The sequence below is a fragment of the Flavobacterium sp. GW821-FHT11G01 genome (assembly GCF_058808175.1).
The window spans coordinates 41523-99193 of sequence record NZ_JBXARK010000012.1 but is presented as its reverse complement, the minus strand read 5'-3'; the positions used below and the strand labels follow the sequence as shown (position 1 = coordinate 99193).

The 57671-nt window shown below is 32.0% G+C and carries 56 protein-coding genes (1 of these 56 only partly in view); 13 read left to right on the top strand and 43 right to left on the bottom strand.

Annotation, left to right across the window (positions count from 1 at the left end; translation table 11 throughout):
* Together AC1RRN_RS19140 and rbfA are read right to left on the bottom strand one after the other, a co-directional pair.
* A protein-coding gene (locus AC1RRN_RS19140; RefSeq protein WP_492968834.1) for an ABC transporter permease crosses the window boundary here: on the bottom strand, positions 1–259 show its 5' end (the start). The gene continues 941 nt to the left of window position 1, outside the view; only the first 259 of its 1200 coding nucleotides appear in the window; the start codon lies at positions 257–259; the stop codon falls past the left edge of the window.
* A 1-nt stretch (position 260) separates the two neighbouring features.
* Complete coding sequence (rbfA, locus tag AC1RRN_RS19135) at positions 261–653, bottom strand: 30S ribosome-binding factor RbfA (protein WP_007808467.1); 393 nt, start codon at positions 651–653, stop codon at positions 261–263.
* 218 nt (positions 654–871) lie between these two features.
* Here rbfA and AC1RRN_RS19130 point away from each other — a divergent pair, with 218 nt between their 5' ends.
* Positions 872–1291: a CBS domain-containing protein gene (locus AC1RRN_RS19130; RefSeq protein ID WP_492968833.1), complete on the top strand. Its 420-nt coding sequence runs from the start codon at positions 872–874 to the stop codon at positions 1289–1291.
* 42 nt (positions 1292–1333) lie between these two features.
* On the opposite strand, the gene AC1RRN_RS19125 is transcribed toward AC1RRN_RS19130, so the two are convergent.
* From AC1RRN_RS19125 to AC1RRN_RS19010, 24 genes are all read right to left on the bottom strand, one after another.
* Positions 1334–2587 (bottom strand): murein hydrolase activator EnvC family protein, encoded by a 1254-nt coding sequence (locus AC1RRN_RS19125; RefSeq protein ID WP_492968832.1) that lies wholly within the window; start codon positions 2585–2587, stop codon positions 1334–1336.
* Between the two features lie 23 nt (positions 2588–2610).
* The gene (gene lolB1 / locus AC1RRN_RS19120; protein ID WP_492968831.1) at positions 2611–3390 is read right to left on the bottom strand and encodes a lipoprotein insertase outer membrane protein LolB1; all 780 of its coding nucleotides are present in this window, start codon (positions 3388–3390) and stop codon (positions 2611–2613) included.
* A gap of 1 nt (position 3391) precedes the next feature.
* Positions 3392–4741: a tetratricopeptide repeat protein gene (locus AC1RRN_RS19115; RefSeq protein WP_492968896.1), complete on the bottom strand. Its 1350-nt coding sequence runs from the start codon at positions 4739–4741 to the stop codon at positions 3392–3394.
* Positions 4742–4771: 30 nt separating this feature from the next.
* Positions 4772–5788, bottom strand: coding sequence for a sugar phosphate nucleotidyltransferase (locus AC1RRN_RS19110; protein ID WP_492968830.1), 1017 nt, complete (start codon positions 5786–5788; stop codon positions 4772–4774).
* A gap of 139 nt (positions 5789–5927) precedes the next feature.
* Complete coding sequence (gene dut, locus AC1RRN_RS19105) at positions 5928–6362, bottom strand: dUTP diphosphatase (protein WP_492968829.1); 435 nt, start codon at positions 6360–6362, stop codon at positions 5928–5930.
* A 29-nt stretch (positions 6363–6391) separates the two neighbouring features.
* Positions 6392–7852: a lipopolysaccharide biosynthesis protein gene (locus AC1RRN_RS19100; protein WP_492968828.1), complete on the bottom strand. Its 1461-nt coding sequence runs from the start codon at positions 7850–7852 to the stop codon at positions 6392–6394.
* Positions 7853–7946: 94 nt separating this feature from the next.
* Positions 7947–8393 carry a GNAT family N-acetyltransferase gene (locus tag AC1RRN_RS19095; protein ID WP_492968827.1) on the bottom strand — a complete coding sequence of 149 codons (447 nt, stop codon included), beginning with the start codon at positions 8391–8393 and terminating at the stop codon, positions 7947–7949.
* 575 nt (positions 8394–8968) lie between these two features.
* Positions 8969–10501: an AAA family ATPase gene (locus AC1RRN_RS19090; protein WP_492968826.1), complete on the bottom strand. Its 1533-nt coding sequence runs from the start codon at positions 10499–10501 to the stop codon at positions 8969–8971.
* An 8-nt stretch (positions 10502–10509) separates the two neighbouring features.
* Positions 10510–11340, bottom strand: a complete 831-nt coding sequence (locus AC1RRN_RS19085) for an ATP-binding cassette domain-containing protein (protein WP_492968825.1) — start codon at positions 11338–11340, stop codon at positions 10510–10512.
* A 2-nt stretch (positions 11341–11342) separates the two neighbouring features.
* A complete protein-coding gene (locus AC1RRN_RS19080; RefSeq protein ID WP_492968824.1) occupies positions 11343–12074 on the bottom strand; it encodes an ABC transporter permease in 732 nt (243 codons plus the stop codon).
* Positions 12075–12158: 84 nt separating this feature from the next.
* Positions 12159–13973, bottom strand: coding sequence for an OmpA family protein (locus AC1RRN_RS19075; RefSeq protein WP_492968823.1), 1815 nt, complete (start codon positions 13971–13973; stop codon positions 12159–12161).
* Between the two features lie 28 nt (positions 13974–14001).
* Positions 14002–15123: a hypothetical protein gene (locus tag AC1RRN_RS19070; RefSeq protein ID WP_492968822.1), complete on the bottom strand. Its 1122-nt coding sequence runs from the start codon at positions 15121–15123 to the stop codon at positions 14002–14004.
* Positions 15123–15800, bottom strand: coding sequence for a hypothetical protein (locus tag AC1RRN_RS19065; protein ID WP_492968821.1), 678 nt, complete (start codon positions 15798–15800; stop codon positions 15123–15125). The genes AC1RRN_RS19070 and AC1RRN_RS19065 overlap by 1 nt, the downstream gene beginning before the upstream one ends.
* Positions 15801–16075: 275 nt before the next feature.
* Positions 16076–16936, bottom strand: coding sequence for an ATP synthase F1 subunit gamma (gene atpG, locus AC1RRN_RS19060; RefSeq protein WP_492968820.1), 861 nt, complete (start codon positions 16934–16936; stop codon positions 16076–16078).
* Positions 16937–17027: 91 nt separating this feature from the next.
* Positions 17028–18605 (bottom strand): F0F1 ATP synthase subunit alpha, encoded by a 1578-nt coding sequence (atpA, locus tag AC1RRN_RS19055; RefSeq protein ID WP_492968819.1) that lies wholly within the window; start codon positions 18603–18605, stop codon positions 17028–17030.
* Positions 18606–18643: 38 nt separating this feature from the next.
* Positions 18644–19177 carry an ATP synthase F1 subunit delta gene (gene atpH / locus AC1RRN_RS19050; RefSeq protein ID WP_492968818.1) on the bottom strand — a complete coding sequence of 178 codons (534 nt, stop codon included), beginning with the start codon at positions 19175–19177 and terminating at the stop codon, positions 18644–18646.
* Between the two features lie 4 nt (positions 19178–19181).
* Complete coding sequence (locus tag AC1RRN_RS19045) at positions 19182–19682, bottom strand: F0F1 ATP synthase subunit B (RefSeq protein WP_492968817.1); 501 nt, start codon at positions 19680–19682, stop codon at positions 19182–19184.
* A 124-nt stretch (positions 19683–19806) separates the two neighbouring features.
* Positions 19807–19998 carry an ATP synthase F0 subunit C gene (gene atpE / locus AC1RRN_RS19040; RefSeq protein ID WP_165828897.1) on the bottom strand — a complete coding sequence of 64 codons (192 nt, stop codon included), beginning with the start codon at positions 19996–19998 and terminating at the stop codon, positions 19807–19809.
* Between the two features lie 96 nt (positions 19999–20094).
* Positions 20095–21246, bottom strand: coding sequence for a F0F1 ATP synthase subunit A (gene atpB / locus AC1RRN_RS19035; protein ID WP_492968816.1), 1152 nt, complete (start codon positions 21244–21246; stop codon positions 20095–20097).
* Between the two features lie 569 nt (positions 21247–21815).
* Positions 21816–22043, bottom strand: a complete 228-nt coding sequence (locus AC1RRN_RS19030; RefSeq protein WP_492968815.1) for an AtpZ/AtpI family protein — start codon at positions 22041–22043, stop codon at positions 21816–21818.
* The gene (locus tag AC1RRN_RS19025) at positions 22012–22419 is read right to left on the bottom strand and encodes a bactofilin family protein (RefSeq protein ID WP_492968814.1); all 408 of its coding nucleotides are present in this window, start codon (positions 22417–22419) and stop codon (positions 22012–22014) included. Before AC1RRN_RS19025 ends, AC1RRN_RS19030 begins: the two co-directional genes overlap by 32 nt.
* Before the next feature lie 3 nt (positions 22420–22422).
* Positions 22423–25002 carry a type IX secretion system periplasmic lipoprotein PorW/SprE gene (gene porW, locus AC1RRN_RS19020; protein ID WP_492968895.1) on the bottom strand — a complete coding sequence of 860 codons (2580 nt, stop codon included), beginning with the start codon at positions 25000–25002 and terminating at the stop codon, positions 22423–22425.
* A gap of 124 nt (positions 25003–25126) precedes the next feature.
* The gene (locus AC1RRN_RS19015; RefSeq protein WP_492968813.1) at positions 25127–25822 is read right to left on the bottom strand and encodes an ABC transporter ATP-binding protein; all 696 of its coding nucleotides are present in this window, start codon (positions 25820–25822) and stop codon (positions 25127–25129) included.
* 84 nt (positions 25823–25906) lie between these two features.
* The gene (locus AC1RRN_RS19010; RefSeq protein ID WP_492968812.1) at positions 25907–27367 is read right to left on the bottom strand and encodes a DUF5687 family protein; all 1461 of its coding nucleotides are present in this window, start codon (positions 27365–27367) and stop codon (positions 25907–25909) included.
* A 128-nt stretch (positions 27368–27495) separates the two neighbouring features.
* On the opposite strand from AC1RRN_RS19010, the gene AC1RRN_RS19005 reads away from it, so the two are divergent.
* Positions 27496–28548 (top strand): 2Fe-2S iron-sulfur cluster-binding protein, encoded by a 1053-nt coding sequence (locus tag AC1RRN_RS19005; RefSeq protein WP_492968811.1) that lies wholly within the window; start codon positions 27496–27498, stop codon positions 28546–28548.
* A gap of 266 nt (positions 28549–28814) precedes the next feature.
* Entirely contained in the window at positions 28815–29207 is a 393-nt protein-coding gene (locus AC1RRN_RS19000; RefSeq protein ID WP_492968810.1) for a hypothetical protein, read from the top strand.
* 79 nt (positions 29208–29286) lie between these two features.
* On the opposite strand, the gene AC1RRN_RS18995 is transcribed toward AC1RRN_RS19000, so the two are convergent.
* Together AC1RRN_RS18995 and AC1RRN_RS18990 are read right to left on the bottom strand one after the other, a co-directional pair.
* Positions 29287–30300, bottom strand: a complete 1014-nt coding sequence (locus tag AC1RRN_RS18995) for a glycosyltransferase family 9 protein (RefSeq protein ID WP_492968809.1) — start codon at positions 30298–30300, stop codon at positions 29287–29289.
* Positions 30301–30340: 40 nt separating this feature from the next.
* Positions 30341–30946: a DUF4254 domain-containing protein gene (locus tag AC1RRN_RS18990; RefSeq protein WP_492968808.1), complete on the bottom strand. Its 606-nt coding sequence runs from the start codon at positions 30944–30946 to the stop codon at positions 30341–30343.
* Positions 30947–31057: 111 nt separating this feature from the next.
* Here AC1RRN_RS18990 and upp point away from each other — a divergent pair, with 111 nt between their 5' ends.
* A complete protein-coding gene (upp, locus tag AC1RRN_RS18985; protein ID WP_492968807.1) occupies positions 31058–31711 on the top strand; it encodes a uracil phosphoribosyltransferase in 654 nt (217 codons plus the stop codon).
* Here upp and AC1RRN_RS18980 read toward each other — a convergent pair.
* Complete coding sequence (locus AC1RRN_RS18980; RefSeq protein ID WP_492968806.1) at positions 31706–32635, bottom strand: DUF6427 family protein; 930 nt, start codon at positions 32633–32635, stop codon at positions 31706–31708. The two genes, upp and AC1RRN_RS18980, sit on opposite strands and share 6 nt — an antisense overlap.
* 137 nt (positions 32636–32772) lie before the next feature.
* On the opposite strand from AC1RRN_RS18980, the gene AC1RRN_RS18975 reads away from it, so the two are divergent.
* On the top strand, positions 32773–33003 hold the full coding sequence (locus tag AC1RRN_RS18975) for a DUF6341 family protein (RefSeq protein ID WP_074660106.1): 231 nt from the start codon (positions 32773–32775) through the stop codon (positions 33001–33003).
* Positions 33004–33042: 39 nt separating this feature from the next.
* Here AC1RRN_RS18975 and purD read toward each other — a convergent pair whose 3' ends face one another.
* Entirely contained in the window at positions 33043–34317 is a 1275-nt protein-coding gene (gene purD / locus AC1RRN_RS18970) for a phosphoribosylamine--glycine ligase (protein WP_492968805.1), read from the bottom strand.
* Positions 34318–34453: 136 nt separating this feature from the next.
* Here purD and AC1RRN_RS18965 point away from each other — a divergent pair, with 136 nt between their 5' ends.
* Together AC1RRN_RS18965 and AC1RRN_RS18960 are read left to right on the top strand one after the other, a co-directional pair.
* Positions 34454–35764, top strand: a complete 1311-nt coding sequence (locus AC1RRN_RS18965; RefSeq protein ID WP_492968894.1) for a phenylacetate--CoA ligase family protein — start codon at positions 34454–34456, stop codon at positions 35762–35764.
* Between the two features lie 42 nt (positions 35765–35806).
* Positions 35807–36337, top strand: a complete 531-nt coding sequence (locus AC1RRN_RS18960; RefSeq protein WP_492968804.1) for an ORF6N domain-containing protein — start codon at positions 35807–35809, stop codon at positions 36335–36337.
* A 199-nt stretch (positions 36338–36536) separates the two neighbouring features.
* On the opposite strand, the gene AC1RRN_RS18955 is transcribed toward AC1RRN_RS18960, so the two are convergent.
* Both AC1RRN_RS18955 and AC1RRN_RS18950 read right to left on the bottom strand, forming a co-directional pair.
* Positions 36537–37304, bottom strand: a complete 768-nt coding sequence (locus tag AC1RRN_RS18955) for a glycosyltransferase family 2 protein (protein ID WP_492968803.1) — start codon at positions 37302–37304, stop codon at positions 36537–36539.
* 12 nt (positions 37305–37316) lie between these two features.
* Positions 37317–38300: a UDP-glucuronic acid decarboxylase family protein gene (locus tag AC1RRN_RS18950; RefSeq protein ID WP_056196753.1), complete on the bottom strand. Its 984-nt coding sequence runs from the start codon at positions 38298–38300 to the stop codon at positions 37317–37319.
* 182 nt (positions 38301–38482) lie between these two features.
* Between AC1RRN_RS18950 and AC1RRN_RS18945 the strand changes: the two genes are divergently transcribed.
* Positions 38483–39559, top strand: a complete 1077-nt coding sequence (locus tag AC1RRN_RS18945; protein WP_492968802.1) for a glycosyltransferase — start codon at positions 38483–38485, stop codon at positions 39557–39559.
* On the opposite strand, the gene AC1RRN_RS18940 is transcribed toward AC1RRN_RS18945, so the two are convergent.
* From AC1RRN_RS18940 to AC1RRN_RS18905, 8 genes are all read right to left on the bottom strand, one after another.
* On the bottom strand, positions 39528–40730 hold the full coding sequence (locus AC1RRN_RS18940) for an O-antigen ligase family protein (protein WP_492968801.1): 1203 nt from the start codon (positions 40728–40730) through the stop codon (positions 39528–39530). The two genes, AC1RRN_RS18945 and AC1RRN_RS18940, sit on opposite strands and share 32 nt — an antisense overlap.
* Before the next feature lie 73 nt (positions 40731–40803).
* Positions 40804–41868, bottom strand: coding sequence for a hypothetical protein (locus AC1RRN_RS18935; protein ID WP_492968800.1), 1065 nt, complete (start codon positions 41866–41868; stop codon positions 40804–40806).
* A gap of 15 nt (positions 41869–41883) precedes the next feature.
* Positions 41884–42903, bottom strand: coding sequence for a glycosyltransferase family 2 protein (locus AC1RRN_RS18930; RefSeq protein ID WP_492968799.1), 1020 nt, complete (start codon positions 42901–42903; stop codon positions 41884–41886).
* An 11-nt stretch (positions 42904–42914) separates the two neighbouring features.
* A complete protein-coding gene (locus AC1RRN_RS18925) occupies positions 42915–44219 on the bottom strand; it encodes an oligosaccharide flippase family protein (protein WP_492968798.1) in 1305 nt (434 codons plus the stop codon).
* Between the two features lie 5 nt (positions 44220–44224).
* Complete coding sequence (locus AC1RRN_RS18920) at positions 44225–45214, bottom strand: hypothetical protein (RefSeq protein ID WP_492968797.1); 990 nt, start codon at positions 45212–45214, stop codon at positions 44225–44227.
* Positions 45215–45220: 6 nt separating this feature from the next.
* Positions 45221–46900, bottom strand: coding sequence for a DUF6909 family protein (locus AC1RRN_RS18915; protein ID WP_492968796.1), 1680 nt, complete (start codon positions 46898–46900; stop codon positions 45221–45223).
* Between the two features lie 40 nt (positions 46901–46940).
* Complete coding sequence (locus tag AC1RRN_RS18910; RefSeq protein WP_492968795.1) at positions 46941–48425, bottom strand: GH3 auxin-responsive promoter family protein; 1485 nt, start codon at positions 48423–48425, stop codon at positions 46941–46943.
* A gap of 11 nt (positions 48426–48436) precedes the next feature.
* A complete protein-coding gene (locus AC1RRN_RS18905) occupies positions 48437–48937 on the bottom strand; it encodes a peptidase (RefSeq protein WP_492968794.1) in 501 nt (166 codons plus the stop codon).
* A 212-nt stretch (positions 48938–49149) separates the two neighbouring features.
* On the opposite strand from AC1RRN_RS18905, the gene AC1RRN_RS18900 reads away from it, so the two are divergent.
* Positions 49150–49329 (top strand): Sec-independent protein translocase subunit TatA/TatB, encoded by a 180-nt coding sequence (locus tag AC1RRN_RS18900; RefSeq protein WP_026982407.1) that lies wholly within the window; start codon positions 49150–49152, stop codon positions 49327–49329.
* An 85-nt stretch (positions 49330–49414) separates the two neighbouring features.
* On the opposite strand, the gene AC1RRN_RS18895 is transcribed toward AC1RRN_RS18900, so the two are convergent.
* Positions 49415–51538, bottom strand: a complete 2124-nt coding sequence (locus AC1RRN_RS18895; RefSeq protein WP_492968793.1) for a Tex family protein — start codon at positions 51536–51538, stop codon at positions 49415–49417.
* A gap of 109 nt (positions 51539–51647) precedes the next feature.
* On the opposite strand from AC1RRN_RS18895, the gene AC1RRN_RS18890 reads away from it, so the two are divergent.
* Complete coding sequence (locus AC1RRN_RS18890) at positions 51648–51923, top strand: DUF1294 domain-containing protein (protein WP_492968792.1); 276 nt, start codon at positions 51648–51650, stop codon at positions 51921–51923.
* Between the two features lie 145 nt (positions 51924–52068).
* Here the strand turns inward: AC1RRN_RS18890 and rpiB are convergent, their stop codons facing one another.
* Together rpiB and AC1RRN_RS18880 are read right to left on the bottom strand one after the other, a co-directional pair.
* Complete coding sequence (rpiB, locus tag AC1RRN_RS18885; protein WP_492968791.1) at positions 52069–52497, bottom strand: ribose 5-phosphate isomerase B; 429 nt, start codon at positions 52495–52497, stop codon at positions 52069–52071.
* A 788-nt stretch (positions 52498–53285) separates the two neighbouring features.
* Positions 53286–53519, bottom strand: coding sequence for a DUF2007 domain-containing protein (locus AC1RRN_RS18880; RefSeq protein WP_192186543.1), 234 nt, complete (start codon positions 53517–53519; stop codon positions 53286–53288).
* Between the two features lie 107 nt (positions 53520–53626).
* On the opposite strand from AC1RRN_RS18880, the gene rnr reads away from it, so the two are divergent.
* From rnr to AC1RRN_RS18865, 3 genes are read left to right on the top strand one after another with little or no spacing between them, the layout of a single operon-like run.
* Entirely contained in the window at positions 53627–55807 is a 2181-nt protein-coding gene (gene rnr / locus AC1RRN_RS18875) for a ribonuclease R (protein ID WP_492968790.1), read from the top strand.
* A gap of 23 nt (positions 55808–55830) precedes the next feature.
* Positions 55831–56499 (top strand): head GIN domain-containing protein, encoded by a 669-nt coding sequence (locus tag AC1RRN_RS18870; protein ID WP_492968789.1) that lies wholly within the window; start codon positions 55831–55833, stop codon positions 56497–56499.
* Between the two features lie 13 nt (positions 56500–56512).
* Positions 56513–57190: a LysE family translocator gene (locus AC1RRN_RS18865; protein ID WP_492968788.1), complete on the top strand. Its 678-nt coding sequence runs from the start codon at positions 56513–56515 to the stop codon at positions 57188–57190.
* The last annotated feature ends 481 nt before the right edge of the window (positions 57191–57671 follow it).

Sequence of the window (57671 nt, the reverse complement as noted above, 5' to 3'; positions counted from 1 at the left end):
TTTTTTTAATTTTACTCTCCTGATCCGGTGTAATTAAAAACGATTTTCCTAACGTACTTGTAATTTTTAAATCGGGGTCAATTTCATTAGTAAAAGAAAGACTGAATACTTTTAGTCCGCTAAAAACAGATAAAACCACAAACAAAGCCATTGTGCCAACAATAATTCCCATGCTGGCAATGCGATTAATGATATTGATAGCATTGTTTTTACTTCTGCTAAAAATGTAACGTTTGGCTATGTAAAGGGGGAAATTCAATTTATGATTTTCTTCTTTTTTCTAAAAGATCACGGTTTTCAATTGGGTTTTCTCTGTTTGATAAAGCGTTGTCAATTTTTTCGATATAATCTAATGAGTCATCGATAAAAAATACCAGGTTTGGTACGCGACGCAATTGCAAACGAACACGTTGTGACAAATCGTGTTTAATTAAGGTAGTATTCGATTTTATACCTTCTAAAGTCTCTTTTGCTTTTTCTTGTGGAAAAATGCTTAAATATACTGTTGCCACAGATAAGTCTGATGTAACGCTAACTTTGGATACGGAAATTACCAAATTATTAATTCCGTTTTTTCGCACTTCACCTTGCAAAATATCAACCAAATCTTTTTGGATGACACCGCCTATTTTTTTCTGTCTATTTGTTTCCATAGTGCAAAAATACTATTTTTAAATTTCACCCGATACAATTTCGATTGAACAATAGAATGATTTTTACATTCTTACCTCTTTTTAATGCGGTTTTGTTCCTTTTTTTGATGAAAAGCCAATAAATGAGATTATTCTTTTCAAATCTCAATGTTGATAAAAGTCATATTTTACATCAGAATTATTTTACATATTTGACAGAACCTAATAACAAATCAATTATGAAAAAAAGAGAACCAATCAGTCATATTATGACCAAAACCGTAGTGACTGCAAACGAAAATGATGATCTTAAAAAAGTTGTTGAGAAACTAAAGAAAAATACTATTCGCCATATTCCGATTGTTAAAGGGAAAGAAGTTGTGGGGATTATTAGCAGAACTGATATTAATCGATTGACTTTTGGTGCTTTGTTTGAAGGACAAGAAGGCGCTGACGAAGCTATTTTGGACATGCTCACAATTTCTCAGGTCATGACGTCAAAACCGAAAACAGTTTCTTCAGATACTATAATTAGAGATTTAGCCGAAATTTTTGTCAAAGAAGATTTTCACGCTTTGCCTGTTGTTGATAATGGCGAACTTAAGGGAATCGTAACGACAACTGATGTTGTAAAGTATTTTTTAGAACAATATGAATAAATTATAATCATAAAAAAGGGAGCTAATTGAAGCTCCCTTTTTTTATCTGTTTTGTAACCATCCTTCCGGATTATTATTTGATGTATTTTGAAGAATCAAAAACTTAATGATTGTTTTTCCAGTATCACCACTAGTTCTCACTTTTCCGATACTTTGTTTGATATTTACTTTATCTCCTTTTTCGACAAATACCTGACTTAGGTTTTGATAAACGGTGAAATAATCTCCATGCTGAATCATAACCGCTCTGTTAATTGGAGATAAAACGATAACACTTGAAACCGTACCCTCAAATACAGCACGAGCAGTTGCGCCAGATTCCGTTGTAATCTCGACTCCTGAATTATGAACTGTTAAATTTGGATATAATGGATGTTGCTGATCACCATATCCTAATGAAATAAATCCTTTTTCTACAGGCCATGGCAATTTTCCTCGGTTTGCTTTAAAGTCGGCAGCCAGGATTTTTCCTTCTGGTGTTAAAGCAATTTTAGATGATGAAACCGGAGCAGTAGAAACTGTTGCTCCCGGATTGTCTTTTGCTCTTTCTGCTGCAGCTTTTCTATTCGCTTCGGCAATAGCTTCACGAATCAAACGATCAATTTGTCTGTCGATTCTTTTTGCTTCTGCCTGTTTGGCTCTTGTATCTGCTATAATTTTGTTTTTATCCTTTTTAATAGCATTAACTAATTTTTGCTGCTCTTTCTTTTCAATTTCTAAACTTTGTTTTTCTTTTTGATTTTCAGCAATAATCTTTTTCTTAACCTTTCTTTGTCCGTCTAACTTCGCATTAAAGTCAACTAATTGGGCAGTTTTAGATTGAATTTCTAAACCTTGATTTTTTCTGAAATTAGTATATTGTTTTAAATATTGTGCTCTTTTATAAGCCTGCAAAAAACTTTCAGAAGACAAAATAAACATCGCCCTGCTTTGCTCCGAACGACTTTTGTATGATTTCAGGATCATTTTTGCATAATCTTCCTTTAAAACCTTCAATTCTTTTTTTAGCTTATTAACCTTAACCTGGTTAATATACATATCATTACTTAAAAGTCTTTCTTGCTTTGCAGTAGTATTGATGAGCTTTTCTTTCAGTTTAATTTTATTCGCCTGAATTAAAAAGACATTTACAGCCGATTTCTCTTTTTTCTTTACAGACTGCAGCATTTTTTCATTATCTCTAATTTCCTGCTGAATCTGGGCTTTACGCTGCTCCAGTTTTTCTTGTTGCGAATCCTGCGCCCACATAAAAGTTGTGGCACAAATAAAAATTAGGCTTAGGAGAAATTTTGGCATGTTTCTTTTTTCTTTTTGCAAATTTAATTAATTATAACTTTTTTATACCCACTTGGAACACTATATGGGAAAGAAAGTTCTTCATTAAACGTAATATTATTATATTCTAAATTAATATCGGTCTTACCTTTTGGCTGAACAGCATTAATTTCGATTTTTGTTGGTAGTATTCCCTGATCAAAAGTTTTGGTGTCAGAATATTTTATTGCTAACATTCTGTTTTCTGCAGGCTGTGCAATTTCTTCTTTCTGCACCAAATATTTTTCAGAGTCCAAATAGAATGTCTTTTTTATTTTAGTTTCTTTTTCATCTTCTAATTTAAAAAGATTTTCTACAATGGTCTGCGTATATTTCCCTTTTCTTAAATCATCTAAAGCTTCTCCAACCAATAAATTTTGGACCTTACTGTAATCTAATTCAGTTCCAAGCCATTTACTTAGACTCGTAAAATCGCCTTCGTAATAAGTCCCTTTTATTTTTTCGTAATAACTTACCGTTGTTGGGGTAATCAAAGCTTTTGCCATTGTGATTCCAAGAAAACGAACGCTTACTAAAATTTGCTTGTCTTTTTCAATTTTGATTTCAGCAGTTACATTCTGACTTTGTTTTTCATCTTCATATTTAGCGCTTGCCTTTATATTTAATGTTTTGAAATCTAATTTATTGTCGTAATGTTTTGCAATTGCTTTTTTATCTTCTTTTGGTGCTTCTACAGGTTTGTCTGTATTTTGTACTGCGACGGCTTTCGATTTACATGAAATCACAAAAACTGACATCAATACTAGTGCTATATATTTTTTCATCTTACTTTTTTTGTTTTAATAACTCATTTGCTTTCAAAAAGTATTCCTCTTTTTTCTTAGCGTCTCCTAACCCATTATATGCCTCTCCAAGCTGAATATTAAAATTTGCCTCAAGCGTTTTATCATCAACTACATAATCGAGTCCCATTTCTAAAACGGTTTTTGCATTCTTAAATTGTTGTAACTTATTGTTTCCTAAACCTGCATAATAATAAAATTGAGGCTGACTCGGATACACTTCAATCATATTCATTGCTCTTTTTGTCATTGGCTCAAACTGTTTTGCCTGCGTATACGCTTCAAGCAAAAGCAAATTGGTTTCGCGATCTGTATCTGAATTGGCCTTTAAATCTTTTTCATAATATTTAATTGCATTTTCAAATTGACCTTTACTGTGATAAAATTTTCCAACTTCTTTTGCAACATCAACATTTGAATCGTTGTCAAAATAAGCAATTGCTTTCTCTAAATCCGGAGCATATTGCGGATTTTTATTCACATAAATCAAGAACTCATTTAATGTACGATGCTTTATTTTTGAATCAATTTTTGAACTTGATAAAATTACATTCATTGATTTAATTGCCTGATCTGCTTTGTTGGCATCTAAATATCCTTTGAATAAACTCACCTGAGCCCATTCAGAATTTGGAATTTCTTTCGCCAATTGTTTTGCAACATCCAAAGCCTTATCTGTTTCTTCTGATTTGGAATATAAAAAAATCAGATTAACATAATTTGATTCTTCTTTCGGATTTTGTTTAATCTGAGCAATTAAATTTTCAATCTCAGAATTTTGATATTTCCCCTGAGATAAAATCTGTAATTTATATCTTTCGCGATCTTCCGATTTTCCGAATTTATCATTCATTTCATTAATCGTCGAAAGCGCTTTATCGTACTGATTCGTTAACATGTACAACGAAATCAAATCATCTTTGTATTCTTCGTCAAACGGAATAATTTTCTGAATCGTTTCGATTGCCAAAGGATAATTCTTGGTCTCATAACTTACATCATAGATTCCAAGCCAATACCATTTGTTTTTCGGATCTAACTGTGTTGCTTTTTCAAAATTATCCTGAGCACTTTGGTATTGTTTTAAAAAGAAATAATTTTTTCCTAATTCAAAATAAGCGACAGCATCATTAGGTTTTAGTTTGATACATTTTTCTAATGATACGATAGCTTTATCGTAATTTTCAATTCCTTTTTGTTTTAATGATTCATAAAAAGAGTCCTGATATTCATCGGTTGCCATAGCGATATCTTCCGGTTCAGTCTGAGCTGAAACCGATGCTGAATTGCCAAGCAAAACGAAAAATAAAATTACAAAAACTCCTTTTTTCATCATTTACATAATTTCATTTCAAATTATTATTTATTCTAAAACAGAATAATCTCCAATGCTAATGCTTGAAAATTTACCATCATAACTAACATGGTTTCCAATCATTGCATTATCTAAGTTAGCGTTTTTTATTTGAGAAAATGTCTGAACTAAACTGTTTTTTATAGTACTGTCTGTTATATGACATCCTTTTCCTAAAGATACGTTTGGTCCAACTGTTGCGTTTTTCAACACTACATTTTCGCCAATATAACATGGAGGAATAATTGTTGCGTTTTCTAAAGTTACATTATAATCAACTAAATGTTCTCCGTCGTTATGCAAAAATCCTAGCATTCTGGTATTGGTTTCAACGGTAACATCTTTATTTCCGCAATCCATCCATTCGTCAACACTTCCGGTTTTAAAAACTTTTCCGTTAGCCATCATTGCTTTGATTCCATCATTGATTTGGTATTCTCCACCATTCTGAATATTATTATCCAAAACACCCTGAAGTTCTTTTTTTAAATCGCCAACTTCCTTAAAATAATAGATTCCTATAACTGCTAAATCACTTACGAATTCTTTTGGTTTTTCAACCAATTCTATAATTTCATTATTGGCGTTTAGTTTTACCACACCAAATGCTTCTGGCTGATCAACTTGTTTTACCCAAATTACCGCATCTGCAGAAGGGTCTAATTCAAAATCGGCTCTGATCAAAGTATCTGCATAAGCAATAACTGCAGGACCAGATAATGATTCTTTCGCACACATAATGGCATGACCTGTTCCCAAAGGCAAATCCTGGCGATAGATTGATGCTTTTGCACCCAAACCTTTTGCCAAATCCTCTAAACTTGCAACAAGATCAGCGCCAAAAAAAGCTTCATCACCCAAAATAAAAGCAACTTCTTCAATAGGTTCTTTTAAGATTTTAGCAATGTCTTCGACTAAACGATGAACAATTGATTTTCCTGCAACTGGAATTAATGGTTTAGGAACCGTTAAAGTATGTGGTCTAAGTCTTGAGCCGCGACCTGCCATTGGAACTATTATTTTCATTTTTTAATATTTTTCATGGGAAGATTTTACGTCTTCTTGAGTTGGTTTCTTGTTATTTAACCGCAAAGTTCGCAAGGTTTTATTTGTTTAATTTTAAGATCGAAAAGTACAAACTGATTACTGCAATTGCGACTGAAAACTATTTCACACCTGTACTTCCAAATCCACCTTCGCCTCTTGAAGTTTCTGATAATTCTTCAACTTCAATCCATTCGGCTCTTTCGTGTTTGGCAATAATTAATTGAGCAATTCGTTCACCGTTTTCGACTACGAATTCTTCATTTGATAAATTTACTAAAATTACCCCTATTTCTCCTCTGTAATCAGCATCAACAGTTCCTGGCGAATTTAAAACAGTTACTCCTTTTTTGGCTGCCAATCCGCTTCTTGGTCGTACCTGTGCTTCGTATCCAATTGGTAATTCAATAAAAAGACCCGTTTTTACAATGGTTCTTTCTAAAGGTTTAAGCGTTATTGATTCTTTTAAATTCGCACGTAAGTCCATTCCTGCCGAAGCAATTGTTTCGTAGTTTGGTAAATCGTGTTGTGATTTATTGATAATTTGTATTTTCATTTTTAGTTGTAAAAGATTAAAAAGTAATATTACTTTCTATTCATAATTCCTTTGATAGTTTCTTTTTCGTTATGATAAACAAAATACATAAAACCTAATAATAATGGAATTCCAACAAAATAATTTTCTCTAAATCCATAAAAAGAAATAGCCGAAAATACTATTGAAATTCCCAGATAAGCTCCAATTTTGTTCATATCATAAGGTATTGGATAATATTTATTTCCTAAAATATAAGAAATCAACATCATACTTCCATAGGCTGAAATAGTTGCAATTGCAGAACCATAGTAACTGTATTTTGGAATTAAAAAATAATTTAAAACCAAAGTCACTATCGCACCAACAATTGAAATATAAGCGCCAATTTTTGTTTTGTCTGTCAGTTTATACCAAACTGATAAGTTATTGTAAATTCCTAAAAAGAAGTTTGCCAGAATAATTAAAGGCACCACTTTCATGGCTTCCCAATATGATTTATTATCAAGAAGAAGAAACTTTAAAATATCTGCAAAAACAATTACACCCAATAAAATTAAGGATCCCAAAATCACAAAATATTTGGTAATAACGGCATAAGTCTGAGGTGCGTTTTCGTTTTTTGCATGACTGAAAAAGAAAGGTTCGATTCCTAATCTAAATGCTGTTGCAAACAAAACCATAAATAAACCAAGTTTATAACAGGCAGAATAAGCTCCAACTTCTGACTTAGCCAAATTTTCAGGTAATAAATATCCTAATAGAATTTTATCAAAATGCTCGTTAACGGCAAATGCCAGTCCGGCAACCAAAATCGGTAAACCGTATTTCATCATTTTTTTCCAAAGTACAGGATCGAATTTTCTTCCGAGTGAAAGATAATTTGGCGACAGCACAACAAAAGTCGCTAAACTCGCCAACAGATTTGCAATGAAAATATAAGCAATCTGGAAATTCTCAACATATAAATTATCCCAAACTGAATTAGGATTTGATGCTGCCAATTTTGGTAAATACATCAAAAAGAAAATATTCAGCAATAAATTGATTATAACATTTCCAATTTTAATCGCTGCATAAACCATTGGTCTCTGATTGGCTCTAAGTTTAGAGAATGGTACTAACACCAAAGCATCTAAAACTAAAATCCAAACTGAATAAGTAACATATTGTGCGTCTACTTCGGCAAGGCTTGCTAAAGTATTCCTAAAAATTAAGGCAACAAATAAAAAGATTATCGAGGACCAAAATATAGAAATTGTAGAAGTTGCGATTACATTTTTCTTGTCTTCTTCAGCACTGTAGAATCTAAAAAAGGCCGTTTCCATTCCGTAAGAAAGTACAACGTTAAAGAAAACCATCCAGGATAAGACAATTGAAACTTCTCCATATTCTGCGGTTGGCAAAATTCCTGTATACAATCTTACTAATAAAAAACTCAGCATTCGCGGTAGTACCGTTGCTAGTCCGTAAATCGCAGTTTGCTTGAATAGATTTTTATATAATCCCAAAATAATTTAATAATAAGGTTTGTAAAACAAAAATAACCAATTCTTTGGTTTAATACTGATTTTGAAGGTTCAATAAAAGAAGTAAGATACTTTTTTATTGTGTTAATTTATTTTCATCCAAAATTTTCACAAAATGAAAACCTTTTGGTCCATAACCCTGGTTGTAGTAAAAACGGTGTGCGGCAAAATTTCCTGTAAAAGCATCCAAAACAATACTACTACAATCAAGGTCAATCGCTTTTTGTTCAATATAATCTGTCAGTAACTTTCCAATTCCTTTTGAGCGTTGTTCCGGATTAACGACAAAATTATCGATCTCAAGATATTTTCCTGTCCATAATTTAGTAGAAGACCAACAGCCCGTTATACCTAAACATACACCATCTTCAAAAACTCCAATCTGAATATAATTGTGTGGAACCATCGCTGAAAGAAATGACTTGTATTTTTCAATCGAAAGTTTTGGATAAAGAAATCGCATAGTATCAATTTGAGCCAGCATTTCTTCAATTGTGCTCAATTCCTGAATTTGTAGTTTCATTGTAAAAAAAATAGACACCAAAAATACTCATTTTTTTTCATTGCCTAAATATTAGTAAAAATATTAGACATGTGAAATGTATAAATAAATCATAAAAATTATGTAACTTTTAGTTAATATTCTCTTCTTAAATTTGTTATCACAGGGATTGAGAAAAGCTAGAAATACAACCCTTATAAAAAAGAAAAGCATTGGGACTAATAAAGCTAGTTTGTTCCCACAAAAGACAAAGCAAAAAGGGATTGATTCTGCTGTAATGTAACCCTTAAAAAAACAGAGCATTGGGACTGATAAAGCTAGTTTGTTCCCATAAAAGACAAAGCAAAAAGGGATTGATTCTGCTGAAATGTAACCCTTAAAAAAACAGAGCATTGGGATTTATAAAGCTAGTTTGTTCCCATAAAAGACAAAGCACTGCAGATTGAAAAAATCTGTACCGTAATTTTATAAAATGGTATTGATTCTCAGTTTTACGAAAATTGAGAATCACCATTTTATAACACAAATAGAAAAAGATAAAAACTACTATATTTTAAAAGAGCTGACAATTGGGGATGTCAGCTCTTTTTGTTTTTTTAAGATTCTTTATTTTTCATTTCTAAGTTAACGTTTTGCTCCGTTTCTTTTGGTTCCGGAATATCTTCTTCGGTAAACGTTTTTAAAACCTTATTTGTGATTTTTTTCAATTTCACAATCCTGTTTGCCTGATTCTGAACACATTTTTCAAATAGATTTCTAACCACTCTTGCATTTCCAAAGCTTTCATTTTTACTTTCGTATAGTAAGTCGAAAGTATCTGTTAGTTTTTCTTTGGCATCATCAGAAATAATAAAATCAGACTTCAAACAAAAGGATTCAAAAATCTGAAATAATTCTGTTGGAGTAAAGTGGCTAAAATGAAAGTATCTATTAAAACGAGAACGTAATCCCGGATTAGATTCTATAAAAATCTTCATTGGTTCAGTATATCCCGCAACAACAACTGCCAGATCTTCGCGATGATCTTCCATTCTTTTCAAAAGCGTATTTACCGCTTCAGCTCCATAATCATTTCCAAATGCATTTTGAGATAAGGCATACGCTTCGTCAACAAATAAAACACCACCAAGGCTTGCTTCTACTGCGGCATCAACTTTTGTCGCCGTTTGTCCTACATAACCGGCCACCAAACCTTCCCTGTCTGTTTCATACATTTGGCCTTTTGATAAAAAGCCTAAATGTTTAAAAATTCGGCTAAGGAGTCTTGCCACAGAAGTTTTTCCAGTTCCGGGTGGCCCTAAAAAAACGGTATGCAATGTAATTTCAACATTTTTTAATCCTTGTTTCGACCGTTTTTTCTGTATTTCTAATAAATTGATAAGTTCAGAAACGTCTTTTTTTACTTCTGCTAAACCAACTAATTCATTTAATTCTTTAAGTACTTTTTCAAGTGTATCTTCTTCGGGAAGATGGTCTATCTCCTTTTTATCTGTTTTTAATTTACTAAGATTTAAGCCCAAATAGTTAGTAAAAGCTGTGGTGTTTTCAAATTTTTTATCAAACGTAAAATGAATAAAATTTTGATATCTAACTAAAATTTCCTGTAATTGATTACTCTTTTTTTCGGATAAAATCTGAGGCAACAAATAATGGTTTTGATTCACATCTGAAGTTATAATCTTATTCTCTTTTTTTATTTTTAAAAGATGAGTTTTAAATTCTGCTGTAAAAACCAATTGATTTAATTCGTTTGCCGAATTTGCGTCTGCGAAATGTTTGTTGCGCAGTGCATCATAATAATATGCCAGAACAAATTCTTGTTTTTCACTTTTTTTTGCGGGTTCTCTTTCATAAAGATCAATAATGTCCGAAAGGAAAAAGTGTTCTGCTTTAAACAATAAACCTCTGGAAAAAATCGGATTTACAGCTTCGTTTATCTTCTGAATAAATTCTGTGTCTTGATTTAATATAGTACAAATTTCAAGAATGCTAATTGTTTCTTTGTGTAAGTCACTAATAAATGAAGCCGTAAAAACGGCTTCATTAGTATTTATATTTGTTTCCAAATATTTTTTTAGAGACAAAAATGATTCTTCAATAATCGATATCGGATTGTTCTTTTTTGACATAAGCTAATTTAAGAAATCATCATTTGATGAATAATTTCTTTTGATAATTTTAAGTGATCATCACAATACTCTTTCCAGGCTAAGCCCATATCTCTCAGATCATATTTGGCTACGATTGTTCCGTATTTTTCTTGTTTCCCATTTATAGTTGGATAACCAATTACGTAAATAGTCTGTGCCAATTCTATCGCCAATTCAATGTCATGGGTTGAAAAAATAACCGTATTAAAATCTGAAGATTGCCCAAGCAGTTCAAAAGATTTTTTTACTTCTTCAATATTTCCAACATCCAATCCGGAGAAAGGTTCGTCTAAAACAATAAATTGATCCGAAGAAAACAATTGTTCTATAATGGCCGTTCTTTGTCTTTGCCCGCCAGAAAGTTCGTTAGGATATTTATCTGCACAATTATCTAAACCCCATTCTTTTAAATATTTCTTTATTTTTTCGTCTTTTTCAGTATTCGAAAGTGTTGTTTTCCTTAACGAAAACTTCAAAGCCTGAGTAACCGTTTTGTGTCTGAACAAAGTATACTTTTGATCCACAAAACCAATATCGCCTTCGCTTACCGATTTAGCAGCATTAGGTTCTTTGTTTTCAAAATCTCTAATTAATATTTTTCCGGAATTCGTTGGAATCAAACCAGTCAATGCTTTAAAAAAAGTTGATTTTCCTCTTCCAGATCTTCCAACAAAAGCTACAACTTGTCCTGTACAATGTACTCCGTCTCTGACTACGTCTTTTTCTATTAGACTTATATCTTTTATAATAACGGTATCATCGTAGGCAACACTAAGATTTTCTACGTATAAAAGCGTCTCTTTATATTCGTGTTTCATGATTATATTTTTGAATATCTAAATAGTGCTTTTCTTAAGAAATTTATTCCTGCATCTAAGCCAAGACCTATTAATAAAATGATAATTTGAAGTGCAATGATTCGTCCTGTATTCATGAATTTATCAGAATTTTTAATTAAAAACCCTAATCCACCAGAGGCTACTACAATCGATTCGACCGTTACCAGCATCATCCATGTTATTGCGAGATTTTGTCTGATTACATCAATTACATAATCTACTCTTCCTAAAATGATAACCTGCCAAAGCACTTCTAGTCTTGTGCATTTTAGCATTTTTGCATGATCAAATTCTTCTTGTGGAATGTCTTTAATAACTGCAATTAATGAAGTTGTTAAGAAAGTCGTCAGGAAAATGACCAAAATCCAAACCTGCATTGCTCTTGCATCATGCACCACCATTGTAATATAAAATGAAAGACCGGTAAAAGGTAAAAATCTAAATTTTGTAACAAATTCAGCAATTGGTTTCAATAACGGAATTGGCCATGCATAAGCAAATAACAAAGAAATTATTGTAGCCAGAAAAATCGAAATAAAACACAATGACAATGAATTGAAAATATGTACAACCAGACCTTCTCTATACAAATCCTGAAAACCTGTTAAAACCTGAGAAGGAGAAGGAAAAAGATGCTTTTCGCCAGCTGTTGCTGCAAACCAAATAATAATCAAAAGAACTAACCAGCCTATTAAAATAAGCGTTCTGTTCATTTTTGATATTTTTTCAAAGGGAGTTAAAAATTTTATCATAGTGATTGTAAAAGGCTATCCGTTAAGATAGCCTTTTAATATTTTTTATTTTAATAAAGTGATAACCACACGTCTGTTTGATGCTTTTCCTGAAGCAGTATTATTATCTGCAACCGGATCGCTTTGACCTTTTCCATCAACTAATTGGAAACGGTTTGCAGGAATACCTTTTTGTTTTAGGTAATTAACAACTGCCTCTGCTCTGCTTTTTGACAAAGCTAAGTTAGCATCTGCATTTCCAACATTATCTGTATGTCCAACAACAGTTAATTTTGTGTTTTCAGCTTGTACTAAAAGATTGTAGATTTTTTCAACTTCTTTACTAGATGAGTTTGAAATTTCAGCACTTCCTGTATTAAAATTAATCTTCCATTCTCCAGAAGCTACAACTTCTTTTGCCTCTGAACTATAATCCGCTTTATCTGCAGAAGTAGATTCGATATCGTTAATGTTTTTCAGGAAAAACAAGTTTACTGCCTGATCGTAAGGAACAACGGCTCCAACATTTTCATTAAATCCAAATGGATTCAATTCTGTCAAATATCCAGAAACCTGATTATAAACAGATTTATATCTGTTCACACCATCAGATAAACCAAAATATTGCATTACATCAGCATAATTAAATACTTTTGATCCACCCATGTTATAAGTCAATCCTCCTTTTGTTCCTTGTTGTCCTTTGAACATTTTGTACCAATATTCAGGAGTTTCAAGTTTATAGGTATCAGCAACTGCTTCTGAAGCTCTTACTTTCCAGTCTTCATAGTTTTTCATTTGATTAGAAGCCGTCAATGCCGATTTCAAAATGTTAGAAACGATATCCGGATTTTTTTCTGCCCATTCTTTAACTCCAATTAGAGCTGTTGGCATTTGGTTATTGAATTCTTTTGTAGAAACAATATCTACAAAACCAGTCAATTTATCAAAAACTGTTTTATCTCCAGGTGTCCATGTAGCACAACCGTCGATTTTTCTATTTACAGATTTTCCAGTCAATTTTCCGTTTACTACTTCTTTCAAAGTAACAGTCCATCCAGTTGTCTGAGATTTAATTAATTCTTCAGCCGATTTAATATAATCATCATTTTCAGATGGATAAATATTTACAGCATCTGCATCATAAGTCGTTGGATCAGGATTTACTTTTAATCCGTTTGCAAAACAATAGTTAACCGTTGTTACCCAGTCACCATCTCCAAGAACGGCAGAGATAACTGAACCTTTCATAGATTTTGGATCAGATTTCCAGCTTGGTGGCCCGATCAATTTATCTTCACCATAACTCATACCTACCACACCCATAACTTGTAAGTGGTATTTATCTTTTCCGTATTTTTCGTCTAATGATTTTTGAACAGAGCTAATGTAAAATGGAGCACCGTCACCCATAATCATAACTGCAAAAACACTTTTATCTGATGAAGGAAAAGCTTCTCCTTTATCAAATTCTTCGATAAATTTCATTTGCATATTACGCAATTCCGAAAGCCAGTCCTGACGAATAATTTCAAGATTAACTCCGTTTTTTTCCATCAATGATCCTTTTGTTGTTTTTGGACCACCATTAGAAACAATAATTCCAGATTGAGCATTCCATGCATAAGCACCAATTTTTACTAAAGGTTTGTCTGCAACTTCTGAAGATATTTCTTTTGAAGGAAGAGCTATTTTTTCGGCATTAGTAACATTATTAACGTCTGTCGAGTTTAACTCCATACCGTCTAATTGCTTAGAAACAGCTGTTTTAATTCCAGGAGACAAATAATAAACGCCACCTAAAATTACTCCAATTCCAACAATAACGATTAATAATTCAGAAAGCGTTGTTAACTTTTCTGTTCTTAAAATTTTTCCCATTTTTATTTAAAAATTAAATTTAATTGTATTAAAAAATATCTCCAAAACCACCACCAGACATTTTATCTTCCTTGGTCATTTTATAATTTGGATTTGTATATTTTGTTGAATCCGGAATTGTATTGTCACCCGTTTTAATTTCATCTGCTAATGAATCTAATCTTGAATAAAGCTCATCATTATCAACAGAGTATTTAGAAGTCAAAGCATCAATGTCAATTAAGTTTTCAGAAGTTTTAGCAATATCCTGAGCAATTGTAGACGTTACAACTTCAAGAGCATATTCTAATTCCCAATCTTTAGTAAATAGCATTGCGCTTTTTGCACTTTCTGTAGCTTCTTTTGCATTTCTGGCAAATTCATATTCTTTTTGAAGCATTTTAACCGTTACGTCAAAATCAGCAATTTTAATGTCGATCGCTGTTCCTGCCAAAGTCAATTTTCGATCCATTTTTCCTAAAACATTGGCACGAACACCATATTTTTGGATAAAACTTTTGCTTTGCTCATATTGAGTTGAAACTCTTTGAGAATCGCTTAACTTTCTGGCCAATTCACTTTGTAAGGCTACATATTCATCCGTATCTTTTGCTCCAATACCATTTTGTTTTACCATTTCATCCATCGCAGATTTCAATTTTTCTGACTGACGTTGTAAACTCAAAACATCTTCCTGAAATTCCTTCGCCTCTTTTTCAGATTTATTGGCTTCAATTTCCATTTCGTTTTTAAGACCTTTTAGCTTTGCTTTAGTATTCTTAAAAACTTCGCGGTTTTTAATCATTTTTTGTTTTTGCTCTTCCAACTCATTAAAAGGATTGCTTTGAATTAATGCTTTATGAATGTTTTTCGTAGCAAAACGAAGTCCTTTCATAATAACAGGAGCCATCATAACCAAAAAGACCAAAAATACTCCTGTCGCTGATAAAGCAATTGCCTGACCTAACATTGTAAATAATGGCGGAATAATATAAGTCCAGATTAAATAACCACCAACTCCTAGTAAGCCAAGTGCCAAAGCCAAAAACAATGACTTTTCTCCTTTTTTAAGCGCACCTGATTTTAAAGCAATTTCTCCTTTAGACTCGTCAAAATGTTTTAGTATTGGCAGTGTCAAAAGAGTACTTCTTTCTTGTTCGTATTTATCCATTATAAATATTGATTAATTCCTGTTATTACAGTATTGATTGAGGTTAATATTTTTTGTTTCGCTAAATTGTTGGCATCCATCTTTAATTGAATTTCTGAAAGCTGTTCCATATTAACAGGATCAATTTTTTGAAGTTCTATTTTTTTAGCTTCCAACTCTTTTTGAAGTTCAATGATTTTCGCTTCCAGATCAGAAATGCTTTTAGATAAATTATACTTTTCTTTAGTTATCGTATTATCTAAATCCGCTTTTTTTGTTTTGCCAATTGTATCGTACTTGGTGTAAACCTTTTCAATTTCTGCAATATAAAAACTACCTTTCTGTAAAAGAAATTCTTTAGTCAGGTCAGATTTAATGGATTTACCCATAGTAAAAGCCATCTGATAACTTTGCGGATTTGTTACCCCAACTGCCATAACAGATTTATAAAGTTCGAAAAAATCAAAACCGGACTCATTTAACGACTCAAAACCTTTATCATAAACTTCAAAAATTTCGTTTAAAAAAGGATTCGTCAGCGAATTTGTTGGAAATGCTTCTATAGCTTGATTCGGAAACTTATTGTCAGCAGGAGTTGTTGAAATGGGCGTCGATGGTTGAGTTGCCGTTGTGCCCTCTGAATTATTTGCCTCATCATTAATGAAGAGACTCTTCCAATTGAAACTTTCTTTTGCCATTGTTTTTGGTTAAACTATTTTTAATAACTTTTTGGTTGCTAAATGTTATACGCAGAAAGTGTTAAAAAGTTACTAATTATAAAGGCATAAATATATATATTTTTAAAATTAAATTGTAACTATTTAATTACCAAATCAGTTAATTCTCATAAATTATCAAAAAACGAAAAAAATATTTCAATATTTTTATTAATTTATTGAAAACAAAAATACTTGTCCAAAAAAAAAGAGCCAACTATTTGTTGGCTCTTTTAAGATATTTTATTAAATACTACTTATCCGTTCAATGCTTCTGCACCACCTACAATCTCAAGGATTTCGTTAGTAATAGCAGCCTGACGTGCTTTGTTGTAAGTTAATTTCAATTGGTTTCTTAATTCAGTAGCGTTGTCAGTTGCTTTGTGCATAGCTGTCATACGTGCTCCGTGTTCTGAAGCAAATGAATCGCGAATACCTTTGTATAATTGTGTTTTCAATGATTTAGGAATCAATGTCAATACAATTTCTTCTTTTGAAGGCTCGAAAATATAATCTGCAGCTGAAACAGGTACATCAGATTTAATTGGAGCTAACGGTAAAAACTGTTCTGTCTGAACAATTTGAGTCGCAGCATTTTTAAACTGATTGTAGATCAATTCGATTCTGTCATATTCTCCTGATAAGAATTTTTCAGTCAAATTATCTGCAATTCCAGCAACATTTTCAAAAGTTAAATGATCAAAAATTGCATTATGATGACCGTGTGCTTTAAAAGATTTACTTAGTACATCATTTCCTTTTTTACCAATAGGAAAAACATCTACTTGTTTTCCAGCATAAAAAGCAGCACGATTTTTAACTTCTTTAATAATATTTGCATTGAATGCACCACATAAACCTCTGTTTGAAGTTATAGCAACAAGCAATACTTTTTTTACTTCACGTTGTGTTGTATAATCACCTCCAACTTCACCATCAAGTGTAGCAGAAAGGTTTTGCAACAACTCCGTTAATTTCTCGGCATAAGGGCGCATCGCAGTGATTGCATCTTGTGCTTTCTTAAGCTTTGCTGCAGAAACCATTTTCATAGCCGATGTAATTTGCATCGTCGATGAAACGGAAGTAATTCTATTACGGATTTCCTTTAAATTTGCCATTTGTCGATTAAAAAATGTGACAATTTGAAAATTAGATAATTAGAGAAAGTCCTAAGACATTTTCTAATTACCTAATTAACGAATTATCTAATTAGATATATTTTGCTGAAATTTCTTTTGCTGCTTTTTCGATAACATCAGTAATGTTGTCATCTAATTTACCAGCTTTCAACGCGTTAAGCGTATCTTTATGTTTACTGTTTAAGTAAGCTAAGAAATCAGCTTCAAATTCTTTTACTTTATTTACAGGAACGCTTTTCAATAAGTTTTTAGAACCAGCGTAAATAATAGCTACTTGATTTTCAACAGGGTAAGGATCGTTCAAACCTTGTTTCAAGATTTCAACGTTTCTTTTTCCTTTTTCAATTACGTTTAAAGTAACTGAATCTAAATCAGAACCAAATTTAGCGAAAGCTTCTAATTCACGGAATTGAGCCTGGTCTAATTTTAAAGTTCCAGAAACTTTTTTCATTGATTTAATCTGAGCATTACCTCCAACACGCGATACAGAGATACCTACGTTAATAGCAGGACGAACTCCAGAGTTGAACAAATCTCCATCAAGGAAAATCTGACCATCTGTAATCGAAATTACGTTTGTTGGGATATATGCAGAAACGTCACCAGCCTGAGTTTCAATAATTGGCAATGCAGTTAATGAACCACCACCTTTTACGATAGACTTGATAGAATCTGGTAAATCGTTCATGTTTTTAGCAATTCCATCATCAGCAATTACTTTACAAGCACGCTCTAATAAACGAGAGTGTAAGTAGAAAACGTCTCCAGGATATGCCTCACGTCCCGGTGGTCTTCTTAATAAAAGAGAAACCTCACGGTAAGCAACAGCTTGTTTAGATAAATCATCATACACAATAAGTGCAGGACGACCTGAATCTCTAAAGTATTCTCCAATTGCAGCACCTGCGAAAGGAGCATAAACTTGCATTGGAGCTGGATCAGAAGCGTTAGCTGCAACGATAACTGTATAAGCCATTGCACCTTTTTCTTCTAACATTTTAGCGATTCCTGCTACAGTTGAAGCTTTTTGCCCAATTGCAACATATATACAGAATACAGGTTTTCCTGCATCATAAAATTCTTTTTGATTTAAGATTGTATCGATACAAACAGTTGATTTACCTGTTTGACGGTCACCAATAACAAGCTCACGTTGTCCACGACCAACCGGGATCATAGCATCTACTGCTTTTACTCCTGTTTGTAATGGCTCAGTAACTGGCTGACGGAAGATAACTCCAGGAGCTTTTCTTTCTAAAGGCATTTCGTATAAGTCTCCACCAATTGGTCCTTTTCCATCAATTGGAAAACCAAGAGTGTTTACTACACGTCCTACCATTTGCTCACCTACTTTAAGAGAAGCAATACGTTGTGTTCTTTTTGCTGTTGATCCTTCTTTGATTCCAGTTGATGGTCCTAAAAGTACCACACCAACATTGTCTTCTTCAAGGTTCAATACAATAGCTTCAAGTCCGTTTTCAAATTCAACTAACTCACCATATTGTACATTCGATAGCCCGTAAATACGAGCAATACCATCTCCAACTTGAAGTACCGTTCCTACTTCCTCTAGCGTAGCACCAGATTCAAAACCTTCTACTTGCTTTCTTAATATTGCTGAAATTTCAGCAGGTTTGATTTCCGCCATCTTAATTTATAATTTAGACACTTTTATGTGTAATAAAACTAATTACTTAACTCTCTTTTTAATACTTGTAATCTGTTTGCAACAGAAGCGTTGTATTGTTGATCACCTATTCTCAAAATAAATCCTCCAATGATTGATGGATCTACTATATTCTCAATTGTTATTTTTTTATCTGATAAAGTTGAAACTTTTGCTAAAACTTTTGCTTCTAAAGCCGCATCCATAGGAATAGCTGTTGTAACTTTCGCTACTTCAATTCCGTTACTCTCATCAAATACTTTACTATATTCTACTGCAATTGCATCCAGAATTTCGAATCTTTTGTTTTCGAATAATAAATGAAATAAACCTTTAGTTATACCATTTACATTTGCAAAAACTTCCAGAAGAGCACTTTCTTTAACTTCAACTTTTGTAGTTGGGTTTTGAATAAAAGTACTTAATTCTAAATTGCTTTCAATTGTAGAAGCGATTAACTTCATATCGTTATTGACAGCTTCGGCAACACCTTTAGAGTTTGCTAAGTCTAGAATTGCTTTTGCATAACGAATTGCTGCTCTTGTACTTGCCATAATCTTAGTTTAACTTTACGTCACCTAACATTTTCTCTACCAATTTAGTTTGAGATTCTTTGTTAGATAATTCTTCTTTCAATAATTTTTCAGCGATGCTTAATGATAAAGTTGAAACTTGTGATTTCAATTCAGCCATTGCAGCATTTTTTTCACTTTCGATAGCAGCTTTAGCTTGCTCGATCATTTTTTGACCTTGCGCTTGTGCTTCGTTTTTAGAATCAGCAATCATTTTCTCTTTCATTTCGCGAGCTTCTTTCAACATCGCGTCACGTTCTGCACGAGCTTCGTTCAAAATTCTTAGATTGTCTGCTTGAAGATTTTCCATTTCTTTTCTTGCATTTTCAGCAGAAAGTAATGCATCTTTAATACCTTGCTCTCTATCATTTACTGCATCAAGAATTGGTTTCCACGCAAATTTTTTCAACAAAAGAATTAATCCAACAAATATTAGTATTTGCCAGAAAAACAAACCGAACTCAAACTGATTTATTAACTTATCCATTATATATAATTATAAATTTTAAATTATGTCTTTTTTAAAATTACCATTAGGTAATTTGAATGTTTTAATTTTAAAACAATAGTTACAACCAACCGTTGCAACTATTGTTTTTTTTGGGTTTTAACTAAGATGCGAATAACGCAGCGAAACCAATACCTTCAATAAGTGCAGCAGCGATAAGCATAGCTGTTTGGATTTTTCCAGAAGCTTCTGGTTGACGAGCGATAGCGTCCATTGCTGAACCACCGATTCTACCAATTCCTAATGCTGCTCCGATTACGATTAATCCTGCTCCAACGATATTTGGAATTTCCATAATAAATATATTAAAAATTAAACATTCAATTTTGTTATAGATTTTTGAATCTGGATTCTAGGGTAATACCTAAATCCAGGATCTTGAATCTAAGTTTTAATGATGAGCTTCTTCTTCGTGATGATGCTCTTCTACTGCTGAACCAAAATAAAGTGCAGACAGCATTGTAAAAATATAGGCTTGTAAAAATGCTACTAAAATTTCAAGTATTGAAAGTACAAATGACAATCCAAAAGATAAACTGCTTCCAATCCAGCTTTTAAAGATAAACATTAATCCGATGATACTCATCAAAACTATGTGACCTGCAAAAATATTAGCATACAAACGAATCATTAATGAGAATGGCTTAATGAAAACTCCCAACAATTCAATTGGTGCTAAAATAATTCTCATTGGTTTCGGTACACCTGGCATCCAGAAAATGTGACCCCAATAATTTCTATTTGCTGTAAGATTTGTAATTAAGAAAGTTAGGATTGCTAAAGAGAATGTAATTGTTAAATTACCTGTAGCATTAATTCCTAGTGGAGTTAATCCGAAAATATTTAAAAACAATACGAAGAAAAAGATAGTCAATAAATAACTCATGTATTTTCTGTAATGCTTTTCACCAATATTTGGAATTGCAATTTCGTCACGAATGTAAACTACTAAAGGCTCAAAAATTCTTCCAGCTCCAGAAGCGATTCCTCCATTTTTAGCATAAGATTTTGCCAGGCTAGAAAATAACCATAACATTAATAAAGCTGCTGCAAAAATAGAAACTACTGTTTTAGTAATTGAAAAATCTAAAGGACGAACATTTGTTGGGTGTCCCGTTTTTTCATCTTCTGTAATTGTTCCGGTAGCATCTGTTTTATAGATTTTACCATCATGATGATTGATCACATAATAATTACCATTAGATTCTGCTACAGCATGACCGTGTTGAAATTTTGATGAAGAAAAAATCTGCAAACCATTATCCCAAATAATAACTGGCAAAGAAAAACCATAGTATTTCCCTGTCTCATCGTCCTGAGTTAAAGTAAAATCATGAGAATCTAGAACGTGATGATTCACGAAAGCTTTAATTTTAGACTTTACATCAGTTGGCTCTGCATGATGGCCTTCTGCAGTAGCTTCATGAGCTACTTCAGTTTGAGTATGTGCAGCGTCTTTTTCCGAATTAGCAAAGCTTATTATCGGAAGACATGCTACTAAAGCTACAAGAATAAATCTGAGTGGTCTGTTTGAAATCACCATATCTGTTGAAAATCTGATTTTTTACGTTTCTAAAATTTGGTGCAAAGGTACATTTTTTATTAATATTCAAAAGGATATGAAAAATTATTTTTGAACCTTGTTTTACAGAATCCCTATTTTAACGCTTTTTGTTTAATAATCGGACAGTTAAAAGCGTCTCAAATAACAAAAACAAAATAAATGTTATAAAAAAATTAGTTTTTTCAACAGACACGTTATGAATTTTATCAGATAAAATCGGTCTTAAAACTAAATAAGAAAAAAACATTTGAATTAAAGTTCCCATCATGAACATCATTCCTATACTGTCAAAATTGCTAGTAGTAATCTTCAATAGTACCATAAAAAATACTGTTGTAAATGCAAAAAAAATCAAATACAATGATTCTATACTATAATGAAAATTTTGATTTGGGATATCAAAAAATATAAAAACTGCTTTATGCAGGATATATGATGCCAGAGCAAAAAAGAATAAATGTAAAATTGGTCTGTAATTTTTTAAAAGCATTTCAAATAATTTTTATGCAAAGATGCAACATTTATTTAATGCTCTTTTAAAAGTAAAATCACTTTGTTTTATTGATTTCGTTTACCTGACGAATAACATTATACAAAGCCAGAGCAACACCAACCATTACTAATACTTTATTATAATATATTTTTTGGCTTGGATGATTTTCATCTAACCAGGTTCCTAAATAAGAAAACAAGAAAATAATACCCCCCATTTGAATGGGAATATTAATAAGTGCAATCCATTTATTACGCTGGTTTTTGTTCGGCTCCTTTTCCATCTTTTACGGTTACTTCTTTAGAATTTGTTAGCATGGCACAAGTAGCAGTAAATTCTGCTCCTGGTTCTATAGACAGTTTTCCTACTGCAATTTCTCCATGAATATGAGCTGTAGCTTTAATATTAAGGACTTCTAAAACTTTTAATTTCCCTTGAAATTCGCCTTCAATATCGGCATTGTGGCAAATAATTTCGCCTTTTACAATTCCTGATGGTCCTATAACCAGTTTTCCCTGCGATGTAAAATTCCCTATTAATTCTCCATCTAATCGAAAATCGGCTTTAGAAACAATATCACCTATAATAGAAGTTCCTTCTACTATTCTATTTGTTTTTCCTAATAATTCTGTGCCGCTTTTTTTTGCTTTCTCAAACATGGTTTATGGATTTTTAGGCGCTAAATATGTTTCAAGATTTTTTTTGATTTGAATCACTTTGTAATTATCACTTGATATAATAATTGCCGGCTGTGTGATTTTATACTTTTTATCGCCTCTAAAAACTCCTGAAAGATCTCTGGCATATGCCTCAGATTTTACTCCATGAATAACTACAAAACTTTGGGTTTTATTGTATTTGTCTAATGAAGTTGTTAGCCTCTCATAATTTTCAACTAGCAAAAATACTCTAATTGCTTCTTCAATTTTTTTAATTGATTGAGAATCAGTATTAGAAACTAAATATAAAATTTTCCAGTTTTTACCATCAACAGCTGTAAAATCAAGCTTTTCCAAACTCGGAATTTGTTTCTCTAAAATTTCACGGGCATTTTTACCTTCTTCACTGTTTGGATAATTATCTGCAACTGTTTCTAAGCCTTTTTTATAAGCTGCTAATCCATTTACTTTTCCTAATGTATTAGCTTTCAATAACTCATATTTAGAAACAATTTCATCGCCGGCATATTGATTAATTAAATTATCAATATTATCCAGAACCACATTAAATTGTTCTTCTTCATATAATTTATACCACTTTTTATATTCTTTATCCGGCGATGCCAAATCGCTCGCATTTGTATTATTTAAAAGTTGTGCATATCTCGAAGTTGGATAATTTCCTGTTATATCAGATTTTACTTTTTCTGCTTTAGCCGGATTCGTAATTTGATATATTTTATACAAATTATACATCGATGGCAACACCAATTTTTCTTCTGGATTATTTTTCAATAATTGCTCGAGTTTGTCGCTGGCTAAATTGTACTCTTTAAATTTTTCTTTATAAATAAGTCCCAATTGGTAATAAGCAAAGTTTCGTTCTTTACCAATACTATCCATTACAACTGGACTTGTTGGAAGTTGTTTTTCGTAAAATGCTGTTGTATATTTTTCGACTACAACAGAATCCTGCAATGCGTTAAGAGAATCCTGACGCATACTTAATGAATCTTTTAGGACTGGATTAACAATTGTTTTTGAAGAAGCTAAACGCCAATTACCTGTGATAGATCTATTTCCCCACATTTTTCTGAATTGCACTTTTCCGTAAGCAACCGTTGTTGGGTTGTAAAAATAGAATGTACTAGCCTGATCATTTGCTCCCGGAGGATTAAATGCTCCTGCCGCAGCCAAATCAGTCGGTACTGGTGCTTGCGGATTTACAGCTGTCGGTAGATTACCTGCTTTTGAATTACGTTCAACATTTTCAAGCTTTTCTCTTTCTTTTTCTTCAAAAATACGTTTTGACTCATCTTTCTTTTTAAGCTCAGCTATATAATTTTCAAAATAAGATTTTCGTTCTGCTTCTGGTAAACCATAAACCATTATAATGCTGTCGTTGCGCTTTGCAATTCCTTCATATTTAATAACGTTATCTAAGTTTTTTCGATTTTTTTCGATAAAAGCAAATTCTCTGCTTTTAGGGTCTAATTTTACTAACGTGCTGTCATAATATTTGGCAGCCATGGTATAATCTGTATTTTTAAAATACATGTTTCCAATGTTTCTGTAAGTCGAAGCTACCAAATAAGGATCTTTAGATTTTCTGGCTAAAGATTTATTATAAAATTCCAGTGCATTTTCCTGTTCTTTATAGTTGTCGAAAAACACTCCCATTTCATAAAATAAAATATCGTAATAAGGTCTGTTTTCGCGATCTTCTACCAATTTATTATAGGTTTCGATAAACATATCCTGATCGCCATTTTCATAGTCAAACATCTGAGCCTTTTTCGCGTAAGCGTGCATCATATATTTTCGATCAGCTTTGCGGTTCATGTCAATTACACCGTTATAAAAATAAATGGCACTATCTTTTTTTCCGGCTTCCTGATACATCTGACCCAAAATAAAACGATAACGTGCTTTGTCTTCATTTATTCGCGAAAAATCTTCGGCAATTCTGAGTTTCGCTACAGCACTATCTTTTTGTTCTAAATGTAAAAAAGCTTCAGCTAATAAGGCATTTGCATCTGAAAATGTTTGCTTATTTAAGTCCGTATTTTTTAACAACAGCTTAATATTTTTTACCACAATCGCATCATTACCTAAACGCATATTGGTTTTTTCACGCCAGATTTTTGCTGTGTAAATATTACTACTGTTTGGGTATTTATATAGAATATAATTGAAAGCCTCTAAAGCCGGAATAAAACGCTGATCATAATACCGCGCTTTTCCCAGCATTAAATACGCCTCATCAATCTGTGAGTTTTTTTCTCTTCCGCCAATATTCATCGAATGTTTCTGAATTGCTTTTGTAGCTTTGGTTTCGGCTAATTCAAAATCCGGATTTTTAGTTTTTTCATCTCCGGAATAATTTTCGTCAACCTGCATTTTTTCAATTGGCAGCATCTTCCAGAAATTATCCTGATCATTTGCCTGAATAGACTTCAAACCTTTATCAAGACCAATGCCTCCATTATACAAAATGTTGTATTTTGTACTTAAAGCATGGGAATTTCTAGACACAAAAGTATTGTTTTTGGTAGAGCAAGCTATCAAAAAGAATAAAAACACGAACGGAAAACAATATTTTAGAGTATTATTTTTCAATAGAAAAGAGTTTAAATCCTTTAACTTCTAAAAAGGCTTTTTAGTATAATGACTGGTAAAAATACGCTTCTTTTTGAAATATAGAAACTTAAACAGCAAAAAACGATTCCAGCTCCTGAAGTGTCTCTTTTGAGGTCTGAATATCTTTAACTATTTCTCCTTTATTTAATGCTACAATTCGGTCACAAACCTCTACAGTATGTTGTAAATCGTGGCTCGAAACTAAAACCGTAACATTTGGATTTTCTGCCAATTCTTTAATAATTTTTTTCAATCGGCTTACTGTTGTTGGATCTAGATTGGCGAAAGGTTCATCTAAAATAACAACTTCAGGGTTTCCTATAAGTGTAGCAATTATTCCAACCTTCTTCTGGTTTCCTTTAGATAAATCACGTAAATATTTTTTGTTTTTTAGAATTTCTCCATTAAAAAATTCTTCATGTTGCGCTAACAAGGCATCAATATCAGCTTTATTCTGATGACGTAAATCGCCAATAAAATAAAAATATTCTTCTGGAGTTAAATAACCAATAAGAAAACTTTCATCTAAAAATGAACCTGTAAAAGATTTCCAGTTTTCGTTTGTATTTACCTGAATATTATTGCTCGTAATATGCCCGGTTGTAGGCTGAATTAAGTCTAATAACAAACTGAAAAAAGTTGTTTTTCCTGCTCCGTTATTCCCTACCAATCCAAAACTCTGTCCTTTTGGAATTTCAAGATTATTGATATTTAAAACTGTGGTTCCGTTATATATTTTTGAAAGTTGATTTACTTTTATCATGATAATTTTAGATTTTAGATTGTTGATCTTAGATTTTGTCAATAGAAGTATATTATCTAATTGACACATTTTCAAATAGACTAATTAATTCTTTTGTTTGTAAGCACTTATCGTACTGTATTTTTCGACTTTGTATCTTTTTTCGATTAAGGAAAAAACAGAATTTCTAAACACAAAACCTAAAACTCCTGCTCCTGCGACCAACGATAATCCTAATGTTTTGTCTCCAAAATAAAGTCCGATTCCATAAAGACCTAATGGTAATAATAATTTAGGTAGCGTCAATAACATAGCGTTTACATTGAATGCTTTTTTGTCTCCAAAGGCACCACCGGCATTACTTAAATCAATTGGTGTTTTGGTATATGCGCCTCCCAAAAGAACCAAGTGAGAGTTAACTCCAATATTATAAATTGCACCAACAACAATTGTCAGGTAAACTTCCCAACCATACAAAAGATAAAATGACGCAATTATGGTTGAGATAAAAGTAGCAATAACTACCAGCCACCATTTTGAAGTAATATACCCGCGATACGGAATGTTTTGTGTCATCATTAATTGATAATACGAACTATCCCAGCTTGGTACAAATTGTCCAAAGACAAATAAAAATCCACCTGAAACAAAGATTCCGGCAAAAATATACATGACTGCCGGCTGATGCGTATTTCCGAAAAAAATCAATCCATAGAACAAAAAGAAAAAACTCATTAATAGTGTTGTTTTTGATCTTTTATTTCTTCGGATTAATTTGATGTCATTTTTAAGAAACGTCCCTAAAGTTCCAAATTGATTAAGCCAAGCAAGATTTTCTGTTGTTGCAATATCTTCTTTTTTAGAAAGTCCGGCATCCAGGAATAAATTATTTTTAAAGTATTTAAATGTAAATTGATACAGACCAATCAACACTAAAACCGGAATTAAAAATAATCCTTTTTGAGTATAAAGTCCTTGAAAAAAAGGTGTTGTGAAAATCGTAATATCAAATAATTTATAATACTGCGCTGCTCCCAAACCTATTGCAATTCCGACAAAAACAACAAACAATTTGTCAATATTACTTAGAATAATATTTAGAAAATTGTTGATGTATATTAAAGAGAAAATCGCCAAAAGCCACATCACGATTCCAATAATATCGTAACCTTCTAATATTAATACAATCGAAAAAGGAACAAAGAAAAGTGCGTGAACCCAATTAAAAAAAGACAACGCCGTTTTTCCTAATGAAAAATGAACAATTGTTGGTTTTTTAAAAGGCAAAACTAATAATGGTTTAATGTTTAGAACCGGAATTGCCTGCATCAACAATCGAATAACCAAATCAAACAGAAAATAATAAATCAAAAATTGGTTGATTGTTACTAATGGTTCGAAATTCATTTTTTTAAGCAAATAAAATGCTCCAACACCTGCACCAATAAAAAGAAGTGAAAAATAAATCATTAAAAACCCTAACAAAATTTTCATTGCCAGGTTTGCTCCAAACGACGCCGATCTGGTAAAGGCTTTCCATTCGAGATAAATAAACTTTTTAATCATGGTTAATTGGTTTTGAGTTTTGTAGTAAGAGATCAAATGTAAGAAAACGTTACAAAAAAAGTTAAAAATAATAGTTTAGTGCCTGCGAATTAATCTCCGTTTGCTACTTTTGCATAAAATATACAATCATGCCTTCATTCTTAAAACTGATAATTAAAGAGGTAAAACGTGAAACAACCGATGCCGTTTCTATACTTTTTAATGTTCCCGAGGAACTAAAACCAGACTATAAATTTATTGCAGGACAATATATAAATTTAAAATTAACTCTTGATAATCAAGAAATTCGTCGTGCTTACTCTATTTGTTCTGCGCCAGAAAGCGGTGAATTGCGAATTGCAGTGAAAGCCGTTAAAAATGGTTTGTTCTCTCCATTTGCCAATACCAAACTTAAAGCTGGAGATGTTCTTGAAGTAGGTCATCCGGAAGGAAAATTTACTTTTGAACCAGACGCTGAAAGACAAAAAAATTATGCAGCTTTTGTAGCAGGAAGCGGAATTACCCCTGTACTTTCTATTATAAAATCGGTTTTAAAAAGCGAACCAAAAAGTTCATTTGTATTGGTTTACGGAAACAAAACACCTGACGAAACTATTTTTCATCAAGAACTTCACGATTTGCAATTAAAATATGTTGGTCGTCTTTTTGTGCATTATGTGTTTAGTCAGGCTAAAGCCGAAAATGCATTGTTTGGAAGAATCGAAAAATCAACAGTTAATTTTGTCTTGAACAACAAACACAAAGAGCTTCAATTTGATAAGTTTTTCTTGTGTGGTCCTGAACAAATGATCAATACTGTTTCTGATATTTTGAAAGAGAAAAATGTAAAAGAATCTGCTATTAAGTTTGAACTTTTTACTTCTTCATCTCAGGAACATGAAATAAAAACTTCGCTTGAAGGACACACAAAAATCACGGTTTTAGTTGATGATGATGAAGTTTCTTTTGAGATGTCTCAAAAACAAACCATTCTGGATGCAGCATTAAAACAAGGAATTGATGCTCCGTATTCTTGCCAGGGCGGAATTTGTAGCAGTTGTTTAGCTCGTGTAACTTCTGGAACTGCAGAAATGACAAAAAATTCTATTTTAACAGATAAAGAAATTGCTTCAGGATTAATTTTAACCTGTCAGGCACATCCAACATCAGAATCTATTTATGTAGATTATGATGATGTTTAGACGTTAAAATTCCAATATTTTCAAATTCCAAATTCCAACTTTACAATTGGGATTTGGAATTTTTTTTGTTCAAAATGCAATTCTGACCAACTGCACACTTTAACAATTTGTAAAAAACCATATCTCATTTTAAATATTTTTTAAAAAATATGCCGAAAATTTACTATATTAGTAGTGTACTTAAAGCTTAACATTCTCCTTTTTTTTAAAAACTGAGTAAAGCTATCTCTGATTGTCAACAAGTTTAAACATTAAATATCATGGCAATGCATCACTACCTCCGTCTTTCTTTTATTTTACTTTTTGTAATAACATCTTTTATCTGTGTCTATTTTATAATTAAAAAAAGAAGAAACAGAAAAGCTCCTAAACTACTTTCAAAAGAAAAGTATAGCGCATCAATGATCGATGGAATGGCAGAAATTTCAGTACCTAATGATAATTTGTTCAATATTTGGCCTTATATAAGTGAATTAAAAGCAGCCAAAATTTTATCGAATAAAATTAAAGAATCTGAATTGATACATAAAGTTTATAGAAATTCAGCAGACGATTTTGAACACATTTTATTAGCTACTGAAAAAGAAAATCACTTTGTTGATATTGTAGTTGATAGAAACAAAAAGAAACCAATGGGTTATCTTTTTCTTGATTTATGAAAATCGAATTCCAATAAAAAATTCCAAATCCCAATTGTAAAGTTGGAATTTGGAATTTTTTATTGGAATTTTTTAAAATTTACTTTGAAAGCTGATCTTCTATTTTAGCAATTATTTTCTCCGGAGAAATACTTCTCATCGCATCCTCATAACCTTCAACTATTTTATTTCCGTAAACGGATGTTGGCAATTTTGGATATTGATTTCTATCTGAAGTTAAGGCATTTTCTAAAATTTGATTAAAAGGCAAAAATCCTGCGTATGGATGTGTCGCACCCCACAGCGTAATAACTTTTACGCCCAGCATTGCGGCAATATGTGCATTTCCGGAATCCATAGAAAGCATTACATCGAGATTGCTGATCAATTGTAATTCTTGTTGGAATTTAATTTTTCCAGCCATATTAATTACATTTTTAAATGATTTTGAAAGCGAATCTAAAATTTCGACTTCTTTCTTTCCTCCGCCAAAAAGCAATATTTTATGATTTGGATTTTGCGCCAAAATCGAAATAACTTCTGTCATCAAATCAATCGGATATACTTTAGAGTCATATTGTGCAAAAGGTGCAATTCCGATTAATTTTTGATTTTGATTTCCGATGATTTCCAAAAGCTCTGAACTTAAATCTGCTTTTTCAGGAAATTCCGGTTGAGATAAATCTAAAGGAAAACCAAGTTTTTCAAACACTTTAGCATGTCTTTCAAACATCGTTGGCAATTGCTTGAAAATTTTGTTTTCGGCTCGGGTTAATTCTTTTTTTCCTTCTCTACCCTTATCAACAGTGGCTCTTTTTTTTCCGCTTAAAGCGAAAAGCAAACTCACAATTTTAGATCTTAAAACATTATGAAGATCTGCAAAAGCATCAATTTTGAGTTTTTTAATGTCTTTATATAATCTTAAAAGTCCAGGAAAACCTTTGTGTTTTTCTTTTTCATCAAAAGCAAAAAAGTCCAGATTTGGAATTCCGTCAAAAAAAGGTTTAAAAAAAGGACGAGAAATAACCGTCAATTTTACTTCGGGATACTGTTTTACAAAAGCGCGTAAAACAGGAACCGTCATGGCGACATCTCCCATTGCGGATAGTCTCATGACGGCTATATGCTTAATTTTATTGGACAATTCTGCCAAATTATTTTTTATTTTGATATAAAATCGGATTTAACTCATCATCGTTGTACATTTTCATTTGTTTGTACACTTTCATGAATTTTTCTCCATTTTCGATATCTGTCAACAATTCTTCAATTGCTGTAGATAAATCTGTTCTTTGCTCTAAAAGAACATTTAATTTTTCCTGACATTTATCTCTATGTTCTTGCGAAGCCTCTGCACGAGTAGCTTCTTCATGCATATGATAAATTTTTAATGCCAGAATAGATAATCTGTCAAATGCCCAGGCAGGACTTTCAGAATTGATTTTTGCTCCGTCTTTTGCTTTTACAGTGCTGTATTTTTGCAAAAAGTAACCATCAATATATTCAACCATATCCGTACGTTCCTGGTTTGAAGCATCGATTCTTCTTTTTAAAGTCAAAGCTGCAACCGGATCAATTTGCGGATCACGAATAATATCTTCAAAATGCCATTGAACGGTGTCAATCCAGTTTTTTAGATATAATAAATGCTCAAATTTATCTTTTGGATAAGGATTGTTTATAGGTTGATCAACGTTATCAAACTGGTGATAATCCTTGATACTTTGTTCGAAAACAGAATAAGCTAATTTTGAAAACATGTCTTTAATTATTAGAGAGACAAAGATACTTTTTATACTTTTATAGTTTGAAAAAAACGATTCTTTTTTCGTTTTCGTATCATAAATCATTGATAATTCTAAAATCTCCATATGAAAATTCATTATATATCTGAAAACAATAGCGTATTAAATCATTTTTTAGGTCAAATCAGAAATGTAAATGTTCAGAACGACAGTATGCGTTTTAGAAGAAATATCGAGCGAATTGGCGAAATTATGGCGTATGAATTAAGCAAAGATTTGTCTTATAAAGATGTTGAAATTCAAACACCACTTGGTATCAAAAAAACAACCGAAATCGAAAGTGAATTGGTTTTATGTTCTATTTTAAGAGCTGGGTTACCGCTTCACAATGGTTTTTTAAATTATTTCGATCATGCCGAAAACAGCTTTGTTTCGGCTTGCAGGTATCATCCTAATAACGATCATGAATTTGAAATTAGAGTTGAATATCAGGCGCTTTCAAATCTGAACAATAAAACGGTTTTGCTTCTTGATCCGATGTTGGCAACGGGACAATCTATTGTGGCGGTGCATGAAAAATTAGTTCAGAATGCAGCTCCAAAAGAAATTCATATTGTGGTTGTTATTGCTGCTCCTGAAGGTGTTGCTTACCTTGAAAAAAATCTTCCTGACAGCTGCCATTTATGGGTAGCTTCTTTAGACGAAAAATTAAACGAGAAAAACTACATTGTTCCCGGACTAGGTGATGCGGGCGATCTTGCTTACGGAAGTAAATTATAATTGAGAGAAAAACGTAAATAAACTACAGCAAATAAGTACATAAAATACAATTTCATTGTTTAGTTTTTGTTGCACATATTCAACATGACTTGAAGCCATAATGGTTAAAGGTGTAATGCTGAAAAGCAATAAATCATTGCTTTTATTAGGCGAAAGAATAAAAACAAAGGCTGCAATAAAAAAACAAGCCACCACTTTTTTATATGATGTATGTACAATTTGAGGTCTGTTTGACAAAGTTGTCAACATAGAAACTACAAAAAATAAGGCAACTGCAACATAAATTGAAAGTGCTCCGTTTTCGTAATTATTCTTAAAATAATCAATTCTTAAATCGATTACAGCACGTTTTTCAAAAAATGCAATAGCATCAAAGTGGAAAATTAAGGATACTAATAAAAAGACAATTGCAACTGCTAAAAGTGCTACAAATGGTAAAACCCAGTTCCTGTAATCTCTCGAAACGTGAAAAATAATTGATATAAAAACCAAAATAAGGAAAAGAATACACCAAAATTGAAATAAAGAAGCTACTAAAATCCAAAAGGAGGCATCAAATATTTTTTCTTTTGAAGCTTTTAATGACTGTAGTGAAATTAACCTTCGAAGCGCCAATAACAGAAAAAAGTTGGCATATATAACATTCGAATTATTAAATATCGTGGGGAAAAACAAGATAAACAACAAATAGAAAAATATCGAATATCCGTTGTCTTTACTGAGTCCGTTCTTTTTAACGATAAAATTTATCAGGAAAAAAGATGCGAAAATAAAACACAATAAACTTAGTTTTTGAAACGCTAAAAAATAAGAAGCCATCCATGATGGTTCCTGAATTTGAAACAGAAAAAAGAAAACCAGTATTAAAATTACGACCAAAGAATAATTTAATGGTGTAGATTTTTTAAAAACACTTGTTATCATAAGGATATTTTATACTTTTGTGATTGTAAATATAATACTTGTTTAAAAGGAAAAACCAACAAGTTGAAAAAAGATTCTTCGTTTGAATTTTGCTTCAATGCGTTAAAAACAATAATAATCTATAATTTAAAAAAATTATGACAGCTTTTTTTGAAGGAATACAATACTTATTCGTTAACATTTTGTTTGCTCCACTTGACTTTTTACGTCGTTTGGAACTAGTTAGCTGGTTTGCTGCAAGCACAATTAACTGGATTTTTATGATCATCTGTGCATGTGCAATCGGTTACTGGATTAAACAATTACGCATATTTGATGACGCAGGAACAGAAAACCAAGATACAACGGCTCACTCTTTTTTAAAATAAAAAGTATCTAACCCTCCGAAAAGGGTTAGAGAATTCATTTTATATTAGATCGAATCCGATATCTTTTCTAAAATACATCTTATCAAAATTTAGTTTATCTATGTTTTGGTAAGATTTTTTTATGGCCTGTTGAAAATCGTCTCCGTATGATGTTACAGTCAAAACACGTCCTCCATTACTAACGACATTATTGCCGTCTAATTTTGTACCTGCGTGAAAAACTATAGAATCTGTAATATTTTCTAATCCAGTAATTACTTTTCCTTTTTCAAAATCTTCAGGATATCCGCCAGAAACCACCATAATTGTAGTCGCACTTCTTGGATCAACTTCTAAAGTAAATTCGTCTAATTTTTGATTAGCAACTGAAAGGAATAATTCAACTAAATCAGATTTTAATCTCGGCACTACAACTTCAGTTTCCGGATCTCCCATTCTCACGTTATATTCAATAACGATTGGTTCGTTTTTTACATTGATTAAACCAATAAATACAAAACCTTTATATTCGATTCCATCTTTTTGAAAACCTTCGATTGTTGGTTTTACGATACGAGTTTCGATTTTTTCCATCAAAACAGCATCAACGTAAGGAACTGGAGAAACTGCTCCCATTCCGCCTGTATTTAAGCCTGTATCGCCTTCTCCAATTCGTTTGTAATCTTTTGCAGTTGGAAGAATTTTATAGCTTTTTCCGTCAGTTAAAACGAAACAGCTTAATTCAATTCCGTCCAAAAACTCTTCAATAACTACTTTTGAACTTGCTGCTCCAAATTTTTCATGAACCAACATATTTCTTAATTCCGTTTTCGCTTCTTCAAGATCCTGAATAATCAAAACTCCTTTTCCTGCTGCTAAACCATCTGCTTTTAAAACGTATGGAGGCTGTAAAGTTTCAAGAAAATCACATCCTTTTTCAACTGTTTCGGCAGTAAAACTATCGTACGCAGCTGTTGGAATATTGTGTTTCATCAGGAATTCTTTAGCGAATTCTTTACTTCCTTCTAATTGAGCACCCAATTTTGATGGCCCGATAACCGGAATATGCTTTAAACTTTCGTCATTTTTAAAAAAATCATAAATCCCTTTTACCAAAGGATCTTCTGGCCCAACAACAACCATTTTTACATTTTCCTGCAAAACAAATGTTTTAATTGCATCAAAATCAGTTGGAGACATCGCAACGTTTGTAGCAATTGCAGCTGTTCCCGCGTTTCCTGGTGCAACAAAAAGTTTTTCGCAAAGCGGACTCTGAATCATTTTCCACGCAAAAGCATGCTCTCTTCCGCCTGATCCCAATAATAAAATTGTCATGGTATAGTTGTATTTAGTTGTGGTGCAAAAATAATTGCTTTTACACGTAAAAAATAATTAAATCTTAAAAAGTTCGTGATTCTTCTCTGTTAGTAGTTGGATAATATTATTTTTGATGAAAATTAATCTTCCAAAAATGATTTCTCTTTTTGATATTTCGCTGCAATTAAATGGTTTTCCGATAAAGAAAGCTAAAGCCGAATTGAATGAAATTGCTAATTTATCTGAAGAAGATTATCTTATTTTCCTTCAAAATAAAAAAGAAGAAATTGTTGCTTTTCATTTGCAAAACAACTCTTTTTATCAGGAATTAGTTGGAAATAAAACAGATTTAAAATGGGAAGATTTACCTGTTTTAAATAAACAAAATCTACAAAAACCACTTTCTGAAAGACTTTCAAAAGGATATACTTTAAAAAATGTTTACCTCAACAAAACTTCCGGATCAAGCGGAACACCTTTTGTTTTTGCTAAAGATAAATATTCTCATGCTTTAACCTGGGCTTCGAATAGTATGCGTTTTGGGTGGTTCAACATCGATTTTAATCATTCCTATCAGGCACGCTTTTATGGTATTCCGATGGATTTTATTGGCTACCAAAAAGAACGCTTCAAAGATTTTCTTACGCATCGTTTTCGTTTTCCGGTTTTCGATTTATCTGATGAAGTTTTAGAAAAATTTCTTCGAAAATTCAGATCGAAAAAGTTCGATTACATCAACGGATATACAAGTTCTATCGTTTTGTTCGCTAAATATTTAGAAAAGAAAAACATCATTCTGAAAGAAATTTGTCCAACTCTTAAAGCTTGTTTTGTTACTTCTGAAATGCTTTTTGAATCGGATAAAAAACTTTTAGAAAAACAATTCGGTATTCCAATAATCAATGAATATGGAGCTTCAGAACTAGATTTGATTGCTTTTGAAAATCCAAAAGGTGAATGGCAAATTAATACCGAAACACTTTTCCTTGAGATTTTAGATGAAAATAATAAAGTTCTCCCTTACGGGGAAGAAGGACGAATTGTCATTACTTCTTTATTCAATAAAGCAAATCCTTTTATTAGATATGAAATTGGCGATATTGGAATTTTAGACGAAAAAAGCACGCCTCAAAAACCAATTCTCAAAAAATTAATTGGAAGAACTAATGACGTTGCCATTTTACCAAGTGGAAAAAAATCACCTGGATTGACCTTTTATTATGTAACCAAAAGTATTATTGAAGACGACGGAAACGTAAAAGAATTTATCATCAAACAAACCAGATTAGATACTTTTGAAATTGAATATGTTTCTGAAAAAGAATTAGTTTCAGAACAAATTCATAAAATCAAAGAAGCAATTGATTTGTATTTAGAACCTAATTTAAACTTCACTTTTACAAGAAAAACTGTTTTAGAAAGAACCAATCGAGGAAAATTAAAACAATTTAAATCTTATCTGTAATATAAATAAAATCTTACATTTGTTTTTGCTAATTAAAAACTTATGGAAGATCAATCTTTACTTTCTGAAGAAACTATTTCAAACAAAATATATTTTATCCGTGGTCAAAAAGTGATGCTTGACTTTGATTTAGCTCTACTATATGAGATTGAAACTAAAAGATTAAACGAACAGGTAAAAAGGAATATATTACGCTTTCCTGTGGATTTTATGTTTCAACTAAGTGAAAGTGAATATAATTCTTTAAGGTCGCAAATTGCGACCTTAAAGAAAGGACGAGGAGAACATCAAAAATATTTACCTTTTGCTTTTACAGAACACGGCGTTTTAATGTTGTCAAGTGTTTTAAAAACTGACAAAGCTATTCAGACGAACATTCAAATCATGAGGATTTTCACTAAAGTGAGACAAATGCTTTTAGATACAACGGAAATAAAAGTCGATATTCTTCAGATTCAGAAAAAGTTAGAAAATCATGACAAAAATATTGAGTTGGTCTTTTCCTACTTGGATGAATTGACTGAAAAGAAAGAAAATGAGTCTGATAGAGTGAAAATTGGTTATAAAAAATAATTCTTTAAGGTCACAAATTGTGACCTTAGAAACTTGATATCACAAATTGTGATATCAAGTTTTCGATTAACTTTTACAATAAAACTTAAAAAAAATTGGAGGTCGCAACTTGCGACCTCCAATCCTAAACGAAATTCTTCAAGGTCGCAATTTGCGACCTTGAAACTTGAAGTCACAAATTGCGACTTCAAGTTGAGTTTTAAATCTTCTTTATATATTGAGGTTTTATAATCAACTGAGTAAATAAAAATCGCACCATCAACAAAACAGAAAACACAAAATTAAATCCGTGGAATTCTCTGTAAACACCAAAGTTGTGTTTGATCAATTTGAATTTTGATGATGAAATCGAATTTTTTCTAATTCTGTAAAAGGCTAAAGGTTCCGGAACTGGTTTTGTAGCCTGAATTTGTTTTAAAATTGTAAGCCACAAACGCCAATCTTGTCTTTTTTGAGTCGCTTCTAAAATGATTTTTCCAAAATAATCCGTATCGTAAATAGCCGTTAAATTGCCAACATAATTGCAAAAAAACAGTTCGTCGTAAGTTAAATTTATTGGCGATTCTACTCTTCTGTTTAACGAGTTTCCTTCTTCATCAATACAATCGTAAAAACTAAAAGTAAAATGCAAATTATTCGCTTTTAAAAACTGAATCTGCTTTTCTAATTTATTCGGAAACCACAAATCATCAGCGTCCAGATAAGCAATGTATTTTCCAACTGCTTTTTCTAAGGCCACATTTCGTGCAAAACCATTTCCGGAATTTTTTTCTAATTTAAACAGTTTTATTCTACTGTCTTTTTTAGCAAAATCAGAAATAATCTTTACCGTTTCATCCGTAGAAGCATCATCAACCAAAATCATTTCCCAATTTTGGTACGTTTGATTTTGAACTGACTTTAAAGTTTCTTTAATGAACTTTTCAGTATTGTAAGTTGGCGTTATAATAGAAACTAATTCACTCATTAACGCTCTTAATTATTTTATATAACTTGAAAAATCTTTGTGTTCTTCTTTAGAAAGTTCTTCTTTAGAAAGCGATCTGAAATAATCGTACGTAATTTTCATTCCTTCAGAACGGCTCACTTTTGCTTCCCAGCCTAATAATTCCTTCGCTTTCGTCGTATCTGGCTGACGTTGCAATGGGTCATTTATTGGCAACGGATGATACACAACTTTTTGATTTGTTCCTGTCAATTTGATAATTTCTTCAGCAAAATCCTTAATCGTGATTTCATCCGGATTTCCAATGTTTACCGGATAAACATAATCAGAATGCAATAATCTGAAAATACCTTCGACCTGATCATCTACGTAACAAAAAGAACGCGTTTGCATTCCGTCTCCAAAAATTGTTAAATCTTCACCACGAAGCGCCTGACCAATAAAAGCCGGAATTACACGTCCGTCGTTTAATCGCATTCTTGGACCGTAAGTATTAAAAATACGCACTATTCTGGTTTCTACGCCATGAAAAGTATGATACGCCATTGTGATTGATTCCTGAAAACGTTTGGCTTCGTCGTAAACACCACGGGGACCAATCGTATTTACATTTCCATAATATTCTTCAGTTTGCGGATGAACCAATGGATCGCCATAAACTTCAGAAGTTGATGCAATAAGAATTCTTGCTTTTTTAACTCTTGCTAATCCTAACAAATTATGTGTTCCTAACGATCCCACTTTTAAAGTCTGAATCGGAATTTTTAAATAATCAATTGGACTTGCCGGTGAAGCAAAATGTAAAATATAATCTAAATCACCTGGAATATGAACAAACTTGGTGATATCGTGATGGTAAAATTCGAAGTTTTCTAACTTAAATAAATGCTCAATATTTTTAAGATCTCCCGTAATCAGGTTGTCCATTCCAATAACAAAATAGCCTTCTTTAATAAATCGATCACATAAATGCGACCCTAAAAATCCTGCTGCTCCGGTAATAAGTATTCTTTTCATAATTGATTTAATTGAAACATTTTTGGGTTTTATTAGTATAAAATCCAAGATAGATGCACAAATGTAATAAAATATCTGGCCTTTTAAATTACCCCTTAAATCATCTGTTAAAAGAAGTTTTATATTTTCAGAAAATTATTAAACTCATTTCTCTATTTTTACCCACAATAAAATCCATTCTTTTGAAAGTTGTACACATTATTGAGGCTCTAGGTGGCGGCGTTTATACTTATTTTAGAGATTTATCGACTTTTTTTGGAGATGATGAAATAAACAAAAACATAGAAACTACTATCATTTATAGTGGTAATCGAAAAGAAATTGATGCACAAAAAATAAAATCTGAATTTTCAGATGGAGTTAAACTGATCCAGGTTAATATGGTTCGGGAGTTTTCTCCTATCCAGGATTTAAAATCTGCTTATCAATTAGCCAAAGAACTCAAAAAAATCAATCCGGATGTTATTCATCTTCACTCTTCAAAAGCTGGCGTTTTGGGCAGGGTTGCCTATTTTTTCTTATTCAAAAAGAAGAAACTTTTTTATACACCGCACGGTTATTCATTTTTGAGAACGGACATTTCAAACACGGTCAGAAATATTTATTGGGGAATTGAAAAAAGTTTTCAGCGTTTTTTTGGCGGAACAATTGTCGCTTGCGGTGATACAGAGCTTGAAATTGCGAAAGGAATTGGCAATGCCAGATTAGTTCGAAATGGTATTGATATTTCAAATGTTCAGGAACATTTTGCACCTCATCAAAATGAAAAACTTACTATTGGTATTATGGCCAGAATTACTGCAGCCAGAAATCCTGAACAATTTAATCAAATAGCTTTAAAATTTCCTGATTTTAATTTTGTCTGGATTGGCGATGGTGAATTAAGACCTTTAATTACAGCTCCAAACATTAGAATTACAGGCTGGATTTTAGACCGAAAAACCGTTTTGAAAGAACTAAATAATATCGATATTTATATGCAAATTTCCCTTTGGGAAGGATTGCCAATTGCTGTGCTTGAAGCAATGGCACTGCAAAAACCAGTTATTGCTACCAATATTATTGGAAATAAAGATGCCGTTCTGCACAACAAAACGGGATTTCTTTTTACAGATGTATCTGAATTAGAAAACTTTTTTGAAATTTTAAAAGATCCGGAAACAAGATCAGAATTTGGAGAAAATGCTTTGGCAAGATGTCATGATTTATTTGATAAAAATCAGAATTTTAAACAATTACTGGCACTTTATCAAGAATGATTTTTTGTTGCAGCCAATAACTTCCAAAAATAGAAAACCATAATCCGCTAAAGGCAATTCCGTCAAAACGAAGTAAAAAATCATCAGTTAGATTTGAGGTGAAAAAGATCAGGAAAAACGAAAGTATGATTGCGTTTTTCAGATCATAGCCCAAATAACCAATTGCGAAAATATAAAGAAAAACCACCAACGGCCCCAAGACACCAAACTTCAATAGAAAATCTAAAAACTGATTGTGCGTTGGAAATTCATATTTGGCCAAAAATTGCTGATTGGTTGTTTTATAATATTTGTTTAATTCTGATTTTCCATCTGAAGCTCCAACGCCAAAAGGAAGATGTTGCACAGACAATTCCCAAGCCGATTTCCAGATAGATATTCTTGTTACAAGCGAATTAAAAACCTTAATTTCAGGATGGTCGATTTCGTCTAGTTTTCCCACTTTATCCATATAAGCAAAAGTTACCTTAGAATATTTCTCTTTCATGTAAGGATTCTTCTGAACAAAGAAAAATGTAATTCCTCCTAATAAAACAAGAACCGTTATAGCTGTCAAAATGATTTTTTTGGTGTTGAATTTAGATCTGATTTCAAAAAAGAAAACAATCAAAAATCCGAATAAAGCATTTATTAGCGCCATTCTGGTATTCACAAAAAGAACGAAGAAAAAAGAGAATAGAAAAACAGTCAATGAGAGTATTTTAAATATTGTTTTTTCATGATTTTTGAAGCTGTTAAAAACAAAATACAATGCACAAACCGACACAAAAGCTAAGTGCATGTTTAAAGCCGGAGCGTGAATACGAAGGCTATCCGCAAACTGATAACCCATTTCCCATAAATCGATTCCATTCAAATACTTATCCATCAATTGCGGATAAACAACTAGAAATCTAAGAAAGAAGAACAGCATAATTAGCGTTGTAACAATCGAATATGTTTTTGCTATTTTTAAAAAATTTACACGCTTATAATTTCCAATTATAAACAACGGAAAAATCAACAAGGATGTACTTTTTTCAATTGCTTTTAATCCTTTTGCAAAAGAATCATTGTTCCAGAAAAGCAATAATTCCAACAAAATTGGAGAAGCGATACAAGCCATTAAAAGCAATGCTGTTTTGCTGAATTTTAATTTTTTGATGAAAAGCAAATTAAATACTGCAAACACAATTATGAACAAAGAACAGGGTTTTCTGAAAATCATGGCCACTGCAATCAGACACAAGAAAAAGTGAAATATTTTATTGAAGTTCTTGTCGGAAATATTCATAATACAATGCAAAATAAATTAATGGAAAAATGCCGATTTTATGCCGAATTGCCGAACCTAAGTCGGGTTCAAAAACGCCCTGGAGAATAAAAAAGGAAAACAAAATAAACATAATCAAAAGTTCGAAACTGTATTTTTTTCTTTCTTTAAGACATTTAGAAAACCGAACCAATAAGATATAAAACAGCAAAAGCTGCCAAATTACAAAAACAATAATTTGAGGTGAAAGTATATGTTTTAAACCATTTAATGGAAGATTGACCGTAAAAAAACCATAAAAAACACTAATCGTTTCCCCATACCAGGTATCTGTTTTTACAGGCGATGTAATAATAGAATTGGCATCTCCCGAAACCATTCTGGTACTGTTTACAACTTCTCTACTGATTTCTGAAAAATATTTCCCTTTTAAAACACCGTAGCTTAAAGACAAAAACACAGCGATAAGTAAGCCATAAAAAATTGTTGTTAGTGTTTTATTTTTGAAATTGATAAAACTGACTAAATACATGCCGCCGCCAACAATAGGAATTAAGGCAAAATAAGGACGATATAAGGCTCCAAAACCAACTAATAGCACAATGAGAATAAGAATGGTTTTTTGAAAAGAAAACCGCTTATTTCTACACAAAAAAACAATTAGTGCAATAAACAAATACGTAATAAATTCTTTTGACGGCATCGAGATGAAAATCGCAATCATAAAAATACCCAGATAGACTAAAAGGTTTTTAATGTTTACTTTTTCAAAGTTGTCCGGAATTCCAATTTTATATAAAATATACATTAAAATGGGAAACTGAATCAGCGCAATTATTGGGAAAGGAAGATATCGAAAACCTATAATTTTATAGAATAAAATAGTAAGCGGATAACTCCCAAAATAGCCTATTTCATTGTACTTATCATAGATAATTATAGCGGTATCGTAGAAAAATTTTGGAGGCAAAACAAAAAAAGCCAAAAATGCCACAACTAAATTAGCTGAAGCAATAAGCAAAAATGCCGCCGTACTTTTTTTGATTAATAATTGCATATTTCTATTTGTACTTTATTTTGACGCTCTGCGTTTTTTATTCAAGCTTCTTTTTAATCTGTAACCATTCAAAAAGAAAATCAATGTTTTAAAGGACAAAAATTTATAGAATTTCATCACTTTGTCTACTTTTATATTACGTCCTTTTTTAAGAAGATATTTCCAGGAAATTAAATCATTCCAAATCTTCTTTTGTGTTTCAGATGATAAAACATAAAAATCCTTTAGAATTACTACATAATTGCAGGCCCAATAATTCTCTATTGCTTTGTTTACTTTTTCTGATTTGGCTTTTTGTGCATTTAAACCCTCTTTTACCATTTCATACACATCTTCAATATGTTTCGCACTTACTGTCGTTGTAATTGAACCCTGTCTCGCCTGACGGTACACATAAAATGATTTCGAATAAATACTAAAAGTCGTGATATAAAACATCAATTTCCCGCACCATTCTATATCTTCAGATTTTCTTCCGACAGGAAAAAATAATTGATTTTCGATTAAAATTGTTCTTTTAATCACTTTATCCCAAGCAGAAGCCACATACAAATCGTAGTAAACCAGTTTTACTATTTCGTCTTCAAATTTTCCGTTTTTATTTTTTATAAATCGCTGATTGTATTTACAGACCACATCTTTTTCTGCAAAAAACCGACTTTCTTCGTGTATGATTATATCTGGATTTGTTTTGGAAATTAAATTACTCAAATCTTCCAGAACCTGTTTTCCCTGCCAATAATCATCACTGTCGGTAAAAATAATATAATCGCCTTTTGCTGTTTGTAATCCTGTATTTCTGGCATCAGACAAACCTCCATTTTCTTTATCAATCAGGATTATCTGAGGAACTTTTTGTTTGTATTGCTGACAGATTTCCAGCGAAGAATCTGTTGATCCGTCATTGACTAAAATAAGTTCAAAATCAGAAAAACTTTGACACAAAATACTGTCCAGACATTGCGGCAAATAATCCTCAACATTGTAAATCGGAACAATAATGCTAAAAAGCAAAGTTTCTTTCTCGATGTTCATGGCATAGCTTTTTAATGCAAAAACACTTTTATTTTATCCTTTCGATAAATAACAACTGCCGAAACAAAATTCCAGAAAAAAGAACTTGAAACAAAAGCAATTGCTGCGCCTGTCATGCCGTAAATCGGAATTAAAAATCGGTTTAAAATGAAATTAATTATAACTGCTATCATTAAAATAACCTGGAAAATGTGCTGTCTTCCAGTCATATTCAAATAAACGGAAGCCGTACCAAATGTCGAACAAATACCCTGACCAATTATTAAAATTAAAAATGCCTCTTGCGCCACAACATACTGATGACCGAAAATTGACAAAATAGATTTTGAAAAATAACTGATCAGTATAATGACCGGTAACGTTATTCCAAAGATTAAACGGGCGCTATTTTTTGACACTTCGGTTAATTCTGCTGTTTTATGACTGGCAAAAAATTCTGCTATTTTAGCCGAAACCGTAATATTTATACTCACGATTATAATCGAAATAATCGTCATAATCTTAACTCCTACTGAATAAAAAGCAACGGTTTCATCGTTTCTGTATTTCTTCAAAAACATAATATCAAAACACATTAATAAAAACAAGGCCATTGCACTGATAGCGATTGGATATGATTTTAAAAATATTTCTTTATGCGAAATTTTTTCTGCCGTTATCGAAATAGTTTTTTTTCGAAAATAAACAAAAACAAATATCGAACTCAGGATCGCCAGAAAAACAAATCCTAAGAGGAAAACGTCAACCAGATATTCTTCTTTATGCCAATAAAACAAAATAACAGAACCAATAATCAGCGGAACATATTTAATAATATTTCGAAACAATTCGGCTATATACAATTTATCCAATGCCCGAAAAACTTCAGTATTTAAAATAGATAAACCAGAAAAAAACAATGCTGCGGCTCCTTTCAAAAAAATTGAATATACGGCAGGATCTGAAAAATAATTATTGATCGTTTCTTTGCTGATCACTGCAATGAGCAGCAATGTCAGCAATGAAGTGTAAAAAAGCATTGCAACCATTTTGGCGTAAATGTTTTTTAATTCTTCAATCGCATTTTGGCTCGCTAATTTTCCCTTAAAATAAATTATCGACTGATCAAAACCAAGCAGACAAATACTTCCGATAGATAAAAGAAAGGAACGTACAAAATCATACTGACCCACTAATTTTGGACTATAGGTTTTGGTAAGGAAAACGGTAAATCCAAATAAGAGCAATGCACCAAAAACACGTAACGATAAAGTGCTAAAGCTTTGCCTTAAAAATTTATTGTTTGAAAATCTTTCAAAAATAGAACTGGCTTTCAATGGGTTTAAAATTGACTTGCTTTTGAAAGAGCAAGCTGTTTACGGTAAAATTTGCGAAACATACTAATCAGAACAAAAAGAAAAATAAAGAAAAGCGGTAACCAGATTTTAAAATGGCCGTTTACCGTTTTACTTTCATTTATGTTGAGTGTTGCATTAATCTCTTTGATCGTTTTATCAAAACTGATTAATCTGAATCTGTTTTTTCCTTGTTCTGTAACTAATTTTTGTTTGGTTTTTATGATGTCGTTTAATTGCAAATTCTCACTATAATAAACTAGTTTTTCGTTTCTAGAACTGTTTTTTGCAGTACTTGAAAGTCCGTCTAAAACATGATCGATCTGAGCAATTATGGTATCATTTTGAGCAATTTCGCGTTGGAGATTTTTATAACCGATTTTTTGAATTGAATTAAAATATGCCGAATTATTTAGATATTTCAACAACGGTTCTACAACTTCCTTTTCGTTTGTTGTTCCACTTGAAACAAATGAAATGGTATGATAAGTGTAATTTTTGCTTGTAACATTATCTTCCAGAACCTTTTTTACTTCACCAACCTCAGCCATTAATTTTATAAGTTCAAAGTTTTGTTCTTTGTCTTCAATAAATTTATAAACGTCTGCAATTGGTTTGATTTCAATTTTTCTGATTGTTTGTGGATTTGCTATTCCAACAGTGTTTTTCAGAAAATCCACATCACCGGCTGCAATTTTAGACTGTATTAAATCAACTTTCGCGTATAAATAATCAACACTTTCAAAATTTGGTGATACGACAATCTGATTATTGTACGATTTTTTATTAGAATCTAAATAAAATCCTAGCGCAGCACCAAGTACAACCAAAACTAGCACAGCAATCCAGTTTCGAATAAAAAACTGAATCGCTCTAAAAATAGACCTGCTTACACGATCAAAAAAGCCACCAATGCTTCGTGAAAGCTGAAAAATATCAATTTCCTGATCTGAATTTTGGGGTACTTTTGTACTCATTAATTTTTATTTTACGTTGAAAATTTGTTCCAAAATTTTAATGGTAATCAAATAGGTTGGTTTCACACCTGTCGTTCCTAATCCGCCTGAAGCCAATGTGCTTCCGGTTTCCAAAGGATTATCTGAGGCATAATATGCATAACGAACCTTAATATCGTGTGGTACACTTTTTCTAATTTTCGATGCCGACTGAATGGCTTTTTGGTAATAAGAACCTTCCATTTCAAGGCCAATTACACCCCAGGTTGATTCGTGGAAAAATTTCAACAAATCTCTGTTTTGCAATGATGTTCCTAAAACAGTAACCATTGCTCCTTCAAAAACAGCAATGTCATTTCCTTGAAACATAGCGCCTGTTAATTCATTTTCGAAGAAATAATTATCCGCCGTTCCTTCATTTATATGTGCTGTCGGAATCATAATATCGCCTTTTCCGCCTTCCAGAATTCCGGCTTTTCCCATTATTGAAACCGATTGAACATTTAATAAAGTTTCCTTTTTATAAGGTTTTAAAAGTTCGTCAATTGTTTCGTAAGCCTGCTCACCAAATGCATAATCCATGACAATAATAACCGGTGCGGTTTCATCAATTATAGCTTTTGGGAATGCGGTTTTTGCCCAGTCAATTTTGGCTGTGTCAAAAATCTGAACATCGATATTGGTTCCTGATGTATCCGGTAACGAAATCATTCCGTTTTTCGAAGCCAGTTCTTCAACCTGCGCTCTTACTTCTTTTGCTCCGGATTTACTTAATTCTTCATAAATAAAGAAATCTGATTTGTCTTTGAATTTCGTTTTCAACAACGGCGTTGCAAAAATAGAATTCATTACACTATGCATATTCGCGCTTATCACATGAATTGGACGCTTTAAAAGATTATTTGCCTTTAAAACTTCCTTGATGTTGGTTGCCCAAATTTCACCGTGAATATGATGTCCTAATCGTTCTCTTAAAACTGGACTAAAAGTTATCGTACGTTTATTGTTTTCGATTACTTCTTCGATCGCTAATTTTCCTAACCAATAAATAACGTGCAAGAAACGATCCGGAGCATTTTCAGATCCGAAAGCGTCGTATATATCTAACACTTCTTCAAATGTTCTTCCTAAAATATTAGCAACATGCGAAATTGCTTTTTCTTTTTCTATTAAAGCTAATTTTTTAGTCTGCGTTACAGCTTGTTCTAATTTCAGCCAATCGCGCGAAACCTCGCCTCCGTCATCTAATAAAACTCTGCTCTTAATTTTATGTGATTCGATGAAAATGAAGGTCAAATGAGTCAAAATATCATAAATGTCAGAACGACCGCGTGTGATTTCAACATTCATTTGTTCTTCGTCGATTCTGTAACAATTTCTTCTTCTTTTTGGAGGAACAATCGCTTGAAAATGTGATTTAGAATAACCTTCATCAGAAGTTAAATTGATAAAACGGCATTGTTCAATTCCTATTGGAAGACGTTCTATAACGTACAGAAGTCCGTTTAGTTCTACTTTTTCTTCGCCTATATTTCCGTAAATTTCCGGGCGTAATGCCAATAATGATTCGCGTAAACTATCACCGGAAACTCCCATTGGTTTATAAAAACCACGGTTGAATAAATGGCGCATTGTAATGTACATTTTTTCAATAGCCGCAGATGATTCCTGCGCTCTTGATCTTGATATATGTTTGGTTTCTTTCATGTGTTTTATTTTCGAACTTATAAATATAAGTTATTTTGCTTTATTTCAAATTATCCGCAATCTTTCTATCATTTGACAATCTCGGTGTTTTATTCTGCCCGCCTAATTTCCCCTGCGATTTCATGTATTCCTGAAAACCGTTTTTAGAAACTTTGGTTACTACTACTTTTCTTAAAACATTTCCTGTAATTAAGTCGTCGTAATAAATGTTTTGTTTTCGCATTGAATCGTCTATTGCTTCGGCGAAAGCCTCCATATTTTCTGGTTCATTTTCAAATTCTACAAACCATTCGTGATACGGTAATCCGCTTGACGGCGTAATTTGTGGTGCAACTGTAAATTCGTTGATAACGATTTTAGTTCCCGTTGTAGCTTCTTTCATTGCATTTTCAACTTCATTGGCAATAACGTGTTCGCCAAATGCAGAAATATAATGTTTGATACGCCCTGAAACTATAACGCGATACGGCGCTAAAGAAGTAAACTGTACGGTATCGCCAATATTATAACGCCAAAGTCCGGCATTGGTAGATATAATCAAGGCATAATTTACTCCAACCTCAACTTCTCCAATTGTGTAGCTTTTTGCATTTGGTTCAAAAAATTCATCGGCTTTAATGAATTCATAGAAAATTCCTGAATTCAATAATAATAACATTCCTTTTGTTTTTTGAGAATCCTGATAAGCAAAAAATCCTTCAGAGGCCGGAAACAATTCAATACTGTCGACTTTCCGACCAATCATATTCTCGAACTTGGCGCGATATGGTTCGTAATTAACACCCCCATAAATAAACAAATTAAAATTCTTGAATAATTCACTGATTTTTTTACCGCCACTTTTCTCCTGCAAACGCTCAAAATACATTTGAACCCAAGAAGGAATTCCAGAAATAATAGTCATATTCTGCTCGATGGTTTCCTCAACAATTGCATCGATTTTGGTTTCCCAATCTTCTATACAATTGGTTTCCCAGGAAGGCATTCTGTTTTTTTGGAGATATTTTGGAACAAAATGCGCTCCAATTCCGGAAAGTCTTCCAAATTTGATTCCGTATTTTTCAACTAAAATTGGACTTCCCTGCAGGAAAATCATTTTTCCATCTACAAAATCAGCATTTCCAGTTTCATATATATAATGCAGAATTGCATTTCGCGAAGCTTCAATATGAAACGGCATTGATTCTTTTGTCAACGGAATATATTTTGCTCCCGAAGTTGTTCCTGATGTTTTGGCAAAATAAAGCGGTTTCCCTTTCCATAGAATATTTTTTTCGCCCATTCGAACCTTGTCGATATAAGACTTTAAATCTTCATAGTCGCGAATCGGAACACGTTTTTTAAAATCATGAACCGTTTTTATTTTATCAAAATGATGATCAACTCCAAACTCCGTTTCTGTTGCATTGTTTATTAAACTCTTAAAAACAGCTTGTTGTGTTTCTACTGGTTTATTGGCCCAAGCCAGTGTTTGATAGTATATTTTGGTGGCAAACAATTTTGCCGCTACAGATTTAATAGACATTTTTTATAGTATTATTTCTTGTCACTTTTGTTTTTACTATTCTTTTTTTCGCCCGACTCCTTCTCTATTTTAGCAACATCTTCTCTCAGTTTCATTTCTTCTTCAGTAGCTTTCATATTTACTTCTGAAGGTTCATCAACTTCTGCCAGTATTGAATCTTTATTGAATTTTGCATAGTCTAATTCTCCTCTTAAAACTTTTTGGATTCCATGAATATAAGCTTCATTTTTTCTTAAAGCTGTTTCTAATGAATCTGATTTTATAGCTAATTTTGTTGCGTTTTTCTTTAATTCAGATGAAGAATAACCCGGAATAAATTCGCGCAATGGTGTAAAAGCAATGATAAAAGTGGTAATTAAAATTAAAAAAATACCGCCTAAAGAGAAAACTACAAAAACATTCATCAGGGTAAGTTTGAGCGAAAAAATTTCTTCAAAAGTGTCTTCATTCAAAATTACCAGTCGGTTTTTGATGAATAATTTTTTTCTTAAATTACGTTTCTTCTTAGCCATTTTGGTTCTTTACACGAGCAAATATAATAATTTAATAGTCTTGTTGATGCGCGCCAAATTTGAACGAATCCGCTTAATTTACGATTTTATAAAATATTTAACGTTGCTAAAGCTAAATATTTTAATCCAAAAACACTTTTTGTTCGTATATTTCTATATACCTTTGCGGTACAATTTAGAAAACAATTTGCTTCGGCATTAAATATACAATCATGGGAAGATTAGGTCTTACAGAAATCCTTGTAATAGTAGGTATTGTGATTTTACTTTTTGGAGGTAAAAAAATTCCAGAATTAATGAAAGGTTTAGGAAGTGGAATTAAGGAATTTAAAAACGCTGCCAAAGACGACCAGCCTGCTGCTGCCAAAAAAGAAGAGGAAGAAGTAAAATAATAATTACAACTTTTAAAAATTTAAAAATCCCAAGTTACAATTGTAGCTTGGGATTTTTTTGTTTACTATTTTCAATTAGAATTTTTTAAAGTACCATCGTCAACTGAATTCTCTTCCTATCTTCATCAACTTCAGTCACTTTAACATCAACGTGTTGGTGTAATTTTACAACTTCATTTACATCACTCACAAAACCAGCTTTCAATTGTGAAATATGAACCAATCCACTTTCTTTGATTCCGATATCAACAAAACAGCCAAAGTTGGTAATGTTATTTACAATTCCTGGTAAAATCATTCCGGTTCTCAAATCTTTGATTGATTTTACATTTGCATCAAATTCAAAAACCTTCGCAGACTTTCTTGGGTCTAATCCAGGCTTTTCAAGCTCTTTAATGATGTCTTTTAGCGTAAGTAAACCAATTTCAGGGGTAATATAGTTTTCGGCCTTAATTAAGGCTGTTTTCTCTTTGTTTGCAATTAAGTCGTTTACCGAAAGTTTTAAATCTTTTGCCATTTTCTCCACAACCGGATACGCTTCCGGATGCACCGCCGAATTGTCCAAAGGATTTTTAGCATTCGAAATTCTGATAAAAGCCGCGCCTTGCTGATACGCTTTATCGCCCAATCGAGGCACTTTTTTTAGCTGTTTTCTGTCTTCAAACGGACCATTTTCCGAGCGATACTGAACGATGTTTTCTGCCAGCTTCTCTCCTATTCCACTCACATAACTTAGTAAATGTTTACTTGCCGTGTTGATATTAATTCCCACCGAGTTTACGCAGCGAATTACCGTATTATCTAATTCTTCTTTTAATTTTGTTTGGTCAACATCGTGCTGATATTGTCCAACTCCAATAGCTTTTGGGTCGATTTTCACCAATTCGGCCAAAGGATCTGAAAGTCGTCGCCCGATAGAAACCGAACCACGAACCGTAACATCATAATTAGGAAATTCTTCACGCGCAATTTTTGATGCCGAATAAACAGAAGCTCCAGCCTCTGAAACTATAAAAACCTGCAACGGTTTATCAAACGCGATTTTTTTGATGAAGAATTCGGTTTCTCTTGAAGCCGTTCCGTTTCCAATAGAAATTGCATCAATTTGATATGCATTTACCATCGAACGGATTTTCTTGATTGCCATTGCTTCTTCATTTTGAGGCGCGTGCGGATATATTGTTTCGTTATATAATAAATCACCTTTTTCATCCAGACAAACTACTTTACAACCACTTCTAAATCCTGGATCGATCGCCAAAATACGTTTTTCACCCAAAGGTGGGGCTAATAAAAGTTGTCCCAAATTGTTAGCAAAAACCTGAATTGAATTAGCATCGGCTTTAGCTTTTGCTTCTTGTAAAGTTTCGTTTCCAATCGCCGGATTCAATAAACGTTTATAACTGTCTTCAATCGCCAATTGTAAATGTGCGGTTGTGCTGTTTTGTTTTTTAATGATAATTTCATCAATAACATCGTAAGCTTCATCAAGATCAACATCAATTTTCATCTTAACAAAACCTTCGTTTTCTGCACGAAGCATCGCTAATAAACGGTGCGAAGGTGCTTTTGTCAAATTTTCTTCCCAATCAAAATATTGACTGAATTTTTGTGCTCCTTCTTCTTCCGCTTTCTTTTTTACAACTTTGGTTCCTATGGTTGCTTTTCGCTGATATAATCTACGAAGCTGTTTACGAACATAAATATTCTCATTTATCCATTCGGCCACAATATCTCTCGCACCCTGCATGGCAGCTTCTTCATTTATAACATTTTCATTAATATATTGTGTAGAAATAAAATCAACATCAACATTGCTTTCCGAGATGATAATTTTCGCCAATGGTTCTAAACCAAATTCGCGCGCCACATCTGCCTTTGTTTTTTTCTTCTTTTTGTATGGAAGGTAAAAATCTTCAATTTCCTGCAAGTCAAAACTTTGCTCAATTTTTTGCTTCAATTCTGGTGTAAGTGCTTTTTGCTCTTCAATCGATTTTAGAACCGCTTCTTTACGTTTTACAATCGTTTCATACTCTTTTTGAAGTTTTGCAATTTGTTCAATTACAACTTCATCCAGGTTTCCGGTTGTATCTTTTCGGTAACGAGAGATAAACGGAATCGTACAATCTTCCTCTAATAATTTTACCGTGTTTTGAATGTTAATCGGGGCTGTCTGTACAGACTTGGCAATGAATTGAATATTAGTCATACTTTTAATGAAATAAATTCTTACTATATAATGATATAATTTACTTGTTAAAATTTAAAACAAATTCTTTAAATCATTTGGCTAAAATAATATCTTTGTTTTTAATATTATGCCAATGGAAATTTTTTTACTCTATTTTTTATTTATAAACATCATCGTTTTTACTCTTGCCGGATATGATAAATATCAAGCCAGAAAAAACAAACGAAGAATCCCCGAAAACACTTTATTTTTCTTCGAAGCCATCGGCGGAACAATAGGTTTATTAACAGCAATGCTTTTCTTTAGACATAAAACGAGTAAAACTTCATTTATTGTCAAATTTTGCTTGATTTTTTTAATTCAGTTCGTTTTAATTTATCTCAAATTAAGTAACAAAATATAGATATTAACAATGTTAATAACTCTAAAATACGTTTTTAATAAACTGATTTTAAGATAATTAAATAAAAAACCGGATGAATTTTAAAAATCCGCCCGGTGTGTTTATTTTTATTGGTGCGAAGCACCCGATTTTTTTTGACTTTTTACTAGCAAGCAATTTTATTCACTCTGTTTTGGTGTCTTCCACCTTCAAATGCTGTAGTTAAAAACGTTTCAACAATTTCAACTGCCTGATGAATCGAAGTAAAACGTGCCGGAATACTCACAATATTAGCATCATTATGTAAACGTGTTAAATACGCAATTTCTTTAGTCCAGCATAAACCAGCTCTCACTTTCGGGTGTTTGTTAACCGTCATTGCAATTCCGTTTCCGCTTCCGCAGATAACAATTCCAAAATCAGCTTTTCCTTCAGATACATCATTTGCAACAGGATGTCCAAAATCCGGATAATCAACAGACGCATCTGTATCTGTTCCATAATTCGTTACTTCATATCCTTTTGCTTTAAGCATTTCCACAATTGCTTTTTTATATTCTGGTCCTGCGTGGTCGTTTCCTATCGAAATTTTCATTTTTCTATACTATTAAGTTGTGTAGCACAAATTTACTCATTTAATAAATGTTTGCCACGAATTTTACCAATTTTCACTAATTTCTTTTTCTTCGTTACTTTTAAACTTCATTCCAATTAATACAATAATAATTCCTGTACATTCGCGTCATTAATCGCAAAAAAAGAAAAATTCATAACTACAATACAATCAAACAATTATCAGTTATCAACAATTTTAATATCTCTATAAGAATCTGATTATCAATTAAGAATCTTTTACATTTTTGTTAAAATTTTAGAATGTTAATACCAAAAGCTAATTCGTTGATATTCAGTTAACTTTAAATTAACATTATTTGTTAATAAGTTCAGATAGAAAATTAGAAGTTTTTTTTGGTTGTGTCATAAAAAAACCTAATCCAAAACCGGAATCAAAAATCCTAATAAAGTTTCAGGAATTTTTAGAAAAGTTATCAATACCAAAATGTCCATTTTCAACAAATATCAACATATGAACTTATCTACAAAATGAATTCATTTTTGGTTGTCAACCGTTGTTAATTAAAATACAAAAAGGCTTAAAAATTAATCTTTTAACTAAATATAAGTATGTTGATAACTCCCAATAACTAATAGAAACTTCATTTCAATACATTTAAAAATAAATTTATTCGACATATTAACAAGCTATAATAACAACCATAAATTAATTTAAATTAAATTTTTCTTTTTGTTGTATTTAATATATGTTGACAACTTTGAAAGTTTAAAAAGAAAAAAAAATTGAAATTGAAAAAATAGAAAGGTTCAAACGATTTTGAGTGGACTATTGAGATTGTCCAGAATTTGCTGAACTTCTTCGAAATCGTTTGGATGAACTTTCAATTTGATTCCACCCAAAGCTGCCGAATACATTGGGACGACTGAAAGTGTTATTTCGTTTTCAAAATAATATGGAATTTCCTCTCGTTCTAATAAGTGTTTTAGAACAACCGTTTCGTGCTGATAATTGAATATGGCGATAGTTTTAAAGCTTTCCATATAAGGTCTTTTCGTAAAGATACGAAAGTTATTTTTTTAATAATTTATTTGTTAAAATCTATAATCTGATATCTTATTTGTAATTTTAAACTTTTAAGAAAAGATATATGAGTAAGAAAATTAGAAAGCCGATAAAAAATGAGAAAGATTTCTCTAGTAAGATAATAAAAATTTTATCGCAAAGCCCTAATAAAGCATTTAATTACAAACAGATAGGAGCAAAACTTGAACTTGACGATACAAAAAGCAGAAATCAGATTATAAAAGATTTAAAAATTTTGGCTTCTTCAAAGAAAATTATAGAAACAGAACCTGGTAAATATTTAGTAAAAGCTGAAAGTCAGGATTATTACGAAGGAACAATTGATATGACGAGCAGAAAAACGGCGTATTTTATTTGTCCGGATTTTAGTGAAGATGTTTTTATTCCGACCAACAATTTGAATCGTGCTTTAGATAAAGACAAAGTAAAAGTTTACGTTTATAACAGAAGAAAAGGTAAAAGACCTGAAGGTGAAGTAATTGAAGTTATAGAAAGAAATAAAACAGAGTTTGTTGGAGTAATTGATATTCAGGCCAATTTTGCTTTTGTGTCGACAGCAAATCCGAAAATGTATACGGATATTTTTATTCCGAAAGATAAAATTGGAGAAGCAGAAAACGGTGATGTTGTATTGGTTACGATAGAAGATTGGCCTAAAAGAGCTGATAGTCCGTTTGGATCTGTAATTAAAGTTTTAGGAAAACCAGGAGAACACAATACTGAGATTCATGCCATTTTAGCTGAATATGGTTTACCAGCAGATTTTCCAGTAGAAGTAGAGGTATATGCACAAAAAATAGATACTTCGATTCAGGAAGCTGAAATTGCAAAACGTCGTGATCTGCGTGATACACTTACGTTTACGATAGATCCAAAAGATGCAAAAGATTTTGATGATGCCTTGTCTTTCAAAAAGTTAGAAAATGGAAATTACGAAATTGGAATTCATATTGCCGATGTTTCGTATTATCTTGAAGAAGGAACAATCCTGGATGACGAAGCATATCAAAGAGCAACTTCGGTTTATTTGGTTGACAGAGTAGTGCCAATGCTTCCGGAAGTTTTATCTAATTTTGCCTGTTCTTTACGTCCGAATGAAGAAAAATATACGTTCTCTGCTGTTTTTGAAGTTTCTCCAACATCGCAAGTTATTAACCAATGGTTTGGAAGAACAGTAATTTATTCCGATCAGCGTTTTGCTTATGAAGAAGCACAATATATCATTGAAACAAAAGACAATACAATTCCGCTTGATATTTCAATTACCGGAGAATCTTATGTAGTTTCAGATGAAATTGTGGAAGCAACTTTAAAATTAGATGAATTAGCTAAGATTTTGAGAAAGAAAAGAATGGCCAATGGTGCTATTTCTTTTGATAAAGTCGAAGTAAAATTCAACTTAGATGCTGAAGGAGAACCGGAAGGAGTGTATTTTAAAGTTTCAAAAGATGCCAATCATCTGATTGAAGAATTCATGCTTTTGGCCAATAGAAAAGTGGCAGAATACATTGGGAAACAAAAGAAAACCTTTGTTTACAGGATTCACGATGAACCAAATGAAGACAAATTAATTGCGATGCAAACCGTAATTGCTAAATTTGGTTATAAAATTGATTTCAGAAACAAAGGCGATATTTCAAAATCATTGAACGCTTTGATGGAAGAAGTGAATGGTAAAAAAGAGCAAAACTTAATTGATACTCTTGCTATTAGAAGTATGAGTAAAGCCAAATATTCTACAGAAAATATTGGTCATTACGGTTTAGCTTTTGATTATTACAGTCATTTTACTTCGCCAATTCGTCGTTATCCTGACGTTATGGTACATCGTTTGTTGCAATATTATTTAGATGGAGGCGCTTCTGTAAACGAAGAAATTTACGAAACGAAGTGTTTACATTGTTCTAATATGGAAAGTTTAGCAACCAATGCTGAACGAGATAGTATCAAATACATGCAGGTTAAATACATGCAGGATCACCAGGACGAAGAATTTTTGGGCGTTATTTCAGGAGTTACAGAATGGGGAATTTATGTTGAAATTGTTTCGAATAAATGTGAAGGAATGGTGAGAATCAGAGAAATAAAAGATGATTATTATACTTTCGATGAAAAACAATATGCATTGGTTGGAGCCACTTCAAACAGCATATTGCAATTAGGAGACGAAATTTATGTTAAAGTAAAAAATGCCGATTTAGTGAAGAAACAACTGGATTTTCATTTTTTAAGAAGAGCAGAATAGTGTTAAATTAAAAAAAGAGAGATATGAAAAAGTTATTAATTGGTGCTGCAATTTTGTTTGTTCAAATGACATTTGCACAGGTTACAAAAGAAGTAGGAGATTTTGATACAGTAAAAGTTTTTGACAAGCTTCATGTAAAATTAGTTCCGTCTTCAGATAATAAAGTTGTTATAAAAGGAGCTCGTGAATCAGAAGTTGAAGTTGTTAACAAGAAAGGAATATTGAAATTAAGAATGCCTTTTCCTAAACTTTTATCTGGAGATGATTTAGATATTACTTTGTATTACAAACACATAGAACTTATTGATGTTAATGAAGGTGCAATGGTTTCTACTAAAGAAGCTATAAAAGCTACTTCATTCAAAGTAAGTGCTCAGGAAGGTGGTAAAATTAATGTAGATTTGGATGTTGATAAACTAAAAGTAAGTTCTGTTTCCGGAGGTGAAATCACCTTGACTGGTAAAGCTTCCAATCAGGATGCTAGCTTAGGAGCTGGTGGTTTTTTATTAGCTAGTAAATTAGTTACCTCTCAAACTACAGTAAGCGTTTCTGCGGGAGGAAAAGCAGATGTGAATGCTACTACGCTTGTTGATGCAAAAGTGAGCGCAGGAGGCTCTATTTACATTTACGGAAAACCTAAACAAATAAATCAAAAAACGGTTTTTGGAGGTAAAATCGAAGAAGTGAAATAATAATTCTATTTGAATGATAAATGATATTTTGGCTGGACTGCCATGGGGACTTTTTTTAAGTTTTATGGTAGGTCCAGTATTTTTTATATTACTTGAAACCAGTATTACAAAAGGATTCAGAGCTGCAATAGTCTTTGATTTTGGTGTAGTATTAGGTGATATTTTTTTTATAGCTATTGCGTATTTAGGAAGTTACAGATTAATTCAGAGTTTAAAAGATAAACCGGCACTCTTTATTTTTGGCGGAATCATTATGCTCGCTTACGGCATAATTTCTTTCGTAAGATTAAAAAATGAAGAAAAAATTGATGACGAAGAAATTGATCGTGATATCATCAAAAGAAACTACGGAAGCTTGTTTATAAAAGGCTTTTTACTGAATGTTATCAACATTGGAGTATTAGGTTTTTGGCTTGCGGTTATCATTTCTGTCGGACCAAAATTAGAGATGCAAAACTCCAGAATGATTACTTTTTTTACCGCGGTTATTGTTACTTATTTATTGGTTGATTGTATTAAAATATTATTAGCCAAACAATTAAAATCTAAAATGACTCCCAATAATATCCTTAAAATAAAGAAAGTTATTAGTATTGTTTTAATGGTTTTCGGATTTGCTTTAATGATTCAGGGATGGTTTCCAAAAGAAAAAGAAATGGTTAAAAATGCTTTTGAGAAGATTGAGAAGTAGTTGTTAATAACTGAAAAATATAAATTTAAGCCTCTGAATTTTCAGAGGTTTTTTTTATGTTATATAGAAATTTTTCAAAGTTTTTACGTGTAGTTTGTCATTTCGAGGAACGAGAAATCACACGCGGGATTCGACAAAGATTGGTGACATCCTATATGGAGTTTCTAGTGCGATTTCTCGTTCCTCGAAATGACAAGATTGTGGAAAAAATTAAAGATAAAGTACTTCAAATAGCTTTAGAAGTTTTTGAGTTATAGTTCGAATTCGAACCAATATTTAATTAATTTTTCTAAAAATTAAACATAAAAAAAGCTCCAAGTTTCCTTGAAGGTTTTAGAGGCATCGTGCGGATTCGAAACTAAATCTTTATCTAATTTTTTCTAAAAATTAAACATAAAAAAAGCTCCAAGTTTCCTTGAAGGTTTTAGAGGCATCGTGCGGATTCGAAACTAAATCTTTATCTAATTTTTTCTAAAAATTA

Bases quoted from the DNA above. Each gene is read 5' to 3' on its own strand.
- rbfA (WP_007808467.1), bottom strand. From the start codon at position 653: ATGGAAACAAATAGACAGAAAAAAATAGGCGGTGTCATCCAAAAAGAT.
- AC1RRN_RS19130 (WP_492968833.1), top strand. From the start codon at position 872: ATGAAAAAAAGAGAACCAATCAGTCATATTATGACCAAAACCGTAGTG.
- AC1RRN_RS19125 (WP_492968832.1), bottom strand. From the start codon at position 2,587: ATGCCAAAATTTCTCCTAAGCCTAATTTTTATTTGTGCCACAACTTTT.
- lolB1 (WP_492968831.1), bottom strand. From the start codon at position 3,390: ATGAAAAAATATATAGCACTAGTATTGATGTCAGTTTTTGTGATTTCA.
- AC1RRN_RS19115 (WP_492968896.1), bottom strand. From the start codon at position 4,741: ATGAAAAAAGGAGTTTTTGTAATTTTATTTTTCGTTTTGCTTGGCAAT.
- AC1RRN_RS19110 (WP_492968830.1), bottom strand. From the start codon at position 5,788: ATGAAAATAATAGTTCCAATGGCAGGTCGCGGCTCAAGACTTAGACCA.
- dut (WP_492968829.1), bottom strand. From the start codon at position 6,362: ATGAAAATACAAATTATCAATAAATCACAACACGATTTACCAAACTAC.
- AC1RRN_RS19095 (WP_492968827.1), bottom strand. From the start codon at position 8,393: ATGAAACTACAAATTCAGGAATTGAGCACAATTGAAGAAATGCTGGCT.
- AC1RRN_RS19090 (WP_492968826.1), bottom strand. From the start codon at position 10,501: ATGTCAAAAAAGAACAATCCGATATCGATTATTGAAGAATCATTTTTG.
- AC1RRN_RS19085 (WP_492968825.1), bottom strand. From the start codon at position 11,340: ATGAAACACGAATATAAAGAGACGCTTTTATACGTAGAAAATCTTAGT.
- AC1RRN_RS19080 (WP_492968824.1), bottom strand. From the start codon at position 12,074: ATGAACAGAACGCTTATTTTAATAGGCTGGTTAGTTCTTTTGATTATT.
- AC1RRN_RS19075 (WP_492968823.1), bottom strand. From the start codon at position 13,973: ATGGGAAAAATTTTAAGAACAGAAAAGTTAACAACGCTTTCTGAATTA.
- AC1RRN_RS19070 (WP_492968822.1), bottom strand. From the start codon at position 15,123: ATGGATAAATACGAACAAGAAAGAAGTACTCTTTTGACACTGCCAATA.
- AC1RRN_RS19065 (WP_492968821.1), bottom strand. From the start codon at position 15,800: ATGGCAAAAGAAAGTTTCAATTGGAAGAGTCTCTTCATTAATGATGAG.
- atpG (WP_492968820.1), bottom strand. From the start codon at position 16,936: ATGGCAAATTTAAAGGAAATCCGTAATAGAATTACTTCCGTTTCATCG.
- atpA (WP_492968819.1), bottom strand. From the start codon at position 18,605: ATGGCGGAAATCAAACCTGCTGAAATTTCAGCAATATTAAGAAAGCAA.
- atpH (WP_492968818.1), bottom strand. From the start codon at position 19,177: ATGGCAAGTACAAGAGCAGCAATTCGTTATGCAAAAGCAATTCTAGAC.
- AC1RRN_RS19045 (WP_492968817.1), bottom strand. From the start codon at position 19,682: ATGGATAAGTTAATAAATCAGTTTGAGTTCGGTTTGTTTTTCTGGCAA.
- atpE (WP_165828897.1), bottom strand. From the start codon at position 19,998: ATGGAAATTCCAAATATCGTTGGAGCAGGATTAATCGTAATCGGAGCA.
- atpB (WP_492968816.1), bottom strand. From the start codon at position 21,246: ATGGTGATTTCAAACAGACCACTCAGATTTATTCTTGTAGCTTTAGTA.
- AC1RRN_RS19030 (WP_492968815.1), bottom strand. From the start codon at position 22,043: ATGGAAAAGGAGCCGAACAAAAACCAGCGTAATAAATGGATTGCACTT.
- AC1RRN_RS19025 (WP_492968814.1), bottom strand. From the start codon at position 22,419: ATGTTTGAGAAAGCAAAAAAAAGCGGCACAGAATTATTAGGAAAAACA.
- AC1RRN_RS19015 (WP_492968813.1), bottom strand. From the start codon at position 25,822: ATGATAAAAGTAAATCAACTTTCAAAAATATATAACGGAACCACAGTT.
- AC1RRN_RS19010 (WP_492968812.1), bottom strand. From the start codon at position 27,367: ATGATTAAAAAGTTTATTTATCTCGAATGGAAAGCCTTTACCAGATCG.
- AC1RRN_RS19005 (WP_492968811.1), top strand. From the start codon at position 27,496: ATGCCTTCATTCTTAAAACTGATAATTAAAGAGGTAAAACGTGAAACA.
- AC1RRN_RS19000 (WP_492968810.1), top strand. From the start codon at position 28,815: ATGCATCACTACCTCCGTCTTTCTTTTATTTTACTTTTTGTAATAACA.
- AC1RRN_RS18995 (WP_492968809.1), bottom strand. From the start codon at position 30,300: ATGAGACTATCCGCAATGGGAGATGTCGCCATGACGGTTCCTGTTTTA.
- AC1RRN_RS18990 (WP_492968808.1), bottom strand. From the start codon at position 30,946: ATGTTTTCAAAATTAGCTTATTCTGTTTTCGAACAAAGTATCAAGGAT.
- upp (WP_492968807.1), top strand. From the start codon at position 31,058: ATGAAAATTCATTATATATCTGAAAACAATAGCGTATTAAATCATTTT.
- AC1RRN_RS18980 (WP_492968806.1), bottom strand. From the start codon at position 32,635: ATGATAACAAGTGTTTTTAAAAAATCTACACCATTAAATTATTCTTTG.
- AC1RRN_RS18975 (WP_074660106.1), top strand. From the start codon at position 32,773: ATGACAGCTTTTTTTGAAGGAATACAATACTTATTCGTTAACATTTTG.
- purD (WP_492968805.1), bottom strand. From the start codon at position 34,317: ATGACAATTTTATTATTGGGATCAGGCGGAAGAGAGCATGCTTTTGCG.
- AC1RRN_RS18965 (WP_492968894.1), top strand. From the start codon at position 34,454: ATGATTTCTCTTTTTGATATTTCGCTGCAATTAAATGGTTTTCCGATA.
- AC1RRN_RS18960 (WP_492968804.1), top strand. From the start codon at position 35,807: ATGGAAGATCAATCTTTACTTTCTGAAGAAACTATTTCAAACAAAATA.
- AC1RRN_RS18955 (WP_492968803.1), bottom strand. From the start codon at position 37,304: ATGAGTGAATTAGTTTCTATTATAACGCCAACTTACAATACTGAAAAG.
- AC1RRN_RS18950 (WP_056196753.1), bottom strand. From the start codon at position 38,300: ATGAAAAGAATACTTATTACCGGAGCAGCAGGATTTTTAGGGTCGCAT.
- AC1RRN_RS18935 (WP_492968800.1), bottom strand. From the start codon at position 41,868: ATGCAATTATTAATCAAAAAAAGTACGGCGGCATTTTTGCTTATTGCT.
- AC1RRN_RS18930 (WP_492968799.1), bottom strand. From the start codon at position 42,903: ATGAACATCGAGAAAGAAACTTTGCTTTTTAGCATTATTGTTCCGATT.
- AC1RRN_RS18920 (WP_492968797.1), bottom strand. From the start codon at position 45,214: ATGAGTACAAAAGTACCCCAAAATTCAGATCAGGAAATTGATATTTTT.
- AC1RRN_RS18915 (WP_492968796.1), bottom strand. From the start codon at position 46,900: ATGAAAGAAACCAAACATATATCAAGATCAAGAGCGCAGGAATCATCT.
- AC1RRN_RS18910 (WP_492968795.1), bottom strand. From the start codon at position 48,425: ATGTCTATTAAATCTGTAGCGGCAAAATTGTTTGCCACCAAAATATAC.
- AC1RRN_RS18905 (WP_492968794.1), bottom strand. From the start codon at position 48,937: ATGGCTAAGAAGAAACGTAATTTAAGAAAAAAATTATTCATCAAAAAC.
- AC1RRN_RS18900 (WP_026982407.1), top strand. From the start codon at position 49,150: ATGGGAAGATTAGGTCTTACAGAAATCCTTGTAATAGTAGGTATTGTG.
- AC1RRN_RS18895 (WP_492968793.1), bottom strand. From the start codon at position 51,538: ATGACTAATATTCAATTCATTGCCAAGTCTGTACAGACAGCCCCGATT.
- AC1RRN_RS18890 (WP_492968792.1), top strand. From the start codon at position 51,648: ATGCCAATGGAAATTTTTTTACTCTATTTTTTATTTATAAACATCATC.
- rpiB (WP_492968791.1), bottom strand. From the start codon at position 52,497: ATGAAAATTTCGATAGGAAACGACCACGCAGGACCAGAATATAAAAAA.
- AC1RRN_RS18880 (WP_192186543.1), bottom strand. From the start codon at position 53,519: ATGGAAAGCTTTAAAACTATCGCCATATTCAATTATCAGCACGAAACG.
- rnr (WP_492968790.1), top strand. From the start codon at position 53,627: ATGAGTAAGAAAATTAGAAAGCCGATAAAAAATGAGAAAGATTTCTCT.
- AC1RRN_RS18870 (WP_492968789.1), top strand. From the start codon at position 55,831: ATGAAAAAGTTATTAATTGGTGCTGCAATTTTGTTTGTTCAAATGACA.
- AC1RRN_RS18865 (WP_492968788.1), top strand. From the start codon at position 56,513: ATGATAAATGATATTTTGGCTGGACTGCCATGGGGACTTTTTTTAAGT.